A 55,162-nucleotide genomic window follows, 5' to 3' on the forward strand; every position below is an offset into this window, starting at 1 on the left:
TGAGACGTCGAACACCTCTCTCAACGGCACCGGAGCCTCGTGCGTTGCGGGAGGCCACCCCGTCACCCGACCGGTGGCCACTCTGAAAACGCTCAGTGAGCAGTGTGCATCGTGAAGTTGCCTGACGTTATGTGATGTCCGAAGCCGCCTGATCAGTCCTCCGGACCGCTGAACCCGACGAGTCGGTTCAGACGCCGGCACTCAGCAGAAGACCGGAGGCCAGGGTCGTACAAGAGGGCAATGGGGACCCCAGCTGGGGTCCCCATCCGAGGATCGACAGGCGAATTGCCGAGTCCCTTTTACGTTCGTACCCGCGCAAAGGCGGCTGCCGACATCAGCACTCGTAGGCGTAATCGGGCGTAGTGTCGTGGTCCCAGGTCACCGTGTTGAACCCCCTGCCAGGGACCACGCAGTCCGGATCCCACGACCAGTCCAGCGAGACGGTGGCATATGCGCCCGTATGGCACTGGTTATAAATCAAGGCCGAACGATAATCCTCGTGCTCGATAGACACGCAGCCGGTTGACGCGGCCGACTGATCGGCAGTGGATGCGGCCGCTGGAGCGACGGCGAGTCCGCATATAAGGACCGCACTGGACCCGACAAGAGCCGCCTTACGCAGAATCTGTGATGTCATACCTGGTTCCCCGTTTCGAGTGTCTGAGGTTGGTCATGCCAGCGCACGGCGTGCTCTCATGACGGCGCCGAACCTCCGGCGGCCGGTCGTTGTGGGACTGTCGGACGTTGCGTTCCCCCTTGTCGGTTCGGGCGGCTTCCGGGACACGCCGCTACGGCCCACAGAGACGGCTAGCCTCACGCTTTCATGAAGTGGGCTGTCCGGCTGGTGATCAGGAAAGCAGAAAGCCCCTCTGACCAGTGAGATTGAAGTCTATTGAGACCCTTGTTGCCGCCACCGTCGAAGGCCCTTTCCAGGTGAAGAAGCGTATCGGGTCCGAATCGGGTCCGATCCGCATGTGCGACGGGTCGTCAGCCAGCTGACCGCCCAAATGAATGATCGACGTTAGGTAGGTTGCCTGGCCCGGTTGGCTGGGAGTTGGTTGAACGCCCGTCCAGCCTTGTGATTGCCTGACGTGCTGGCCAAACGGGTCGGCTAGGGGAGGGGTAAGGCATGTTGGTTAGGCGGAATCGGGGCAGAATCGGGTTAGCCGCTGTGGCCCTACTGGTTGGGGTGCTGGCAGCGCCTGTTGCGGCCGCGGAGGCCGCGGCGCCTGCGCTGTCCGCGGGGACGATGCAGGATCTGGGCACGCTCAGCGGTGGGACGTCCAGCGTCGGGCGTGCGATCAACGACCAGGGCCAGGTCGCAGGGTACGGCGACACGGCGGACGGCAGCGACCATGCGTTCTTGTGGTCCGCTTCGGATGGTATGCAGGATCTGGGTACGCTCGGTGGGACGGTCAGCTCCGGGCAAGCGATCAACGAGCATGGCCAGGTTGCAGGGTTGAGCAACACGGCGGACGGCAGTCTGCATGCGTTCTTGTGGTCTGGCTCGGGCGGCATGCAGGATCTGGGCACGCTCAGCGGCGGGTTGACCAGCCTCGGGCAAGCTCTCAACGAGCAGGGCCAGGGCGCAGGGTACGGCGACACGGCGGACGGCAGCATGCACGCGTTCCTGTGGACGCCCTAGCCTCGGGCTTTCACGAGGTGGGGTGTCCGATGCTTGATCAAATAAGCGGAGAGTGTCTCTGACCTGCAACGATGGGACTTGTCGAGGGTCCTGTCAGCTGCGAGGAAGAAGCACTCTCCAGGTGAGCAAGCGAGCGGGTCGTATCCGCGTGTTCGTGTCGAGGGCGGCGGCCGTGGGGTGGTCTCGCAGGCCGGGGCGGTGCTGCTGGTCGAGACAGTCCGCAAGTTGGGCCTGGACACTGCGATATCGGCGGCGCTGGCGCCGTGGCGCAAGCCGCGGACGGTGCACGATCCGGGCAAGATCCTGCTGGATGTGGCTCTGGCCGTCGCGCTCGGCGGGGACTGCCTGGCCGATGTCGGGATGCTGCGGGCCGAGCCCGACGTGTTCGGCCCAGTGGCCTCCGATCCGACGGTCTCCCGTCTCGTCGACGTCCTCGCCGCCGCCCCGAAGGCCCTCACCGCGATCCGGTCGGCGCGGGCCGAAGTACCGTCGCGGGTCTGGGAGTTGGCCGGTGCGGACGGTCCGGCCGCCGACGGCAGCGTGATCGTGGACATCGACGGGGTGCTGGTCCTCGCGCACTCCGAGAAGCAGGACGCGACCCCGACTTGGAAGAAGACCTTCGGCCATCATCCGCCCGTCTCGTTCGTCGACCACGGCCAGGCCGGTTCCGGGGAGCCGGTGGCCGCTCTGCTGCGGCCCGGCAGCGCGGGCTCCAACACCGCCGCCGATCACATCCACCCGCCCGGTCGCGGTCGCCGGGGACAAGGCCTACTCGTCCCGCGGCAACCGCGACCATCTGCGCAGGCGCGGCATCAAGGCCGTCATCCCGGAGAAACGGGACCAGGCCGCCAACCGGGAGAGGAAGGGCCGCAAAGGGGGACGCCCCGTCGACCACGACGCCGAGCTCTACAAGGAGAGGAACACCGTCGAGCGCCTGATCAACAAGCTCAAGGCGTGGCGGGGCATCGCGCCCCGCTACGACAAGACCCCGGAAAGCTACCTCGCCGGGCTTCACCTGCGTGCCTCGGTGATCTGGATCAAAGACCTCACCGGAACCAGAGCCGGGAGCCGCGCAGGTCATCGAGGGACGTAGCTTGTCGGGATCGCAGTTGTGGGCCCTCAGCGGCAGTCGCATTCCCGGATGTCGGGATTTCGGTGGCCCGCTGCCGCCCGGGAAGTGGGGATTGTGCGCCGCCAGCGCGGTGTCGGCCCGCGGGCTCAGGCGAGGGCGGCGACCAGCAGGGTGAAGGCGGCGATGATGACGGCGACGCGGACGTAGTGGAAGCGGTCCCAGCGGTTCATCTGCTCCTTCCAGTCCTCGGGCCGATTCTCGGGGGTCCACGTCTTGCCCCGGTTGTTGATCGGGACGAGCAGCAGAAGCGACATGATCACGCTGAGGATCAGCAGCGCGCCGGCGGTGACGGCGAGGCCGGCGCCGTCGTGGTGCCATCCGGCGATGGCCCAGACCGCGACGAGGACGAGCGAGCCGATGTACCAGACCGGCATCAGGGCGCCGAGCATTCGGCCCCCGTGGGCGCGGCCGAGTTGGCCACTGTCCTCGGGGAGGGCGTTGAGGATCGGGTTGATGACGAAGGCGACGGAGAACTCCACCCCCACCATCAGGCCGACGACCACGGTGGTGAACACCTCGAGTGCGTTGAGCATGATGACCCTCCTGGCATCTAGCGTTGCTAGCCGATGAGGCAACGCTAGTACTGCTGCCGCTTGATTGTCTAGCAGTGCTAGAATCGAATCATGTCGGTACAGGAACGCAAGGAGCGCGAACGGGCGGGCCGCGAACGCCTCATCGTGGCCACGGCCCGCGAACTCGCCGAGCAGCAGGGCTGGGACGCGGTCACCACCCGCCGACTCGCCGAGCGCATCGAGTACAGCCAGCCCGTCCTCTACAGCCATTTCCGCGGCAAGCGGGAGATCATCGGCGCCGTCGCCCTCCAGGGTGCCGCCGAGATGGCCGCGGCACTGCGGGCCGCGACCCGCGCCGCAGACGGCCCGCGCGCCCGGGCCGCCGCCCTGGCCCGTGCCTATCTCGACTTCGCCGAACGCAACCCGGCGGTCTACGACGCCATGTTCCAGCTCGACGGCGGCCTGGCGTTCGCGCACGAGGACACCCCGGAGCCGCTGAAGGACGCCTTCGCCGCCCTGCTGGAGAGCCTCGGCGAGGTCGCCGGGGACGGCGTCCACCCGGCACTGTTCACCGAGACGTTCTGGGCGGCCCTGCACGGACTGGCCACCCTGACCCGGGCGCGACGGCTCCCGCCGGAGGACACCGAGCGCAGGGTGGAGCTGCTGGTGGACCGGCTTGCCATGGTCTGACACGCCGCCCCGGCCGCCTGCCTGCGGCATCGCTTCCGGTCACTCGCGCCCACACGGCGCAACCGCAGACGGCCGGGCCCCGTACCCCAGACGGGCACCCGCCCCGCAAGCCGCGATGCTCATTGATCACCACCCGATACACGCCCTAGGGAAACACCGGCCGCGGAAACCAGGGATCCTGCGGCGGCTGCTGGGCCCCTGGGTACCGCCCGCTCCGGTACCGGGCCGGACGGGCGAATGCGCGGGTGGCGGTCAGCCGCGGCCCGGCGGCACCGGGTCGTGAAAGCCCCGGCGGCGGGCAGCACCGGGCCGGCAGCGCAACAGACGCGCCAGGATCAGCCAGCCGCCGCGGAGGGCGCCATGGCGGTGGAGCGCCTGCGCCGCATAGGTGGAGCAGGTCGGGGTGTATGGGCAGCAGGCCGGCCGGGTCGGGCTGACCGCGACGCGGTAATGGCGTACGGCCCGGTACATCAAGGCGGACACCCGCCCGCCCGGAAGGGGCGCGGCAGGGTCAGCGCCGTGGCCGGCGGCCGCGAGCGAAGGACGGAGGACGGCTAGCAGCACGGCCGCCTGCGACACGCCGCCGCAGCAGCACGGGTGGGCCAGCGTGTCGAGCGCCCCCGCGCAGCATCCTTCGTCCTTCTCGCCGTCCGCTCCCTTTCTCCGGCCGCGCTTCTCGCTTCGCGCCATGAAGTCCGTCCTCCCCGTCACGGTCGAAAGATCATATGACGGGTCAGCAGCGATCCCGGGCTCGGAACCGACGCTCTGCGCGAATGCTGCGCAGAGGCACCGCGCTGGTCCGCGAAATCAGCGCCGATGTCCCCGCTTGTGCAGCCGCGCCCGCTGCTCGGCGGCATCGTCGGGCAGGGCGTCGACAAGCGACCACCACGGGCAGGATCTGGCGCCGCGGCTGGCATCCTGCGCGGCCGGACGCGAGGCCGACGCTGTCGGGCTCGGTCAAGCGATGTGGCCCTGATCCCCGCGCCGCAGAACTGACACGGGAGGGGAGGGCGGCGGCCTCCAGGGGCCAGGCGGGTGGCGCACAGCCACTGGACGCGGCATTCCTCCGCCGGTACATCAACCCCAGTTGGCTCGAACCGGAGTTGCATCCTCGCGCGGTGATACTCATGGAGACCCGGGCGCCGATCAGTAGGCGGAACCTGTGCGCTACCTTTTACCTCTCCTTGACCGCGATCACTCACGATCTCTCACGCTACGGAGTCGGCAACCCCATGAGCGACATCGTCAACGGACTCGGGCGAGCCACCGCATACGGCGGCCTGGGACTGGTCCTGCTGGTCCTCGGCATCGTCCTGGTCGACGTGCTGACGCCTGGAAAGCTCGGCCGGCAGATCTGGGAACAGCGCAATCGCAACGCCGCCATGGTGCTCAGCTCCGCACTGCTCGGTATCGGTGGCATCGTGTTCACGTCCATCTGGACGACGTACGAGGACTTCGGCAAGGGACTGGTCTCGACCGCGGCTTTCGGGCTGCTCGGGCTGGTGATGATGGCCGTGGCGTTCCTGGTGGTGGACCTGATCACGCCAGGGCGCCTGGGTGCGACACTGGTCGAGGCAGAGCCTCATCCTGCGGTCTGGGTGACGGCGTCCTGCAACCTCGCTGTTTCCGCCATCATTTCGGCGTCCATCGCCTGAAGCCGCTGTCCCTGCGAGACGGCCCACCACCACACGCCGTGGAGGCTTCCCTGCTCCACGGAGCAAGCGGCTTCAGCGTGTATGCCATCTGATGCCCTGAGAGCAACCATGACCTGGGCCTTCGCGGCCAGGCAGCGGTGTGGCCAGTAGAAGGCGTTCTTCGGTTGGGGCAGCACAGCCGCAACCGCGCTCGCCGCGATGACCGAGCTGGACCGGCTGTGAGCGACCTCCGGCATCGGAGCGGTGCGGCGGATGCCCGGTGAACTGGGGGTGAAGGCGCGGCTGTACGCGCAATTACGGCGGTATCCCGCGGCGCCACCGCGCGGTGATGATCCTGTGCCGTACGCGGCCCTGCTCGGGGCTTACTGGCTCGAGCAGGGCCGTGACGACCCCGACGTCATCATCAGGCGTGAAGGCGGGTAGAGCCGAGATGGCCACGGTCATGCGCACGGCGGTGACCGACTTCTCTTCACACTTCGCCGCAGGGCGCGGGCGGGGAGGACGGTGGCCGCCGCGGCTGACACCAGCCGTGCACTGGCGGCCGGAAACCAGCCCGATGCGCTCTGCGTCCCGCCGGCCCGGGACACCGCCGCTCCCCTGCCATTCCACACCCGCGTACGACGGCGCGCCGGGCCGTGAAGGGCCGGGCGCGCCGCCGCGTTACAGAAGTGTGCGGGCGCCATCCTCAGTAGTCACCGGCACGTGTGCTCGAGCGTCAGTGCCGGCGGTGCTCGCCTCGGTCGTGGCGGTCGTAGCCCCAGGAGACCTCGTCGACGAAGCGGTCACGGTCGTTGCGCAGGGTGGCGGTGTCGGAGCGGTTGTCCCACACGTAGCGGCGGCGGTCCTGGAACAGGTCGGTGCGGGTGTCGCGGCCTTCGCCCGTGTGGATGCGCACCGTAGCGCGGCCGGCCAGGTGGTAGGAGTCGAAGGTGTAGGTGTGACCGTCCTCATCCGACAGCGTCCATCCGTCCAGGTTCACGCTGTGGCGGGTGGTGTTGGTGACCTCCACCCACTCCCTGTTCAGGGAGCGGTTGGAGCGGTCGTCATAGCCCGGGGAGTCGTACTGCACGTCGCTGATCTGAACGCGCGGCTGTTGCAGACGCAACTCGGCGGCCCCGGCGACGTCGGCAGCGGACGCCGGCAGCGCCACCGCCCCGATGACAGCAGCGGCCGCGAGCGCGGCGGAAGCCAGACGGCGGGTGGTTACCTTCATGGAAACGGACACAGGGTCTCCCTGCATGATGCGGGCACATCCCGCGCACTGCCAGCAGGGCTGTGCGCGGGGTGGTGCGAGTGCGGGCGACGGCCGGTTGGCCGCGCACCCACACCTTGACCACCAGGTCGAGCCATGCGAGCGAGACGTGAACCGTGTTACGCATCATCCACATACCTGTGACTCTCGCCTGCAACGTCCACCTATGCACCGTAAGTGCCTAATTGACGCTCCGTCGGACCGAGCGCCGTTGCGGCGGCTGGCCCGTAGCCTGCGTCCTCCACGATGCGCCACCCGGCACCACCCACACCCATCACCCGAAAGTGAGTAACAACCACCCCATACCCTGTTCGCCGAGGTGGAGCGCACCTTCACCGCCGAACGCGCTGCCCACGCCCGCGCCGTCGCAGAAGCAGCCGGCCGCCGCGTCGGCCGCCCCGTAGCCCACCCCTCCGACAAGATCGCGTACGCGCGCCTGCTCAAGGACCAGGGCAGCAGCTCCGGGGAGATCAGCACCAAGACCGGCATCCCGAAAACCTCCCTGCACCGCTACCTACAGGGGTAGTCACACCAGATGTGCTGGGGTGAGGAGAGTCCGGCGACCCCCGACGGGCTGCCGTTCGTCTTCCTCCACGGCAACCCCACCTCCTCCCACCTGTGGCGGAACGTCCTGCCGGGTGTGGCCACGCCCGGCCGCCGCCTTCTGGCTCCCGACCTCATTGGCATGGGCGACTCCGGCAAGCCTGACCTCGCCTACTCCTTCGACGACCACGCCCGCTACCTCGACGCCTGGTTCGACGCCCTGGGCCTTGCCGAGGCCGTCCTCGTCGGCCACGACTGGGGCGGCGCGCTCGCCCCCCCCGTCCTCGAAGTAGGCCTCATGGCGGCTCTGTTGTCGGTACATCAGCCCTGCTTGGCGATGACCTTGCGGTCGTGGCGCCGGAATTGCGCGCCTTCGGAAGTCTGCCTCTCCACCAGTTGGACGTGGGTGTGGAGGCGGCGGAATATCGGGTGTGGGTGCGTGCCCCGCAGCACGTGCGGCCGGTCGGAGGAGTCCCAGGTGCCTTCGACGGGCTTGGGCGTGGAGCCCGCGACCAGGTAACCGCCGCCGTAGCTGAGGATGGACTTCTGGGCCATGGATGCGTAGACCAGGCCGGCCTCCTCGTCGAGCACATCAACGTTGACGATGACGTAAGCCGACATGGGGTTCCCCGTTCCGTTGGATACGGCCGGAGCTCGCCCCCAGCCCTCCCAGTCCATAAGCCGTAGGGGCGAGGTGACGTTCGCCCAGTGCAGATCGGCGTGGGCGGTGGTCCAGCAGGTCACGGCCGGGGCCGGGATCCCCACGACCCTCGCACAACTGTGGACCGCCGCGGAAGCGGTCGGGCTTGCCTCCGAACAGCGCTCGGCCACGGCCGTCGGGCTCGACTCCGGACGGGGGGAGGGAGGGGCTAGGGACCGGTGACGTTGAGGGTGTCGGCGTACACCTGAACGCGGCCAGTCAGGTACAGCCATACGTCCCCGGTCCTGAAGGCGGTCGAGTACATCAGGGAGGGCCGGGGCTCGCCGGTCTCAGAGGGCGGGGCACATCGGGCTAGCAAGGGCGCGCCCTACGCTTCAGCGCGTCGCAGAGAGGCAGGCGTACGCCCGATGAAGTCCCGCGCGGTACGGGTGAGGTGGGACTGGTCGGCGAAGCCTGCGGTGGCTGCGGCCAAGGCGACAGTCGAATCCGGCAGGTCGGCGATCGCGGTGCGAAGCCGACCCCATCGGCGCAGGCGGGTAAGCGTAATGCCCACGTCCTGGCGGACCAGGGCGCGCAGCCGCACGGCCGACAGGCCGACCTCGATGGCGATGGAGGTGATGGGCATGTCCGGATCGCGCGACGTGCACAGGTCGACAGCGTGGGCAACTCTCGGATCGAGTGGGGATGGGCACCCGGCGAGTGTCCGCAGCTCGGCGTATCCGGCGGTCAGGTCCACACCGGCGTCGGGGCCGTCGGAATCAGTGGTGCCGAGCGCGGCGAGCAGGCGGCGGACCTCACCGGCATCGAGCCGTATCGGCTCCGGGCAGGAGGGCAGCAGCCAGGGGTCGATGAACAAGGCGATGTAGGCCGAGGTCGCCGCACAGGTGTGGGCCAGCTGGGGCGGAACGATCAGCCCGAACGCCGCCACCAAGGGCCGTCCGGGCTGGCGGAGTTCGGCGTGGCCGCCGATCGGCAGCACCGCTTTCCACGCGGGCAGCCGGTGTTGGGCGACGCGGAACGAGCGGGATTCGGCGAACATCGTCGCTTCGGTGTCGGAGGCGAAGACGATGCGGCGATCGTTTTGTTCAAGTGCCCAGGCACGCGTTGAACGGATCATCGTGCCATGCACGCTATCGCTGCCGTCGCCTTGGCGGTGTTCCTGGTCGTCACGGGGGTCCTGCATTTCCTCGCTCCTGGCTACTTCCGCAGACTGGTACCCGCTTGGCTCCGCCGGGAGCGCCTCCTCGTGGCCGTCAGCGGGTCGGCGGAGGTCATGGTGGGTGCACTGGTGCTGGTTCCTTGCAGCAGACCGGCCGGGGGCTGGGCCGCCGCCGTCCTGATCACCTGTTACCTGGTGTCCCACGTGGACGCGCTGCGACGCGCGCGGCCGGACCGGCCCAGGCTGCTGGAACGGCCGGCCGGTGTGGTGGCTCGGCTGGTCGTGAACGTCCTGTACATCGCCTGGGCGGTAGCCGTGGCCAGATCGGCGGCCTGATGCACGATGCGTTTCGGGCCGCGAGGCGAGTCGGGCAGGGACGAGTGGGGTTCCTGAGCCAGCCCGCCTACTGCAGACGATCTTGTGACCTCACGAGGTCCGCTCGCGAACGCGTACCAGCGCCTGGGGACGTTCATCTGCACGTGGCTGGGGAGTCAAAGTCGTGCGCCGACACCGGGCACGCAGCCGATAACGAACACCTGTGTTCCGACGACAGCGCCGTTATTTCGCCTCAACATTTACCAGCCTCAAGATCACCAGCTGGCTCCGGAACACGCCACCAAACGCTGTTGCTGGAGATGAACGAAGTCAGCTCACGGCTGCGGGTCTTCTCGGCCCGAGGGACGTGAACCACAGATGGTCTCGGCACGGAGGTAGCTCGACAGCGATGCTGGACAACGACATTCGCCGCCTGGTGGCGGCGCAGGGTCTGGGCTTTGTCGCCACTGTCCGCCCGGATGGCACCCCGAATCTGTCCCCCAAGGGCACGACGGAGGTGTGGGACGACGAGCACCTGGTCTTCCTGGACCTGCACTCGCCAGGCACGGTCGCCAACCTCGCCAGAAATCCCGCAGTCGAGATCAATGTCGTGGACCCGGTACGGCGCAAGGGGTACCGCTTCCGTGGAGTGGGCGAAGTGTTCACGGAGGGGGAGATGCACGAGCGGATCGTCCATCACTTCGAGCGTGGGCGCGGCACCGACCCGGCCCGCGTCAACTCCACTGTCCTGGTACGCGTGCTGGAGGTTCAGCCGCTGATCTCTCCAGCGTACGAAGGCGGTGCCGCGGAGGAGGAGATCGCCGCGCTGTGGTGTGCCCGGCTGACCTCCGGGACGGACACGGCCGCCGGTCAGAGGTGTGGAGAGTCCGAGTGAGCGCACAGCCGGCCGACCTCGGACTGGGCTCGGCGGCGGTGTAGCCGCATGGGAGGCTGGCCGCGCGAGAGTCCGTGCCGGACGCAGACGGCACGGACCTTCTGCTTGTGCTCAGCCTTGTCCGCGCGGTGTGAGGCCGAGCGGGGCCGGCGGGCAAGCAGGCGCCTCGCGCTGCGCGGCGCGGGACCAGCCGTGGGCGCGCATGGTCTCCGTCTCCCAGCCCTCGAACAGCTTGGGCAGCGCCTTCGGGCCACGGTCGGGGTCTCGGTGCCAGCGGATGAAGGCGCTGGCGGCGGGGAGATCGGCGTCGCAGGCCGGGCAGAGCTCCATCCACACACCGGTCCCCCACGGACCGTTCCACTGCAGGAGAAGGTCGCCTCCGCAGCGGGAGCACGGCCGCAGCGGCCGTTCGGCTCGGCCGGAGGTGGGCCTCAGACGGAGGAGTTCTTCGTCGCTGACGTCATCGAGATCGCCGTCAGCATTGAAGGTGCGGAAGAAGGAGCCATCGGGGCGCACGACGTAACGCCAGGCGGAGGACTGTGACATGCGGGTCCCCTTTCGGGGTGGAGCGTGACGCGCCCGTCACGGCATCGTTGAGCAGCGCGACTCCGTGTGCTTGGCCCCGGGGACGTCATGACAGATCCCCCGGGACCAAGCGACGGACTTCGCTGAACTGCTGAAACCTGGTCGCTGCTGCTTGAGGGTCCCACGCAGAAGTGCGGAGATTCCCGGTGGCCCTGCGTACGCGACGCTGATGTCGTCGGTCAGCGTGGTCAACCGGGTCGCCGCCGACACTGCCCACTAGCGCGGACGTGGTGGCCACTCGGCAGGACAAGGGTTGGGTCTACAGCCCTTAGGGGTCCTTGCAGAATGATCTTCCTGTGGCACGGTGGAGGTGGAAGTGACTCCGTGCTGTGTGGGGGTGACCCTGGTGCGGCAAAAGCCGTGGGAGATCAGTGACGAGCTGTGGGCGGTGATCGAGCCGCTGCTGCCGAAGCATGAGCGGCGGTTCCGGCACCCGGGGCGCAAGCGGATCGATGACCGCAAGACGCTGCAGGGTGTGCTGTTCGTCCTCTACACCGGGGTCCAGTGGGAGTACCTGCCGCAGGAGTTGGGGTTCGGTTCCGGGCCTACCTGCTGGCGGCGGATGGCCGAATGGCAAGAGGCCGGGGTGTGGGAGAACTCCAGCGGATGCTGCTGGACCGGTTGCGGGCGGCGGACCGTCTGGATTTCTCCCGCGTCACCATTGACGCCTCGCACGTGCAGGCCAAGCGGGGGCGAAGCAGCCCAAAAGTCGGTCCGAGTCCGGTTGACCGTGCACGGCCGGGCTCGAAGCATCACGTGCTGTCCGACGCGCACGGCATCCCGCTGCGGATGTCGCACACCGGCGGCCACCGTAACGACGTCACGCAGCTTCTGTCGCTGGTCGACGGCGTGCCGCCGGTCCGGGGCAAGCGGGGACGGCCCCGGCGTAAGCCCCGGGCGTTGTATGCCGACCGCGGGTACGACCACGACAGTTACCGTCGCCGTCTGCGCGAGCGCGGCATCGTCCCGAAGATCGCCCGGCGCGGTCAGCCACATGGCTCGGGCCTGGGCCGGGTGCGATGGGTTGCCGAGTCCGCCATCGCCTGGCTCCACGGCCCACGCCGTCTACGGATCCGCTGGGAAGCGCGAGACGACATGCACGACGCCTTCCTCCAACTCGCCCACTGCATGACTCTCGCCCGCAGCAATCCAGCATTGTGAAAGGCCCCCTCAGGCGATCGCGTAGTCATTGATGGCCGGTTCGAGAAGGTCGAAGGCGCGTGCCGCTTCCTTCGCGATTGTCTTGGCGATCTTGTCGTTGGTGTGCCCGGCCAGGGTCAGGTCCTGGATACGTTGGAACAGGACGCGGTGCACGGCGCCGAGCAGCCCGGCGACCGTGCGGACGGTGATGTCGTCCGGCTGCGCACCGACGGCCTCGGCGAGGGCCTCGGCCAACGCCTGCTCGCGCTGGTCGTGCAGGTTACGCAGGCACGCCGACAAGGTGGGGCTGCCGGTGATCATGCGGGAGAAGTCCGGGCCGGCGAATCCGGCGACCGGGTCCTGCGCCGCGACGGCGGCCTCGAAAGCACGGCGAAGCGCCGCGAGGGCGGACTCCCCAGGGTGGCGGGAGGTCACGGCGCGCGCCAGCGTAGCGCTGAACTCGTCCTGGTGGTCGAGGGCCAAGTCCTCTTTGCGCGCGAAGTAGTTGGTCACCGTCTTCTTCGCGACGCGGGAGGCCGCGGCGATCTCGGCGATGGTGGTGTTTTCGAAGCCCTGCTCGATGAAGAGCCGTGTCGCATGGTCGGAGATCAGCTGTCGCGTCTCCTGCTTCTTCGCCTCCCGCAGGCCCAGCGGGGCGGTGACGCCGGCTGTGGTGGCACTCGCTGCGGCGCTCGTCGTTGTCTCCATGAGGCGAATTTTACCTCCGTAGCAAAAATATGCTTACAGGGTCGATCTCATGGAAGTAATATTACCATCGACGTAAGATCAGTCCGGGGGCGCGTTCCCGCGGCAGTGCACGGCATGACATCCGCTGACGACCACCCCGAGCTCTGCACACCTGCACACCTCGACATTGCCCCGACCCCGCAGCCTGGAAAAGGAACCCCTCTTGAGGATCACCGCCTCCACCGTCTCCCTCACGGTCGAAGACATCGCGGCCTCCCGCAGTTTCTTCACCGAGCACCTCGGCTACCGGGAACAGGCCGCGGCCGAAGGATTCGCCTCCCTTACCCGTGACGATGCCGCCGTCGACATCGTCCTGCTCCGGCGGGGCATCGACGTCCTGCCGCCCGACCAGCGCGACCGGCACGCCGACGGACTGATCCTCGCCTTCACCGTCACCGGCCTCGAAGCCGAGGAGAAACGACTGCGTTCCGAAGGCGTCGACATCACGATGCCACTGCGCGAAGAGCCATGGGGAGAACGCCTGTTCCAGGTCACCGACCCCAACGGGGTCATCATCCAGCTCGTCGAATGGATCACACCAGACCACTCCTGACCCCCTGGCCCCGTACCCACGCAAACCCTTACGGCCCGCACGGCCCCCTGCCGACCGGATCGTGCAGACCCAGAAGAGAGAGCACCGCATGCGAAAGCTCGTGTACTACATCGCCACCACGCTGGACGGTTTCATCGCGGGCCCGGACGGCACCGATCCCTCAGGCCCGGACGGCTTCTGGCCGATCCCTGAGGACTACATCCAGCACCTTGTGACGGAGTACCCGGAAACCTTGCCTGCCCCGGCCCGGGCGGCGCTGTCCGTCACCGCGCAAGGCACGCACTTCGACACCGTCCTGGAAGGACGGCGCAGCTACGAGATCGGTCTCGAGGCCGGCATCACCGATGCCTACCCCCACCTACGTCACCTGGTCTTCTCCCGGACCCTCACCGAGAGCCCGGACCCGGCAGTCGAACTGGTCGCCGGCGACCCTGTGGCCAAGGTGCGGCAGTTGAAGCAGGAGGACGGCAAGGACATCTGGCTGATAGGCGGCGCGGAACTGGCCGGTGCCCTGTACGGCGAGATCGACCAGCTCATCCTCAAGATGGCACCGCTGACCATCGGCGCCGGAATCCCGATCTTCTCCCACAAGGCCGCCTTCGATCCGCGCGGCTGGGAGCTCAACGGCCACACCGTACTCGACAGCGGCGCGGCCTTCGTCACCTACGCGCGCGCCACCGGCCCCGACACCCCGGCCACCGGGAACTGAACTGGGGCTGTCGGCCGGGGCGCTGAGGGGTGGTGGTAGCCGCGGCCGGGCTCGGCGGAGTGGCCGGCGCGTGCGCCGCGCCGCGCGTGGTACGTCGGATCGGCATCGGCCCGGCCGCCATCACCGGGTTCCTCTGGTTCAGCCTGCCCCTCCTGTTGGTGCCGCTCGCCGACGGCCCGGCACCATTGATCATCGTGGTGCTGGTCACTGCGCAGCTCGGCTCCGGCTGCGGCGTCGCGGTCCTGGACATCGCATCCAACAGCTACCTGCTCGCTGTCATCCCAGAGACGCTGCGCTCCCGCGTGATGGGCGTGGTGCAGACCGCTAACTTCGGCGTGCGTCCGATCGGCGCGGTGCTGGCCGGCACGCTGGGCACCGCGCTCGGCCTGCGGCCGACCTTGTGGATCGGCACGGCGAGCGCCGTGCTGAGCGTGCTGTGGGTTATCGCGTCCGGGGTACGACACATCCGGGAACTGCCCGAAAACGCCGCGCAACGTAGAGAAGAGCATGAAGAAGCGGGGGTCTGACTACCGCACGGTGCGGGACGAACTCCGTTTACAGGCCCACGATTTCGCCCCTGCCACGGTTCGACGGAGGCCGTGAATGCCAACAGGCAGACCGAGGCAAGTAGCTGACGGGGCAGGGGGCTGGGCCCCTCGATAGCACGGCACGCACCGCGCGGAGCGGCCTCCTCAACTTGGGGTTACCCCGGCCACCGGCGTGGAGATTAGGCAAAGCACACGGGCGCTGACGCGCCAGCAAAGAGGAGTGTTTCGCTCTGAAAGCTCCTGTCTCATCCCAAGGTGCTCCGGCCCACTGCCCTTTGCCCGCTGGCCGAACCAGCCGTCGCGCGGTACATCGGAAACATGACCCCGCACGGCGGAGGTGTGCGTCGAACGGGAGTCTCGATCGGGTGATCGCGGCCGGTGCCGGGCATGGGAACAGGGCCTCTTGGTAGCTCGGGGTTGCAAAGCCAACCGAGACCCAGGAGACCCTGTTGCCGCAGTTGTACGTGCTCGCGCCGGTGGAGTTCAACTCAGCTGCACCGATGTGTGATTGTGTCGCTCACCGATTCGGGAATGCGGCTGATCACCCGGAACGTGTTCGGCGGTATCCCTCGGACATGACGGACGCGGTGTGGACCCAGGTCCGGCCGCTGCTGCCGGTGCCGGCCTGGATGCGTGGCCGAGGCGGCCAGCCGGAGGCGTATTGCCACCGGGCGATACTCGATGCGATCCGCTACCTGGTCGACAACGGCATCAAGTGGCGGGCCATGCCAGGGGACTTCCCGCCCTGGGACCGGGTCTACGCGTTCTTTCGCCGCTGGCGTGACCACGGCCTGGTCCAGGAGCTCCACGACCGGCTGCGCGGACAGGTCCGCGAGAAGCTGGGCCGGGACACGGAGCCGACAGCCGGGGTGATCGACTCGCAGTCGGTCAAGGCAGACGCCGTCGTCGGATCGGACAGCCGCGGTTTCGACGGCGGCAAGCTGATCAATGGGCGCAAGCGGCACGTCGTGGTCGACACGCTTGGCTTGCTGCTGGGTGTGATGGTCACCGCCGCGGACACCGGCGACCGCACCGCCGCCCACGTTCTGCTCGGGCAGGTGGCCGACGCCCATCACCGTCCGGCCCTGATCTGGGCCGACGGCGGTTACACCGGCAGCCTCGTCGAGAACTGCCTGGCCGCGTTCGCCCCGGTCCCGGCGATCGTCAAGCGCAGCGATGACATGCGTGGCTTCGTGGTGCTGCCCAAACGGTGGATCGTCGAACGGTTCTTCGCGCATCTGATGCGCAAGCGTCGCCTGGTCCGCGACTTCGAGCGGTGCACCGCCAGCGCCGAGGCGATGATCTACTGGTCGATGATCCTGCTCATGACGCGCCGCCTGGCCCGCTCACGCCCGCAGCCAACGTGAACCGCCCCGGCTGCCGCTCGGCCAGCCAGCCGCGCGCGACCAGACGTTTTTCCTTTGACCGCAGCGCCTCCACCTTGGCCGGCACCGGGTCCAGGCCGAGTAGAGCGATCATCTTCTGGCCGGTGAGGGGTCCTTGGCCGCGCCGGTGCCGGTCCGTGAGCACCTGCAGGATGCGCTGGTAGTCCGCCGACAGCACCGACCAGGCCAGTCCCTCACGCCACATGGGCACCTGCGACTTGGGCTTCGCGGCCCCCGCCGCTGACGACGTCTGCTTGGCCCGTCCGACGGTGGCCGCCGCTGTCCGGCCTGGCCGTGCTCGGTCTCCTCGGCCGGGGCCAGCACCTCGCCGACCCGTGAGCGGGCGATGGCCCATTCCTTCCAGTTCCGTTCGGCCAGGTCCAGCTCGGCCTGGATACGGTCGGCCCCCTCCCGCAGCTCGTCCACCCGACGGCGAGCAGCGAGCTCGCGCTGTTCCAGCAGCCCCACGACCGACGGCATCCACGACCTCCACAGGAGCGGCGACACGATGGGCCACCACTCCCACCGAATCGCCGACCTATGCCTGACCAGCGAAAACGAAGTCCTCAAGTCCGGAAAGACAACAGCTTCTAAGCGTCTCGAGGCCGCGAGTCGTCAGGCTGATCGGCCTCGAATACCTCGAGCACCACTTCCGCGCACGCCGCAGCGAACGCGGTGACCTCACGAAGGTCTTGCTTACTCAGAGCAATTTCGCTCAAGTGCAGAGTCATGTGCGGCACCGCTCAGGCCATGTCGGTGTCCCGCTGGATGGCTCGCGGTGGGCGAAGAAGGCTGGGGCAAAGCCGAGAGGGGGTCATGGGCTGATCGGGCGGGTGTTGTCGGGGTATAGGTCACTTGCGCCGGCTGGTGCGGTCGGCGGTGAGGCGGGCCTCGAAGCCGTCGAGGATGGACTGCAGGCCGAATTCGAAGGTGTTGTCGGGGGCTGCGATGTACTGCGAGGCGGCGGGGGTGCCGAGGCGTTCCCGCAGCCGCGGGTACTGCTGGGCGGTCTCGATAGCCCGTGTCATGGCCTCCGTCATCAATTGCTCGGCATCCGCGCCGTTCTTGCTGAGCCGGCGCTTCAGCGACACCTCCGCAGCGGGGCCGAGCGCGCTGCCGAGCACGAAGGTGAGCACGGTGGCGGCTGCCCGGTCCGCGTCGGCGGCGGTGAAGCCCGCCTTTTCGTAGATGGCGAGACTCAGATCGTCATGGCGGGCCTGGCCGGGTCCGTGCATGAGATGGCTGCCGAACGCCTGGCCGAGCCAGGGGTGCCGGGTGAGCATCGCGTGCATGCCGGCGGCCTGGATGGTAGCGGCCGTACGCCAGTCGGTGGCGTCGAGATCGGGCTGCTCGATCTCGTACCAGATCGCATCACTGGCGAGCCGGACCAGCTCGTCCTTGGTCTTGATGTGCCAGTAGACGGCCGTGGCGGCCGAGCCGAGCCGTTGGGCCAGGCTGCGCATGTTGAGGCCGTCCAGTCCCTCGTCGTCCAGCAGCTCGATGGCCGCGTGGACGATCCGGTCTGCGGTCAGCGTGTCTCTCGGCATGACCACCACCTTAGTTGCACTTAGTTCATGTGAGGGCTTGCACTTTGTTCAAGTGGCGGCCTACGCTCCTCCTCGTACTTAGTTCAAGTTCATGGAGGGGGAGCAATGTCGCAGCAGAAGCTGTCGGATTTTGTCGAAGCGCAGGCCAAGGAATTCGGGGTTCCCGGTGTCGCCGTCGGGGTGCTGCTGGGCGATCAGGAGATCTACGCGTCGCACGGCGTGACGAGCCTCGCCAACCCGCTGCCGGTCGATGAGAAGACGCTGTTCCATCTGGCATCGGTGTCCAAGACCTTCACTGCGACCGCGCTGATGCGCCTGGCCGCGGAGGGGAAGGTGGACCTGGACGCGCCGGTGCGGCGCTACGTCCCCGAGGTGAAGCTCGCCGACGAGCAAGCCGCGGCGCAGATCACCGTCCTGAACCTGCTCAACCACACCGCGGGCCTGGACTGGAACCTGGTCGACGACGGCAAGGGCGACCGCTCCCTGGCCGGACTCGTGGCGAAGCTGCCCGAGCTGCCGCTGATCGCACCGCCCGGCGCCCGCGCCTCGTACAGCCAGGCAGGATACAACCTGGCCGGACGGGTCATCGAGAAGGTCACGGGCCTGCCCTTCGAGCATGCCATGGCATCGCTCATCCTGGAGCCGGTGGGCCTTTCCGACACCGTGTACGGCCTGGCCGAGGTGATGGTCCGCAAGTTCGCGGTGGGCTACAACCGCGGCGAGAACGGCGAACTGCACCCCGCCCGGCCGTGGGGGGCATTCAAGGAGGGCGCGCGCGCAGACAACCCCGGCGGCGGCCTCGCTTCCTCGGTGAGCGATCTGCTGCGCTGGGCGCGATTCCAACTCGGCTACGGTGACGGCGTGTTGCCCGCACCAGCGCTGCAGCGCATGCGGGAGCAGACCGTCAAGCTGCGTGCCAGCTCGCTCGGGGACGGCTTGGGCATCTGCTGGTTCCTGCACGACCTGGACGGCATTCTCGGGATCGGGCACGGCGGCTCGGGCAACGGCCAGTTCGCCGAGCTGCTCATCGCGCCGGAACGCAACTTCGCGGTGGTCTGCCTGGCCAACGCCGGGCCGGACGGCTACCCCTTCAACCAGTCCGTCGTGCAGTGGACGCTGGAGCTCTACCTCGGCGTCGTCGAGCAGGAAGCGGAGCCGGTCCCGTACGGCGAGGAGCTGGCCCGGCAGGTCGTCGGCCGCTACGAGATCGACGCCATGAGCCTCGACATCGCCGCCGACGGCACCCGCCTCACCCTGGCTGTCGATATCAAGCCGGAGATCCGTGAGGCATCGGACGAGGAAATGCCGCCCGGCTACCCGGCCGCAGCGATCGGCTTCCTTACCCGCGACGGTGACGAGTACATCGTCACCGAAGGCGGCCTCAAGGGGCAGCGCGGTCACTTCTCCCGCGACGACAACGGCGCGGTCATCGGCGTCGATCTCGCCGGCCGGCTCTTCAACCGGGTCGTGCAATCACCCTGATCCAGCTGCGTCGGGGCGGTCCCGAGCGGCTCCTCTGGCACCCTGGACCGACGACCCGACGACAGCAGGCCCACGGACGCCACCCGCCGCCGCATCAACCTTGGTGCACGCTCATCCGTACCAGGTGGTGGCGCACTGCCACTTGTACGCCGACACCACTGCAATGGACAACAAGGTGGCAGGGGAGCTCCGGGCTGCTGGGCGTGGTCAGGCCCCTTCGACCAATCGGTGCGGGCGTCTTTCGCGTGAGTCGTCGGAGGATCAGAAACACGCCCTAAGAGGTCGTTTTCTCCCTGTAGGGGTGCCTTGCCCTGAGTTTCTCGAGGCGGGGTCGTCGCCTCGATGCGGTTGGTGGGGTTGACGTGGCGGAGGTGGCCGACGGGGTGACGTCTGAGGCGGAATCCAGCTTGCGCCTGTCTCATCCCAAGATGCCGGCCGAACGTGCTCCTGCTGGTTGCACAGCGCGCCTGGGCGCACGCCCCCGACCAGCGGTATGTCCGGGTCATGGCCGAACGCCGTCCGTATCCGAGTGATCTGTCAGATGCCCGCTGGGAGTTGATCGAGCCGGTGCTGAGCGCCTGGCGGGCCGAGCGACGCAGGCATGCGCTGAACATCGGACGCCCGCCGGAACAGGATCTGCGCGAGATCATGAACGCGATCTTGTACGTGGACCGCACCAAGGTGCAGTGGCGCTACCTGCCGCACGACTTCCCGCCCTGGGAAACCGTGTACGGCTACTTCGCCAAGTGGCAGAAGGACGGTGTGTTCGCCCAGCTCGCCGGCATACTGCGCAGGCTGTTGCGGCAGAAGGAGGGCAAGCACGCAGAGCCGTCCGCGTGCGTGATCGACGCGCAGAGCGTGAAGACCTCCACCAGCGTCCCGGCTGCCGGGCAGGGCACTGATACGGCGAAGAAGATCGTGGGGCGCAAGCGGAGCATCGTCACCGACACCCTCGGACTTCTGCTCGCGGTGCTGGTCACGGCCGCGAGTGTGCAGGACTCCGTCGCCGGCACCCATCTGGTCGACCAGATGGGTGCCGACCACCCCACCATCCCTGTCCGGCGGCGGTGCGGGCCGGGGCACCCAGGGTGCGCCCGGCCCACCCCCAGAACTCCCCGGGTTACCGACGAAATGCGGCTCCGGAAGTGACGGAATGCACTCGCGAGCCGCATCGTCGGTAACCCCAGAGAACCCCGCAGGCGCGAGGACGGCAGCAAACCGACAGATGCCCGGGCGAGAACGCCCGGGGCACCGCGCCAGCAGGCAGGCGGTCACCGCTCACGGCGGCTTCCGTCAGGCCGTCAGGCAGGAAACTCCGTCGTCGCCAGCGAACACCTTCAGTCGAACGAGCGGATTTTGTAGCTTCCCTGCAGATTGCCCTGGTACTGTACCGATCCCTTGCGCTGCGTGTAGTTGGTGCCCGCGTAGATGTTCACGGCCGGGCGGGACGACCGGTTGTAGGCCGACTTCGCGTTGTTGTTGCCGACCCACGCACCGCACCGGGCGACGGTGTCCTGGACCGGAGGCACGGCCTGGCAGATGCTGCCACTACCGTTCCAACCGCTGAAGAAACAGAACTTTCCCTCCTGACAGCGGTCATACCCCGCAGCCGCCGGCGCCGCGGAAGCGGCCGGAATCCCCGCCGCACCGACGATCGCAGCCAGCGACGCAGCTGCGAGAACTGCACGGATCTTGCCCATGTGTTTCTCCCTCTGAAGATGAGCGGTCTGTGGACGCCAAGCGACGATGACAGCCCGCCCACACTGACTGCCACAGCGTCGCCCTGTCCCGGACAGCGGCTTGCTGTCCGGCCTGGTCAGAGCCATGTCCGGGTGTTGCGTCCGGGCTTGTGTCCGGCGGCGGACAGCGACGGAGGCGGACGGCCGATCCGCTGGGCAAGAAAAAGCGGCGCTTCTGCACGAGCAACAGGGCCCGCTGTTCGGTGACTGCCCGCTCCTCGCACGCACCGAGCGATTTCGAGTGTGCGGCGCTTGCCGGGCTCGCGGACCTGCTCGGCCTTCAACCGTCGTGCGCTCGGTATGCGCCCTGCTTCGAGGTAAGCGGAGGGCTGGCAAGCTGAAGCAGCCACCGGACAGCCCGATCAACGTGGTTGGTGAGGCTGCGGTGCTGCGCGCGAAGTTGTGGCAGTACCTGCCTGAGCAGGCCGACGCCGGGCACCTGAAGATGATTGAGGATGGCCGGGCCGACAGCATGCCGTGGCACCAATTCAGGGCTACCGACGAAATGCGCTCGTCAGATGGCGGAATGCCGACCGTACGGAGGTCGCCGACGCCGCGGACGAACCACGACGTCGGCTTCGGCCAGACCGAGAACCTTCCACAGAGCCGGATCCCTGGCCACGACCAACTATCCGTGCGGCCGCCCGCTTACAGGTAGGAACCGGCATGGACCACCCAGACCAGCGATGCTGACGTATGGAAATTCACCCGGCAGCCCTCTCACCTCAACGCGGGAGATCCTCACAACGCGTGCGGCGTTTCCGCAGGTCAGCGAATTCCGTCGGCAGCCTCCCCGCCCGGCTCGGTCTGCACGTCCAGGGGCTGCGCGGCGCGGGCGTGGTGGGCGCGCATGCGGCGCTCGGTGTCCGGGTCATGGGGAGGCGAGTACACCAGTGATCTCCCGCAACTTGACGGCGGCCAGGGAGGGTTGAGCGACGGCGTCGGCCGCCTCCCTCCAGTGTGGCGCACTGAAGCCGCGATGAGGACGTCCGTCACTCCTGGGCATGACGCGACGGTGACGACGCACGCCTGCGCGGGGGTCAGGCCCGGCCGGACGAGGTCAGCGAGCTCCTGGTCGACCATGCCGGGCAGCTCACCGCCGTGCAGCGGCGCGGAGGCCATCACCCGCAGCCCCGCGCCCCGCGCCGGCGGCGGCCGGGAGCGGCCCCCGGCCGTGCAGGGCCTGGACGACCGGCGTCATCATCACCAGGCTGACCGGCAGCTGGACCGCGACCAGGTGGTAAGCGCGAGAGAGTGTGGGCCTGCTGGGACGGAGTCCAACGAGACCTGTGACGATAATAGCGGGAGCCAACTGGGCTTGGCGGCGCATATTCCAGCACATTGAACGGCGTTGACCACCAGAAACGTGCAGTGCCGTCGCCATGGTCTCCAAGACCTCTCGACGGCCGGCATCCGGCAGCTCGTCCCAGCGCATCCTCGCCTTGGACCATCAGGTCCACCCGGTACGGCATCGCACACCCCCGTGCTCTTGATCACCACGAGCACCGTACGGCCAGGCGACACCGCCTGTGAGGGCCTGTGGGATCAGCGCAACCAGGTCACCGTCACGACCGCATGCCGGGTTGCCCCAGCGCCTCAACCGTCAGCCCCTCGGCCACCGCCCGCGTGCCACAGTGCCCGCCGGGCGCACCCTCGTACGGTCGTTCTTCGCTCGTCGCCTACCGCGCTGAAGCGCCCGCGCCGGGCGCGCGTGGCTCAGTGGCCGTACAGCCAGCTGTCGTACCCGGCGCCGTCCACCAAGTGGTGTAGCCCGAGGGCGCCGGGGAACAGCACCAGGGCCAGCACCCCGATCCGCAGCAGGACCGGGGCCGCGACGGTCACGGGTCCGGCCTGGCCCCTGACGGTGCGCCAGTCGCGGCAGCGCCGGATGTCTCCCCCGCAGGCCCACCAGAAGAAGAGCCCGGTGAGGATCCCGACCACGGCCATGGCGGCGGCGAACCCTCCGGCGACGGCGAGGAACGTCGTCCGGTCGTGGTGGTCGCCGACGAACAGGGAGGCCACCCCGAGCAGGGGCACGGCGGCCAGCCCGTACAGGGCCCCGCGCGCCGCCACGTCCCGGATCCGAAGCAGGGGTCGGATGATCGTGTCCTCGGTGCGCATACGCGGCACCGTAACCCAGCCCCGTCGCCGGGATCACACCGCCTCCGGCCGCCCCGCCTTGACCTTCGGTTTGCGGCCGAAGCCCGACGATGGCGGGGTGCCACCCACCGAAGGGCTTCAGGTTCTCGTAGCTTGAGCGGCTGCGCTGGCCGCCGGCGCGGACGACGGGTACGGCGTTCGCCTGCGCGCTGGAGCGGGTGGACGAGAGCAGCGCGTTCCAGCTCGGGCGGCTGAGGCTGTCGAAGATCCCGCCGAACCGGATGGCGGCGCTCGCCCGGTACACGCTGGGGTCGAAGGCGGCCTTGCTGGAGCGGAGAACCCCCAGGCCCTGGGGTGGCCTTCCAGGCCGATGTTCCCCCGAGGCCGTTTCCAGTCAGCCCGATACCGGCCGACGACACCCTCAATACGGCGATCGCTGATACTCCACTAGATGAATGAGTCCGGTGTGTGTGCTGGTCGCGACCATCGCGAAGGGCGCCCGTTGGTCATTGTGTGAAGACAGACCTGGACGCCCTTCTGGCGGCACTGTACGTGTTCATCGACGACCATGTGGCGCCTTGTCGCCGGATCGGGCGACCCCCGAAACCGACGGACGCCGAACTGCTGTGCCTGGCAGTCGCCCAGGTCCTGCTCGGCTTTCCTTCCACCCGACACTGGATCCGCTTCGCCCATGCCCGGCTCGGGCATCTCTTCCGCTACCTGCCCCAGCAGTCGGCCTGCAACAAGCGGCTCAACGCCGCCGGACCGCTGATCAGTCACGTGATCGAGATGCTCGCCCGGCAGGTGCCGACCTGGCACGACAGCCTCCGGCTGATCGACTCAACCCCGCTGCCCTGCGCTGCGTCCCGCGAGACCGTCAAGCGCTCCGACCTGGCCGGGTACGCCGGATATGGCTACTGCCGCAGCCACTCCCGGTTCTTCTGAGGCTTTCGGCTGTACCTGGTCACCACCGCCGAGGGCATGCCCGTCACCTGGTGCCTGGCCAACCCGAAACTCGGGGAACGGGAGGTGATGGCCGCGCTGCTGGAACGCGACCACCACCTGACCCGGACCGGGCAGGTGATCCTGGCTGACAAGGGCTTCGCTGGCCGGGAGTTCGAAGCCTTCGTCACCGACCGGCTCGGCGCTCACCTGGTGCGGCCGGACCGCAAGGACGAACCGGCCCGCTTCGGCAAGATCGCTCGTGTCCGCCAGCGGATCGAGGCCGTAATCGACACCCTCAAGGGCCAGCTCAGCCTGGAACAGCACGGCGGCAGAACCCCGGCCGGAGTCTTCGCCCGCACCTCCCATCGCCTGCTGGCCCTCGCCGCCGCGATCTGGCACAACTGGCACACCGGAGCAACGGTCAAACGCTCACTGATCGCGTACGACCACTGAAGACATCGGACTCATTCATCTAGGAAGCGGAGACCGTCGCAGTCTGGTTCGCGGAGTCGAGGATGGCCGCGATCGCGTGATGGCTCGGCAGGATCGACCGGGTCTCTGCGCGTGCGTCCGCCTTGCCTTCGATGATGTCGATGAATCGGTCCAGTTGGGCCGCCAGGGGCTCGCGGTCCTGTGGGCATTCCGTGTGTTCGATCGTTCGGTAGTGGCGGCTCGAGAGGCAGGGATGCCAGGCCCTGCACATCGGATTGCCCGGTTTCGGGTGGGAGTAGACCGTGACGGACGGGTTGAGGAGGTCCGCTACGACGGTCCTGTCCCGCTCGTGGGCGACCAGCCTTCGGGTTCGTCGGGGGGCGAGCCGGTTCGCCGAGAAGGTCGCGGCGCGCGGGCCGGAGAACTCCAGGGTGGCTTCGACGGCGTCTTCTCCGGTGCCGCCGGTGTACCGGCCGCTGTGCGCGGTCGCGGCGTGCACGACCCTGGGGGCCGTCTCCCCCGTCTGCGCCGGCCCCCCGAAGAGGTGGAGGGCGATGTCGACGTCGTGGACGAGGAGATCCCATGCGACGCCCGCGTGGACACGGGGGGAGTAGCTTGAATGCCGCTGCGTCCGAAGGGCGGAAGGGGATTCCACACAGGACAGGGCCTTGCGCACGGCGGGGTTGTATCTTTCCACGAAGCCGCACATCAGTGGAATGTCCCGGAGTAACGCCAGATTGACGATCTCCTGGCTTTCGGCGAGGTTCGCGCAGAGGGGTTTCTCCATGAAGAGGGGTGTGCCTTGCGCGAGTATTTCGAGGGCTATTTTTCGGTGCTGGCCCGTTGAGGCGGCGACAATGACCGCGTCGACGCCGGCCAGGGTGCCCATCTCGGGGGTCCAGTCGGCGCCGAACCGTTCCGCCAACGCTCGCCCGTGACGTTCCAGTGGGTCGACTACGGTCACCAGCTCGCAGCGCCTGCTTTCGGCGGCCACTCTTCCGTGGTGGCTGCCCATGACTCCGGCGCCGACCAGGAGAACGCGGATGGGAGATCCAGTCATGCGAGGAGGGCCGCTCTCGTCTCGGCGATGATGTGGTCCAGGTCGGCGTCGTTCAGCCGGGGGTGCACCGGGAGGCAAAGGACTTCCGAGGTAGTCCTCGATGCGACGGGGACGTCGGCATCGGCCACCTGTGGGTGGTCTCTGTAGCAGTCGTAGTCGAATACGAGGCGTGGGTAGTGGACGCCCGACGCTATGCCGCGGTCGGCCAGTCTCGCCGACAGTTCGTACCGTGTGCACGCGGCTTCCTCGGTCACCCGGACCGTGTACTGGTGCCAGACGTGGTCGCGCCCCTCGACGGTTTGGGGGGTCACGAGTCCGGAGACTCCGCTCAGCCCTTGGGAGAGCCGGTCGGCGTTGCGCCTCCTCCGCTCGGAGAGTTCTTCGAGTCGCGCGATCTGGGAGAGGCCTACCGCGGCGTGGAGGTCGGAGAGCCGGTAATTCCCGCCGCAGCAGACGTAGTCGTAGCGTCGGTCCATCCCCTGGTTCCGCAGCAGGCGGAGACGTTCCGCGAGGGCGCCGTCGTCGGTGGTGATGACTCCCCCTTCGGCGGCGGTCACGTTCTTCGTCGCGTACAGGGAGAAGCAGCCAATCCCGAAGCTACCCGCGGGCCGCCCCGACGAGGACGCCCCGAGCGCCTGGGCGGAGTCCTCGACGATGGTCAGCCCGTGCTCGACGCCGATCTTCTCGATGGCCGGCATGTCCGCCATCTGCCCGTACAGGTCCACCGGCAGTAGCACCTTGGTCCGGGCGTTCAGCTGCTCGGCGATCAGCGTGGGGTCGAGGTTGAAGTCGTCTTGGCGTATGTCCGCGAATCGTGCCGTCGCCCCACTGGCCAGGATGGCGTTCAGGGTGGCGGCGAACGTGAACGGAGAGGTGATCACCTCGTCCCCGTGCTCCAGGTCCAACGCCTCAAGGCTGAGGGTGAGGGCCGCCGTCCCGCTGTTGACCGCGACCGCGTGTTCGACACCGGCGGTCTCGGCCACGGCTCGCTCCAGCCGCTCCACCATGGGTCCCTGGGTCAGCCGTCCTGACCGGAGAACCTCCACGACGAGAGCTTCCGCGTCCTGCACGTCGACGGAAACGAGCGGGATCATTTAATTCCCCTAACCCTGAGGACCGGCATCCGGCCCGGATATGACGTTTACCGCGGTCAGCTTCGTTTCATTCGAAATTGAATTCGCGTACGGCGTCCACGATGGTTTTGTGGAAGGTGTGGCCCGAGGTCAGGATGGGGAAAATGCGTGTCGTCTTTTCCAAGGGGTTCACATAGTCGACCGGATCGCCGTCCATGGTGGAGAATATTCCGCCGGCTTCCTCTATCACCACTTGGGGTGCGACGCAGTCCCAGATCCGGTTGCGGCGGTGCATGAATCCGCCATAGGCACCCGTGGCGACCATCATGCAGTCGAATACGCTGTTGCTCATGCGGACGCCGCCGCAGAGGGACGCGATTCTTCCGAGTATCCGGCAGTCGTTTTCTATTTCGGAAGGGTAGATGTCGATGCCGTAGGCGAACAACTGACGCGAAAGGTCGGCCTTGGCGTCTCTTTTCAATCGTGTTCCGTTCCGGTACGCACCCTGGCCGACTTCGGCGACGTAGGTTTCGGAAAGCGCCGGGAGAGCGACACCGCCCGCCAGCGGGGTGCCGTGCTCGAGGACACCCACCATGACCCCGAACAGCGGGCTGCCTGCGGCGAAGTTGGACGTACCGTCTATCGGGTCGATGATCCAGGTGACGGACGATGTCCCCGGTACGGCGCATGACTCTTCGTCGATGATGCTGTCATGGGGGAACTGCTCGTGGATCCGACGCTCGAGCCGCCTCCCGATGACCATGTCCGCCTGGGTCACCACCTGGTTCACATCGGAATCCTTGATCTGTGACGGTGTACGCCCTCTGAGCGTCAACGCCATCTTCGCCGCGTCTTCGAGCAGATATTCCAAAAAGGTCAGGTATGTCATCTTGGTACACCTCGGTCACGTAGAGCCCTTGACTCTGCGGTTGCGGTAGTGCTCCAGGATCGGTACCTCCGGGGCGATCAGGTCGGCCGGCACCTGGTCGATGGGGAAGAAATTCGCGGCACGTGCCTCGGATGGGTCCAATTGCAGGGATCCCTCATCGGTTTGCGCCTCGTACACGACGGTGACATTGAATACCTGGTCACCATTGGGGTAGCGATAGAATTGATCCTGCCCGGAGAAGACATTGATCAGCCTCAGGTCAGTGATATCAAGTCCGGTCTCCTCCTTCACCTCCCTTCGTGCCGTTTCCTCAAGGGACTCGCCGGGGTCCATGAATCCTCCGGGCAGGCCCCAGCCGCCCGTGTCTGCACGTTCCAGAAGCAAAAGGCGACTGGCGCGGTCGAGAACGATCACGGCGGCCCCCGGCAGGACAAGCGGGCGGGTGCCCACCAATGAGCGCAATTCCGTAATGTAGTTCACAGGGTGTCCTTTTCGGTGCCAGGGGACCACGACGATGAAAGACTCCGTCGGGATACTGTGCGGATGTTGGAGTGTGGCGCGGCTCAGCCACTAGGTAATTGCTCGGGCTCAGGCTTCTATCTTCAGTGCAAGATCCTGACACAGTGTGAGGACTTCGTTGATCCACTTGGAAGGGTCTTCGGGATCGAAGTCGCGCATCGTCTCGAGTTCCCAGTAGTGGGCGAAGGACAGTTTGCTGGGATTGGCGAGCTGGAACCGGCGCGCACGCCATTTGAGATTGTTGCTCTCGTACTGGCCCTGCTCTTCCAGCAGCGCGTCAACGGTGTGCCGCAGGGCCATGCGTGCCGAGAGCGTGGCGCTGTTCAGATCGCGCTCTTCCAACTGTCCGAGGGTGTCCTCGATGGCCCGGTCAGCGGCGCCGAGGGAGCGGGTGACCATGACGGACTTGAAGGCGGACTCGTCGAGGGCGGCGCGGCGCCGCGTCAGCCAGTCCTCGCCGATCAGCGGTACGCAGGTGGCGAGTCGTTCGAGGAAACCCTCTTCCCGCAGGGTGAGCGCGTCGCCGCTTTCCGAGCGGACGCGGTCGAACTGCTTCCACGAGACTTTGTCGAGCATCTGGTCGACTTGGTCGTCCAGCCAGTAGGCGAGGTCCCAGCCCCGGTTGTCGGCGTAGAAGGTGTGCCACTGGACCACGGGGGGCTGAAGCGGCACCGAGACGTCGACGAACTCCGCTCCCGACCGCGGCACAGTGGAAACCAGGTAGATGTCGAAATCGCTTTTCCTGTTGCTCCAGCCGCGGGCGGCCGAGCCGACGAGCAGGGCCGCTCGGCATGTCTCGGGTATCAGGTGCCGACCGTGCAGAGTCTCCAGTATCCGGCTCACGTCCACCTGCATCAGCATGCTCTTCCTGTAGGAACGCCATACACCTGTGGAAATCATCGACCGGCGGCGAGAGTAACAACGGCCGTGCGGCGGAGCACAAACGATTCGTTCGCCGACGAATCTTCCGCCCGGCCCGTCGGGCATTGAGTGCGGTCCGGCGTGTGCCGCTCACCTGCGAATGACATTCCGGAGGTGGATCCTGGACCGAGTCGGCGTCCTCGTGCTGCCTCTTGACAATTCGTCGGCAGTCGTCACAGTTTGTGGTCGTCATCGTTCTCGTCGTACTCGCCGGCCGTTCGCGTCACTCTCGTCGTTCTGATCGCACTCGTCGTACTCGTCGTCCCTCATTGCGAAATGTGGTGCTTCCATGGCTGAAATCCATCCTCAGGAGCCCGGCGCTGAGCCGCACATCGGGCCGAACACACTCAGGCGTCTCGCGGCGGCCTGGCCCCGACGGGCCACCATCCGCACGGACATGGCGGCTTTCCTGGATCCTGCGGCGCCGGAATCGGGGCTCACGGACTACCCGGTGCACCTCATCCCGTTCGCCGAGCACCCCAGGTTCCTCGACGCCTCCGAGGAAGCGCGTGGGCTGGTGAATACGCTGGCGTGGCAGGCGTACAACGCGCGGGTGGTCGCGGCGGAGGAGTACGTCGCGAATCCGACCTTCGAAAAGCTCACGCATGGGGTGTTCCCCGGCGTCGAGCGGTACGAGGCGAAGGAGGCGGTGCAGCAGTCGCACATCGACGAGGTGTGGCACACGTATATGCATATGACGGCGATGCAACGCACAAAGGAGGCACGCGCCCTCACCTCGGAGCCCGACTATTCCCACCCGGTGACCAATCGGTGGCTTTTCCGGCTGCTGGATGAGTACCGCGAGGAGTGGGAGCGTGACATGCTCTTCCTTGTCTGGACGGTTGTCGGGGAACTCCACATCAACAATTTCCTGGAGTTACTCGCGCGCGACGACACGATTCAGCCCATGCATGCGCTCGTGGCGCGTCTGCACGCCCGGGACGAGGCCGCGCACGGGCCGATCGTGGCGGAGGTGATGAAGGACGTCTTCGTGCACCTCAGCAAGGAGCAGCGCGAGCTCTTCATAGCCAGGCTCCCCGACGCGATCATCGCTCTGGGGGCGGAGGACTACGAGATGTGGTCCCAGATTCTCCGTTTCGCCGGTGTCGCGGGCGCCGAGGAGATGATCAACGACACGCGGAGCCTGCCGGGCACGGAATTGATGCTCACCGATTTCTCCACGGTGGAGCGTCTTGTGCGCGAACTCGGTATCGAGGAGCGGGTCGACTACGACTTCGCCGGTTCGCGGACGGGCCGGGCGTAGGGCCCTTCCTCGTGCTACGCACTCAGGTATCTTCTCCGCCCAGACTCTGGTCACGGGATTTCACGCTCTTCTTCGCGGCGCGGACGGTGTCGGTCTTCGGTGACCAGATGCTGGTGCCGACCACGATCACGGTCGCCATGCTGCAGGCCGGGTTCGGTGTCACCGGGGTCGGTTACGCGCTTGCCGCCCACACTGCTCCGCTGGCCCTCTTCGTCATCTTCGGCGGTGTGGTCGCGGACCGATTCACGCCGATTCGTGTGATGGTCATATCGGACGCGGCCCGGTTGCTCCTGCATGGGACGCTCGCGGCGTCGTTCGCCGTGGGGAAGCCGGATCTGTGGCTGATCCTGACGCTCCTCGCTGCGAGCGGGACCGGGACGGCGGCGTTCCAGCCCGGCTACATGAGTGTCATCCCGCGGCTGGCTCACGACGTGCAGAAGGCCAACGCGGCGATTCGGATGACGGAGTCGCTGATGACGGTGGGCGGGCCGGCCGCGGCGGGGCTTCTGCTCGCCTTCTCGTCCGTCCCGGTCGTCCTGTCGATCGACGCGGCGACGTTCGCGGTGAGCGGCGCCTGCCTGCTGGCCCTGCGGCTGCGCATCTCCCGTACCGATCACAAGGGCGCTTCGCTGCGCGGCGATCTCGTCCGGGGGTGGCGGGAGTTCCGGTCACGGAACTGGCTCTGGGGCGTGATCGTGATCATGATGCTCTTCCAAGTGGCCGTGAACGGCCCGTTCATCACGCTTGGCCAGAGCCTTGTCACCGTCAGGCACGGCGAGAGCACGCTGGGGTTCATCATGTCGGTGTTCGGCCTCGGCAGCGTCCTCGGCGGACTGATGGCCTCGCGGATCAAGCCCGCGTATCCCCTGCGCAGCGGCGCTCTCGCCCTGGTGTTCGCGCTGTTCAGCGTGCTCGTGGTGGCCCTTGATCTTCCGCCGCTGCTGATAGCAGCCGGTTTCTTCCTCCAAGGCGCGGGCTCGGCGTTCTGGCTGGTCATGTTCCATACGAGCGTGCAGACCCATGTCGCGGCCGATGTGCTTGGCCGGGTGCACGCCTATGACGTCGCGGGGTCGCTGGTGATGAAGCCGGTGGGGCAGATGGCGGCGGGCCCCGCGTCCCTGTGGGTGGGCGCGGTGACGGTGTTGTTCTTCTCCTCTGCGATGCTCATGGTCACCGTGGTGCTGCTGCTCGCCGTTCCGGCCATCCGCAACCTGCGAAGAGCCGACGGGCTGTGACGTCCGGGGCCAGGGCCTCCCCGTTGTTTCCGGTCCTACGGCCTGTGCCGCCGGCTGGCCTCGGGGGCAGTGCCGCGCACCGGCCTCGCGGCGCCACCCTCGGGGGCGGCCGCCTGCTGGCCCCGGAGGGCGTCGCCCGCGCGGCCGAGTCGTTTTGGACGCGCTCCCTGTGCGGCCGGTGGGTACGCGGTCTGGAGAACTTGTGGAGGGCGCCGGGGAGTTCGCCGCGTGCGCGGAGTTCCCGCTCGTGTCCGGGAACGGGATCCGGCCATCAAAAACCAGGTGCCCGTTGAATCCGGGCGCCCGAGCGGCGGGCCCTTGCCTTCCAGGTCTTTCCGTTTGCGGTGGTTCGGCGGGTTGCCGGGCGGATAAAGCGCTGGCCCAATTCCGATGGTTTGGACGCCCAGGGCTTCGCATGCCACATGTGAAAGGGGCGGAAGGAGGAAGGGGCGGAAATCGATGCATGGTCTTGACATGTTCGCGCGCATCCCTTTATCTTCCGTTGATTCACTCCCCTGCAGCTCCTCCTATAAGGAGTGAGTACGAGCTCATTGCTCCGAGGCGAGTGATCTTGACGTGAACCACGCATGTCCCTGCTGGCGCGGAGGTGAGCTTGGTAGTGGCTCTCGATGACTCGACTCGCATTGCCAATTGGGAAGTGAAGAGTGGAAGACTGCCACGCTCCTTCAGCGAGGTCCTCAACGCTCTTGGTATCCCTACGGATTCCCAACGAGTCTATCGATCGCTGCTGCGGAACGGCGACAGATCGTTCTCCTTGGACTCGGGCATCCCCGGGGTCGGGCGGAGCGAGCTGATCGAACGCGTCGCTCATCTGGAGCGGCACGGTCTGGTGCACGTGGACGGCGGGGACGTGCGCACGGTGCGGCCCGCGGTCGCGGTCGAGCTGCTGATCGAGCGCCGCACCAGTGAGCTCAACGCCGAGCTGAGCAGGATCGAAGAGGCCCGCACCCTGATCCCCGCCCTTGAGGACGAGTGGCACGAGACCGGGCCGACCTGGCAGAACTCCTGTTACGCCACCCGGCTGGAGCGGCAGCAGCAGCGTGAATACATGCTGCGCCTGGCGCTCGAAGCGCGCCGGGAGGTGCTCTTCGTTCAGTCCACGCGCGAGATCTCACCGTTCTCCGTGGCGGCGGCCGTGGAGCGCGCCAAGATCTGCCGGCAGCGCGGTGTACGGCTGCGGGTGGTCGCGCAGTCCAGCAGCGTCGAATGCTCGACGACACTCACCGGACTCACCGAGGTCACGGAACTCGGCGCGCATGTGCGGGTATCCGAAAAACCACTCGACCCGATGATCATCTACGACCTGTCCTGTTCGGTAGTTCCCCTGGACACGGGCCAGTCGCAGTGCGACATCGTTCTTCTGCGGCAGGCCGGAGTCACCGCTCAACTGCGGGTTCTTTTTGAACAGTTCTGGCACGGGGCGACGGAATTACCCCCGGGAGACGGAGAAATCGGGGAAGGCCCCACGGAAACCGAAAGGCTGGTACTCGAAGTCCTCTCAAGGGTGGACACGGACGAATGCGCGGCACGGGAACTCAATATCTCGGTGCGCACTTTCCGACGCAATGTCGCGAGCCTCCTGAAAAGGCTCGGAGTGTCCAGCCGCTTTCAGGCCGCCATGCGAGCGGCGGAGATGGGCTGGCTGCGCGGGGAAACACCCGACTGACAGCGCCTGTTCACTGGGTCAGCTTCTGCAGGGCGACACCCGAGTCGTTCAGTTCGTAGAGCACGCGGTGGCCCACGCGGTGACGGCGGACGAGGCCCGCCGCCGAAAGGACGGTGAGGTGCTGGGAGACCGTGCTCGGGGCCAGGCCGATCGAACTGGCGAGCCCGGTCGTGGTGGCGGGCGACAGCAAGGCCCGCAGGACCGCCGCACGGCCACGCCCGAGCAGGATCGTCAGCCTGTCCCCCGTACCCGGGCCTTCGGCCTGATTGTCGCCGCCTCCGGTGTGGCCGCCGAGCACCGCGGCGCCCTGCGCCTGGTAGGAGAAGGCAACCGTGTCCCTTACCGGGGTGAAGATCCGCATGCCGCGCGCGAACAGGACCGAGACGGTGATCAGGTTTCCATCTGTCAGCGGCCAGTCCAGGTCGGTCTGGTGCGGGACGCTCAGCTCGGGACGTTCCCAGCGAATGCGGCCCCCCAGGTCCCTCAGCATCAGGTCGGCCCCGCCGGTTACCAGGGTGCGGCCGCGCACCAGGATCTCGTCCTCAAGCACACCCCGCATGGCGGTCCAGTGGGGCGCGATGGCGGCGGCCCAGTAGTCGCTCATCAGGTGCGCGAACCTGTCGTGGCCCGCCGCGCGCAACGCCGTCAGCTCCTCGTCCATGGTGGGCGAGGGCCCGGGCGGTACGGGGGTGAGGGTGGACGAGGACGGCGTTCCCCAGTGCGTCCGCAGGGTCGCGATCAGCTCCCGGCGCAACGTGGGCGGCACCCGGCGCAGCGCCGTCTCGGCCCACTTGGTGTAGGGGTGCGGGATGCCGCTGCGGTACCGGGCGGTCAGGGCCAGGCTGGAGACGGCCTCCCACAGGGGGCTGCTCGCTATCCTGACCCGGCCGAGGGTCAGCTCGTCGAGCCGTATGCGGATCATGCGTCCGTCACTGCGTCGGCGCGCACGGCGGGCCCGGTGGCCTCAGGGTCCCGTTCACGGCTGCCGCTCGGCTGCGCGGAAGTCCTCGCTGATCTCGAGCAGGGTGCCCATGGGGATGATGCGGCGTTCGAGCTGTTCCGCGCCCTCGCCGCTGCGAATGGAGGCCAGCGCCTCTTCCACGCCCCACACCGTGGCGCGCAGCAACTGGTTGGCGTAGATGGCCATGCGGTAGCCGAGGCGGCCGAGCGCGCGCAGGGACAGGTGGGGGAAGGCGGTGGGGACGGTGACCAGCGGGGTGGTGGAGGTCCACTGGCGGGCGACTTCGATGGCCTCGCTGGCGTCCTTGACCCGGGTGTGCAGCAGGACCATGTCGGCACCGGCCTCGGCGTAGCGGGTGGCGCGGGCGATGGCCGCGTCCATCCCCTCCTTCGCGATGAGCGCCTCGGTGCGGGCGATCAGCAGGAAGTCGGGGTCGACGCGGGCACCGGCCGCGTCGGCGATCTTCCCGGCGAACTCATCGGGCTCGTCCAGGTCGCGTGCGGCGCCGCCGAGGAAGCTGTTGCGTTTGGGGAAGGCACTGTCCTCGATGCACACGCCGGCAACGCCGCTGGCGCTGAGTTCCCGTACGGCGCGTACCGCGGTCTCGTTGGTGCCGTAGCCGTTGTCGGCGTCGACGACGAGAGGCAGGTCGGAGGCGGCGGCAATGGATCGGGCGGCGGCGAGCATCTCGGCGAAGCCGAGCAGGTTGCGGTCGGGCAGTCCGTGCACGGCGGACATCTCGAGACTGCTGAGCCAGCCGCCGTCGAATCCGGCGCGTTCGGCGAGCCTGCTGACCAGCGGATTGTGTACGCCCACCAGGGCGACGGGGAGTTCGCTCCCCGTCATCACGGCGTGCCGCAAGCGGGTCGCCGCACCTACTTTAAGGACTGTCATGGCGCCTCTTTCTCACAACGGATCAGGGGGTCAGGGCGGGTTCCGCGTCGGACGTCGTCCGCGGGAGGGTTCCTGGCATGGGGAAGTGCCTGCCGTGGGGGCGCCGCGTGCTCGTCCCCGCGGTCGGTCATCCGATCCATGCCTCCCAGTCGAACGGCGGCAGTCCCAGCCGGTGCCGGAGCTTTTCGAGCTGGGAGACCACGTCGGTCGCGGGCTGGAACCCGGTGGGGGTGCGGTGGACCGGGAGTTCCAGCGGCAGCCGTTGCACCAGGCGGGCCTCGGCCTCCTCGGTGGCCCGCGCCGCCCGCTCGGCGTCGTGCCTGGTCACGTCCTGGTGCGTGACGATCTCCCGCATCACGTCGATCGGGTCCGAGCGGTCCGTGGCCGCGATCAGCAGGTCCATCTCGAGGCCGGTGCGGGCGGCGGTGCCCCGGCCGTCCAGCGTCTCGTGGCAGGCGGCGATCCAGCGCAGGCACTCGTTCGAGGAGGCCACCGCCCTTTTCCAGTCGCCGAGTTCCATGGCCGCGGTGATGTCCACGCGGGCGGGCTGGATGAGCATGCCGTGGACGACGGCCGCGGCCAGACCTTCGGCGGCGTACCAGTGCGCGTCCACGCGTGGAGTGGTGGGGGCGGTGGTGTTCATCAGGCGGCTCCAAGCCTGGGGGTGAGGCCCGCGACGTCGACTTTCCAGCGCAGGGCGCCGTCCGCGAGGGCGGCGAACGCGGCCGCGGGGCAGTGCTTGAAGGCGTCGGCTACCGTCTCGGGTACGGGGTCGATCTGTGGCACGAGCCGCCGGCCCGCGACGAGCGCCTTGGGCCTACCGCCGAGGGTCCAGCGTTCGGCTTCGGGGTTGGGCAGCAGGCGCACCCGTCCTGGGGCCTCGGTGCCCGGGATGCCGAGCCGGTCGAGGAGCAGGTCGAGTTCGCCGGTCTGCTGTACGGGGGCCGCGGTCTCGGCGAACGCGGCGACCTCGGGGTCGGAGGATCGCGCGATGAGCCACCGTTCGCCTAAGTAGTCCTGGCCCTTCAGGGTGGCTGCCAGCTCCCACGCCGCGATCCCGGCCCTGCGGCACAGATACCAGGCGCGCGGTGCGCCCGCGTGTTCCGCGAGGGTCGCGAAGGAGGTGAGGGAGACCAGGTCGGCGAGCAGAGAGGTGACAAGGAGGGTGCGGGCCCGGTCGCGTTCCGGGTCCGTCAGCAGCGGCGGCGCGCCTTCGATCAGCGGGACCGAGTTGAGCCACCTGCTCAGCGTCCAGGCACGTCCCTTCGGTGGCCGGCTGTCGTGGCCCGCGAGGGTCCTGTCGATGGAGGAACGCCTGACGTAGCGGATGTCGACGCAGGTTCCCTCCGAGGTGGAGGCGAACACCGGACCGCTGACGGGCGGGGCGCCCGCACAGACCACGTGGACGTCGATGTCGGACCAGCTGTCGCCCAGCCGCGCCGCGAGCGACCCGACGAGGTAGGGCTCCCCGCCGTGGGTGGTGGCCGCCGCGACCACCTCGTCGATGCGCGCGCCGACGAGGTCGAGCGCGCGGGTGCCGGGGTCCGCGGCGTGGCGGTGGGTGTCCGGCGGGCGGGAAAGTGTCGACATGGTGATAGGCCTCCTCGCCTAGCGTGATCAGTTCATGACAATGACCGTTCATGGGGACGCGGCTCATGGCCGAGTGAACGGCGGTGGGGCGCCCTCGGCTTCGGCGAGGAGCGCGGTAGTCTCCTCGACCACGCGCAGATCGCGTTCCGCCTCGGCCGGGCAGGGCAGTGCGGCTTCGTCCTCGCCCCCGAGCTGCCCGGCCCAGGCGTGCAGTTGCTGGACGAAGCCGCTGCTCTCCGGAGGGAATTCGAGGCGGTGGCTCGCCGCGACTCCGTCAGCCCGGGATTCGTGTACCAGCAGCGTTCCGCCGTGGTCCTGCGCGTATGGCGAGGGCAGCCGCAGCACGATGCGCCCGCTCTCGGTGACGCACTCGATCTCCTCCCGGTACGCGCGGTGCCGCGGAGCGCGCAGGTAGCCGGCCTGGACGGTGAGCCGTTCCCCGTGCCGCCAGCCGCAGGCGACGGCGTTTCCCGCGTCCCAGAGGTCGGCGTGGCTGAGCCGTCCGAGCAGGCCGTCTCCGCCCAGGATCTGGTGCAGGATGTTGATCTGATGGACCAGGGAACCACCGAGGGCGTGCGCGTAGGCGGTCCGGACGCTCGCGGAGACGTCGGGTCCCAGAATCCGGTCGACGGCGACCGCCGCCGCATTGCCGTTGCCGTTGCCGTTGCCACCGGCGTCGGCGTTGCCCTTGCCGCCGCCGTTGCCATCACTGGTGCCGGTTCCGTTGCCCCCTGCCGGGTGGGGGGTGAAACCCGGTGGCATGAGGGACATGAACTGGTGCGCGGCGTTCGGGTCGACGATCCTGACGCTGATCTGGCGCAGTGCGGGTCCGGCCTTGCGAGCCAGCTCAACGAACTCCCGTACCGCCAGGTCGTGCCGCTTCATGTAACCGACCGTGATCCGGCCCGCTGACGCCTCTTCCCTGCGCCGCAGGCGGTTCAGCTCGCGCCGGTCCAGGGTGAGTGGCTTCTCGCACAGCACGTCGAGCCGCAGGTCCAGCGCCTCCTCCACTACGTCCGCGTGCGTGTGCCACGGGGTGGCGCACAGGACGGCCCGGGCGCCCGCGGCGACCGCCGTACGCAAGTCCTGGCCTGCCACGGCACCTTCCAGCGTGCGCGCGGCCTCGGCCGCCCTGCCGGTGTCACAGTCGATCACGGCGACCACGTCGAGTTCGTCCCGCATCCGTCGAAGCGCCGGGAGGTGCGCGGCCCAGGTGACGCGCCCGAGGCCGACGATCGCGATGGGGACGGGCCCTGTCATCACACCGCCTCCCACGTCGGCGTGGTGCGCCCGCTCCAGGCCGGCGCCTGGGAGTCGGCCGCCGCGGCTTGGCCGGTTCGCACAGCGGGGTCGGGGATGCCGAGGGCGCAGTCGGTCTTCTCGGACGTCACCTGGTGCTCCGTGACTCCGCTGACGGCGTGGATGACGTCCAGGACGTCGGGGATCGTCACCGCCTCGTTGTCGAGCGAGAGCCAGAAGTCGTGCCGGTCACCGGCGTGCACCGGGCCAAGTGGCTGGGCGATGACCTCGTACCTGTCGTGCCAACGGCGTTGGTGCAGAGCGGCTTTGACGGCGGCGGTCTCGATCGGCTCGCCGGGTGGCCGCACGCTCAGGCGGGGCCCCGGCTCTATCAGCGGTCGTGCGTCAGGCACTTCATCGGGCGTGACGCTGACGTGCATGCAGTGGCCGCAGGTCATCGGGAGCGTCGCCGCAGCCGAGGTCGCCCGCAGTCCGGGTACCAGGTGGGCGATGTCGGCGCCGTGGTGGGAGGGTTGGCCGCCGAGGACGGCTCCGTTGGTGACGCCCTTGGCAGCCTTGTCGCTGTCGGTCGCGCACCGCAGGACGACCGCGGTGAGGGACGCCAGCGGCGGGAGCGCGGCGACCAGGCGGCCGAGTGCGGTGGTGTTGCAGCTGGGCATCCGGCACGTGTCCAGGTTGACGGCCCGTGCGTAGTTCAGCGCCGGATGGATGATCGGGCCGAGTTGTTCGTCCCGTTCGCCGCCGCTGAAGATCGAGCGGACGCCCGCCTGCCGGTAGAGGGGTGCCCTGCACGCTCCGGTGCGTGCGGGGCCGCAGTCCACGATGACTTCGGTGACCGCGAGCAAGTCGCCGAGCTCGCCGCGCGGGCACAGGCCGGCCCTGCGGAGCCGGTCGGCGGCCGCAGACTCGGATGCGTAGAGCGGCAGTTGGTCCATGGCGAGGGCGGCGGGTCCGGACGAGCGGACCGCGACCCCCGCCAGTTCGAGGCCCGGGTGTCGCGCGACCGCGTGGGCGACGCGCTTGCCGATGACCCCGAGGCCGAGGACCGCGACGCGTATCGGCCCGGTCGGCTTCGGCGGGTGCTCCGGGCGGTTCGGGTGGTCGTACGCCGTGGGGTCGCCGTGGTGCGCGGTGGAACGGTCGTACGCGGCAAGGTCGCCGCCGTACGCCATGGGGCGGTCATAAGCCATGGGGCGCCATCACCTTCCCCTGTCCGGCCGGCTGTCCGGCCGGCCCTCCCGTCTGCTCCGCCGGGGCCGTCGCTGCGGGGGGCCGCCATGCTTCGAGGGCGAGCGGCAGGACGCCGACCGGGGCCGAGGCGTCGCCGCAGCTGTCGGTGCTGAGCAGGCGGGCGCCCTCGGGGAGTTGGTTCAGCAGCGCGGCACGGTCGGTGAGCAGATGCGTCACGCCCACCGCGGCGCAGGTGGAGCCGACCTCGGCGAGCGCGGCGCACAGGGGGATCAGGGTCGAGCCGGATGAGCACAGGTCGTCCACGATCAGGCAGCGCCGGTTCGAGAGGTCAGGGGGGAGCTGCCCGTACCAGGTTCGGCCGTCCGGCTCTTTCTTCTTCTCGAGCGCGGTCATCGGGATGCCAAGGAGCCCGGCGACCGCCGCGGCGCGTGAACCGCCGCCCTTGTCGGGCGAGACGACCATGTCGGGGCGTAGGCCTAGGTCCCGTACGTGGGCGGCGAAGGCTGGGGCCGCGCTCAGATCGGTGACCGGGATGCGCGCGGAGCGCATGGGGGCGTGCGCGTCGAGGGTGAGGAGCTGGTCGGCGCCCGCGGCGGCGAGCGCGTCGACGGCAAGCCGCGCGCTGACCGGTTCGCCCGGCCTGCTTCTACGGTCCTGGCGCTGGTAGCAGAGGTAGGGCACGAAGCAGGTCACGCTCGCGGCGCCCGCGTCCCGCACCACGTCGATAAGCTGAAGCAGGCTGACGAGCCGTTCGTCCTGCGGCGGGGCCGTGGTGTGCACGACGAGCGCGTGCCGGCCCGCGAGTCGCTTCGCGTCCGGCAGGGTGATCAGTTGCTCCCCGTCGGGGAAGCGCCGCCGCACCGCGGCCAGGACGGGGTGCGGCGCGGACTGGGCGGAGTGCTCCGCCGACGGGGCGGGGGGCCCCGCGGATGTCCGGTGACCGTCGTCGGGTCCGAGCACGATCGACGGAGCGTGGTCCGGCCTCTTCATCGCAGTCCTCCGTTCGCGGGCATGGCCCGGCAGATCAGCTCCTCGGCCAAACGGCGTTCCGTGAAGGCGAGCAGAAGGCGGATGCCGCCCTTCCGGGTGTGTTCAGGCCTGCCGAGCACCACGAGGTGCGGCCACTGCGCGCCCTCTCCCCTGTCGTGCAGGTACTGGGTGAGCCTCGCGGTGTCCTGTGCGACGAGGTCGTCCACGGTCAGCAGGGGCTCGGCGGTGCGCACGGTGAGCTGGGCACCTTCGGGCGCATCGAGGGTGCAACCGGCAAGCCAGCAGCGGGTGTTCTGGACGTCGACGAAGCGCGTGAACACTTCGGCCCCCGCCAATTCGGTGGTCCACGTGCCACCGAGGCGGACGGCGTCGACGGGGCCCGCGCCGGCAGGTCCGCAGACCCCGCCCGCGGGCCTGAGCACCATGGCCTCGATCCGGGCTGGCGCAGGAGTCACCGCCTTGGTGAGTGCAGCGAGCACAAGGCGTACGAGTTCCCTGGCCAGGTCCGCACCGGAGGGAACCGGAACCCTGCGGCCGGCCCCGGGGGATTCCAGTTCTGCGGTGCCGCCGGGCAGTACGGACAGTGCGATCCCCCGGTGATCGGCGACGCCGCGAATGATCCGTTCCAGAGGTGTGGGGCCCAGGAGATTCAGGGCGTTGCCGCTCCGGTCGATCGCCATACTCACCTCGGCTCCTCCCCGCGCATTTTCTGCCACCGCAACTTTATAACCTCTCGCACATCACGCGAACAAGATTTCTTCTTGTCATTTTGCTGCCATTCAAGGTGACCTCATGATGTCAAACACATCACCCCGATTCCCGCCCTTGACAAGCCTCGGGCCGCTGACCAACATCGACAGAACACATGAACGCGAGGCAGCCCTGTTTTGCTTTGCGTCACGTTAGCCCGTCCATGCCGAACAGGCCACTTGAGAGAGGGCAGAGAAAATGCGGAACGACCTCATCCTGGAAGACACGACTCTGCGCGACGGCGAGCAGGCTCCCGGAATAGCCTTCACCAAGGAACAGAAGTCGAAAATCCTCGACCGTTTGATAGCGGCCGGTGTCACCCACGTGGAAGTCGGAATTCCCGCGATGGGCGGCGAGGAACTCAAGTTCCTGAAAAGCGTGGTCGAGCGGCAGGACGAGGCGCGACTCGTCGCCTGGAACCGGGGTGTGCGGGCCGACATCGAGCAATCCCTCGACCTGGGGTTCCGTTCGGTCCACATGGGCCTGCCGGCCTCCGACCTGCACCTCGCCAAGAGCGTGGGGCGGGACCGCAAGTGGCTGCTGTCCACCGCCCGCGACATGGTGCGCTGCGCCAAGGACCGGGGCGCGTTCGTCTCCATCAGCGCGGAGGACGTGGGCAGGGCGGACCCCGGATTCCTGGTCGAGTACGCGCACACGGTGCACGAGGCGGGCGCCGACCGGCTGCGGATGTCCGACACCATCGGAATCCTCGGACCCGAGGCATACGGGGAGCGGATCGGTGCGATAGCCCGGGAATGCGACATCGACATGCAGTGCCACGCCCATAACGACTTCGGGCTCGGAGTCGCCAACACGATGGCGGGCCTTCAGGCAGGCGCACGCTATTTCCACGTCACCGTGAACGGAATAGGCGAGCGCGCGGGAATGGCCGATCTGGCGCAGATGGCGACCGCACTGAAGTACATTTACGACGTCGATCTCGGCATCGACCTGACGCAGCTGACCCTGCTCTCGCGCACGGTGGCCGAGGCCGCCGGGCATGCGGCCCCGCCGTGGCACCCGGTGGTCGGGGAGAACGTCTTCGCGCATGAATCCGGCATTCACGTCAATGCCATGCTCAAGGACACCAGCAGCTTCGAGCCGATCAATCCCGAGGCGGTGGGCGGCGAGCGTCGTTACATCCTCGGAAAGCACTCGGGCCGGGCCCTCATCCGTTCTCTCTTCGACGAGAACGGCAAGGACTACGACGACGAACTCCTCGGCCGCTGCCTCGGCGAGGTGCGCGCGCTCGCGATGCGCCAGGGCAGCGCGGTGGAGACGGCGCAGCTTCTCGAGATCCACGAGCGGGCGATCGCGGACCGGTCCCTCGCGTGAGCGCCCCCCGGGCAGTCCTGAGCACGCTCGGCGGGGACGTCTCCTACGTGCCGATCCACGACGCGCTCGGCACCGACCCCGCACGCGTGCCCGTCACCACACTGATCCTGCTGGAGATGCAACTGCGCCGCCGGGGCGTCGAGGCGGCCCGCCGGTTCGTCGAGGGGAGCGGCGGGACGGTGCCGTTCTCCCCCACCCGCATCGTCTGCCAGGACCACAGCGGGATCCCCGCCTTCATGGACCTGGCCGCGATGCGCTGGAGCCTGCGGCGAGCGGGCCTCGACCCCAGGGCCGTCGAACCGGTCGTGCCAGTCGACCTGGTCGTGGACCACTCGGTCGAGGCGTTCGACGCGGGGACACGAGGCGCGCTCGAGCACAACCTGGCGCGCGAGTACCAGCAGAACCGGGAGCGTTACGCCTTCCTGCACTGGGCGGACGCGGCGTTCGACAATCTGCGGGTGATTCCGCCGGGCAAGGGCATCATCCATCAGGTTCACCTGGAACACCTGGCGAGGGTGGTGAGCGTGCAGGGCGGCGGGGCCACTCCCCTGGTCTGCCCCGACACGGTCCTCGGCACCGACTCGCACACGCCGATGATCAACTCGATCGGTGTGCTGGGGTTCGGCGTGGGAGGCATCGACGCCGAGGCCGTCATGCTCGGACACCCCCTACCACTGGCCGACCCCCAGGTCGTGGGCGTACGGCTGACCGGCGCTCCCCCGCCGGGCAGCACGGTGACCGATGTGGTCCTGCTGATCACCGAGTGGTTGCGGCAGCACGACATCGTGGGCCGTTTCCTCGAGTTCCACGGCCCTGCGCTGGCCGCGCTGAACGTGTACGACCGGGCCACGATCGCGAACATGGCGCCGGAGTACGGTGCCACCTGCGCCCTGTTCCCGGTGGACCGCCGGGTACTGGACTATCTGATGCTGGTTCGCGGCGACCGCGATCTGTGCGACCTGGTCGAGCGGTACACCAAGGAGCAGGGGCTGTTCCGCGAGGACGGTTCGGGGACCGATTACACCCGCAGGATCGACATCGATCTCAGCGAGGCGGAACCGTGCGTGGCGGGCCCGCGGCGTCCGCAGGACCGTCTGCCGCTGCGGCAGGTGCCCGCGAGCCTTGGCACCGACACCGGCGGCGGCACCGGCACGGCTGCCGGAGCTCAACCGGCAGGCGGCGCGTCGGCCCACGGTGCTCTACCCGGCAGCACACCGGCCGACGCCGCAGTGGCCGACGCCGCAGTGGCCGACGGCGCTCTGGTCGACGGCGCTCTGGCCATCGCCGCCATCACGAGCTGCACCAACACCGCCAACCCGGCGGGCATGGTCACCGCCGGCCTGGTGGCACGCAACGCGGTGCGGCTCGGGCTGCGGGTGCCCGACTGGGTGAAAACCAGCCTCGCGCCGGGGTCGCAGGTGGTCACCCGGTATCTCGACGAGGCGGGTCTCCTGCCCGACCTGGAGAAGCTGGGTTTCCATGTGGTCGGCTACGGCTGCACCACGTGCATAGGCAACTCGGGGCCGCTGACCGAGCAGGCCGCGGGCGCCGCCGACAGCGGGGTCGGGCTGGCCGCCGTCCTCTCCGGGAACCGGAACTTCGAGGGCCGGATCCACGGCCAGGTCAAGTGGGCCTATCTGGCGTCCCCCGGGCTTGTCGTGGCCTGGGCGCTGGCCGGTTCGGTACGGCTCGACCTGACCTCCGAGCCGTTGGGTGCGACGCCCGAGGGCAGGCCGGTCATGCTGGCGGACATCTGGCCCGAGTCCGACGAGGTCGAGGAGCTGGTGCGCAGTTCGCAGCGGCCCGAGCTGTACCGCGCGGCGGCCGAGGACCTGTTCGAGGGTGGCACGCGCTGGGAGTCCGTCGGTTACGCGCCGGGTGACCTGTTCGCCTGGGATCCGGAGTCGACGTACCTCGTCGAACCTCCCTTCTTCGGGGACGAGTACGCCGGATCCGGTCTGAGGGACATCACCGGCGCGCGGGTCCTGGTCCACGCCGGGGACTTCTTCACCACCGACCACATCTCCCCGGCCGGGGAGATTCCCCTGGCGTCGCCAGCAGGGCGCCATCTGGCCGAACTGGGCGTGAGTGAGGACGAGTTCGGCACCTTCGGATGCCGGCGCGGCAACCACGAGGTCCTCGCCAAGGGCACATTCGGCAACGTCCGCCTGCGGAACAGGCTGGTGCCCGAGCGGACCGGCGGGTGGACGAGGACACGGCCGAGCGCCGCCCCTGTGACCGTTCAGGAGGCTGCGGCCGGGTACGCGAAGCGTGGTGTGCCCGCCATCGTGCTCGCGGGGACCAACTACGGCATGGGCAGTTCGCGCGACTGGGCCGCGAAGGGCCCGTATCTGCTCGGTGTCCGTGCCATCCTCGCACGTGACTTCGAGCGAATTCACCGCAGCAACCTGGTCGGCATGGGTATCCTGCCCCTGCGACTTCCCGCGTCGGCTGATGAGTTGGGGCTGAGCGGCTTCGAGGAGTACGACCTCGTCGGGCTCGAAGTCCTGGAGCCCGGCGGCCCGGTGACGGTGCGGGTGCGGGAAGCGGGCGCCCCGGTGCGGCACTTCATCGCCACGGCGTGCGTGCAGTCGGCGCAGGAGCTGGAGTACTTGCGGCACGGAGGTGTGCTGCGCCTGGCGCTGCACACCCTCATGTCGGGTGCGTCACCCGCTGGTTGAGCACCATCTCGCCTTCCCCCCGCCACCAGCCGGCTGATCCGTCGTCGCTGATCGACTCGGGCCCGCCGGGACCGGTGACGCGGGAGGCGAGCCCGGCGCCCGTGACCACCAGGTTCCAGTCGGGCCACCCGGGCGCCATCGCCCGTACCTGCGCCACGAATTCGCGCCAGTCGGGCAACTGTTCCTCGGCCGCCGTCAGCATGGCCCGTACCCGGGCTACCGCTTGCGGATGCCGGGTCCGCTCGCTGCGCAGGATATCCTCGAGGCCGGCTCTGACCTTGGCGTAGTCGAGTTCGGGCGGGTCTGCACCTCCGGTCAAGTCCTTAGCGTCGCCACTGAGTTGGGTGAGGTCGGACGGGTCGGGCGCGGCGGCGAGCTTCGCGGCGATCCTGGCGAGCATGCGGGGGCGTTCGTCCGGGGGAATCAGGACGCCCCACTCCCGCACGATGTCGAGGGGTTCGTCGGCGGCGTGCAGGTAGTTGATTAGGACACTGTCGCTGCCAAGGCGTGTCCTGAGGTGCCGTTCGTGGCGGCGTGCCGGATCGGAGGGGCCCTTGACCCGGTTCAGGACGACGGAGGCGGGCACGTGCCGGATCGGCCCCTCGTAGCGGGCGACGGTGAGCAGCGAGGGTCCTATGGTGTTCTGGGCCTCGGTCAGGTGGACTCGCTGCAGGGGCAGCGCGGACCATCGGTAGCGCCACAGTTCCCGCACGGTGAGCCGGTCGTGTGTGAAGGGGCGCCAGTAGACCGGGTGGAACCCCTCTTCGAGGAGGAGTTCCCACGAGTCGGCGACCCGGTCGGTGGCGATGCACTCCGGTTTGAACACGACGAGCGCGAGGCGTTGCAGGACGGCTTCCGTACCGGCCCCGAGGGCTGCCTGCACGTCGGCCCATGCCTCGCGAAAGAAGACGTCCTGTGAGAAGTGGCGGACCTTGTCGTCCACCGTGGTGAGCGCCTTCATCGCCCGGGGGCGGTGAGGACGATCCGGCCGACCACGACGGCGCCCGCGCTCAGTCCCGTCCATTCCATGCCGACGGTGTCCCGCCTGTGGACGCCTGCGCTGATTCCGCCGAGTACCGAGTAGTCCCCGTTGTCGAGACCCATGGCGGTGGTGTTGCCCGCGGGCACCGCCAGGGTGCAGCGGCTCGCGGTGCTTGAGGTCGAGCGCGCGGCGGCGCTGGTGATGTACCAGTTCTCGGGGCCGTCGGGGACCTGGAAGCGCAGGGTCACGGTGCCCTCGTCGTCGGCGCGGCCTTCCCCGAGGAGTTCCCGTTCGGCGAGGGAGGTGTTCCGGCGGCCGAAGACCATGCCGGCGCCGTGGACGGTGCCCGAGGGCAGGGGCGGCATGGTGGTGTATTTCTGGACAGACAAGTCGAAGTCCTCCTGGAGGCGGGTGAGCAGCTCGCCGAGTTTCTGCCCGTAGTCGGTTACCCGGTGGTACTCCATGCAGAGGTAGTCGACCCGGCGCAGCGCCTCGCCCGCCGCGCGGTCGAGGATGGTGTACTCGGCTCCCTCGGCGTCGATCTTGAGTACGTCGCATCGGGAGATCTTCTCGGCTTCGAAGATCTCGGCGACTGTCCGGGATTCGACCGGGGTGCCCCAGTCGGCGTCGCCGGTCACCCTGCTCTTGCCGTAGGCGCTGTTGACGTAGGCCTGCCCGGAGACGCCGACCGCGGTCCTGGCGGGGACGATACGGTCCTCGAAGCCGTTGGCGGCGATGTTCTCGCACAGCAGCTCGTAATTCTCGGGTTCCGGTTCGAAGGCCAGGATCCGGGCCTGCGGCCAGAGCGCGGCGGCCTGTACCGCGAACGCGCCGATGTTGGCGCCGATGTCCACGACTGTGTGCGGGTCGAGTCCGGCCTGGGAGAGGCGGTAGGTGTCGTCCTCGCAGCATTCCTTGATGATCGCCAGGTCCGAGGGCGACTCGTCCCTCACCCATAAGGCGCATCCGTCCAGGCGTTGTTTGGTGCGCACGGGAACCACCTTGTCCTTTCCGTTGGTCTGGCCGATGGTCTAGGGGATGTGGTGGAGGAGGACGGTGTCCACCGATTCGGTGACGGAGAGCTGGAGCGGCCGGAACGCGTCCAGCGGGATGAGCCGCCAGCGAGGTTCGTTCGTCATGTCGGTGAAGACCTCGGCCAGGCGCTCCAGCCAGGGAAGCGTCTCGGACCGGTTGGGCCGGGCGTCTGTGCGTGCCTCGATGCGTTTGCAGGCTGTGACGGCGTCGACCTGGAGCAGGAAGGCCAGGTCGGCGCCGGGCAGCGGGTGCAGTCGCCGGTCCAAGTCGTCTACGGGTACGTCGAGTTGTCTGGCCTGGGCGTACACGTCGGGGAGGTAGCGGTCGCAGCACAGAACGGTCCCGGCTTCGGCGCGGTGCTGGTTGTCGGACCACCAGGTCAACCAGTCGGTGGCAAGGCAGTCCACCGCTTCGTGTGCCTCGGGCGTTCCGTAGAAGGCATAGGGGTCGCCCATTTGTTCGGCGATCCGTTGTTTGAACGCGCTGTAGCTCGCGTAGGCGGGGATGCTGCACCGGGCGTCGATTCGGCGCCTTCGCAGTTCTTCGGCGACTGCCCGTGCGGTCCTGCTCTTGCCGCTTCCGTCGATTCCGGAGAAGGAGACGATCACGCGGGACCTCCGTGAGTACCTGGCGCTGTCGTGCTCGTGAGGCTCCGGACGGTGTCGGGTGTGTCCACGCCCACGATCTGGCGGAGGCATTCTTCCAGCCACGGCAGGAGGCCCGCGCTTTTGGCCCGGTTCCCGTCGCGCATGGCGGAGACCCAATTGCGGGTCAGGTGGTAACAGATGGCGTCGTCGGTCTCCGTGTCTTCGACGCCGAGTGAGGCGGCGAGTTGGTGGGCGAGGCGGCGCTGCTCGCGGAAGCCTCCGGCGGTGTCGGCGTACCTTGCGATCGGCACCGGGTGGCTGAAGAGCGCGATGGCGACCTGGAGGGCGACAGGAGCGATGAGGACGAGCAGGTCGAGGTCGATACGGTGGGCTGTCTCCGGCGTCCTGGGCTCTCGCGCGCGTACCGGCGGGGCCGGGATCAGGTAGTTCGCCGGCTTGGGGTCGAAGAACAGCATGTCCTTCGACCGCACGGGCGGCCGGGCGATGCGGTCGCCGATGGCGCCCCAGGGGTCCTCCCCCGTGATCTTCCGGTATTGGCCGCGGGCCCACTGCCACCGCTGCGTCATGGAGAAGGCGGGCAGGCCCGGGGGCCGGCCTGCCTCGAGCCGTGTCCTGATCTCCCGCTGCCTCGTGTGGAACCGCTGAAGTGAACGTGCGCACGTCCGCCTGACGGTCGCCGCGTCCTTTGGTGCCGCCGGGGTCAGCAGGCTGGTGAGGTCGACGGTGTTCTCCAGGTAGAGGGAGACGATGAAGGTGTCGGTCGCCCAGTGCGGCACGTATTCGCCGTAGCCGTCCTCGCGGAGCCGGGCGAAGGCCTGCCGGAGCAGCGCGAGTTGACACGGGGGCAGCTGGTGCCGTTTCACGCACAGCGGCGTGTCCGCCCCGTGAAGGTGGCCGTCCCGGAGGGGTTCCGCGTGGCCGTCCCGGATGCGGTTCGAGGCGCCGCCCTGGGTGCGCTTCGAGGCCCCGCCCCGATCGTCGCGGGGCTGCCTCGGCGTGGTGTTGGGGATGTACAGCGTGCCGTGGGTGTGCGAGGGGACGAGGGTGCCTTCGGCCAGGGCCTCGCGCACCAGGGTGTCAGCGCCGCTCTCGTCGCCGTCGCGCAGGGCGCGGGCCAGGCGCCCCGCGGTGCCCGGCCGGGTCACGCAGCCTGCCGGGTCACGGCGTCCCGCACGGATCGCACGACCGCGTCGGTGACCTGCTCGGTGGTGGCCTCGCCGCCCAGGTCGAGGGTCTGGATCTCCTTCTCCCTGGTCTCCCGGACGGCGTCGAGCACTGCGTCGCCGAGGTCGGTGCGGCCCGCGTCGCGAAGGAGCAGCCCGGCGGCGCTGATCATGGCAAGGGGGTTGACCCTGCCCGTGCCGGTGAGGTCGCCGACATGTCCGTGTGAGGCCTCGGCGACGATCACGTTGTCGCCGCGGTTGAGGCTGCCGACAAGGCCGAGGCTGCCTGCCACGGCGGCGCCGACGCTCGAGAGGATGTCGCCGAAGGTGTTCGAGGTCACGATGACGTCGAAGCTCTCGGGTTCCAGGACCAGTTGGGCCGCGGCGGTGTCGACGATGAGGTCGTCGAGGCGTAGGTGGGGGAAGTCCTCGGCGACCTCACGGGCCGCGTCGAGGAGCATGCCTTCGGTCAGTTTGAGGTTGTTCGCCTTGTGCACCAGGGTGACCCGGGACCGGGATTCGGCGGCGGCGCGTTCGAAGGCGTGCCTGACGATGCGGGTGCAGCCTCGCCAGGTGGCGATCTTCAGACCCTCGGCGACTCCGGGTGCGGGTGACCATTCGACCGCGGCGTACATGTCCTCGACGTTCTCCCGCACGAGCAGGACCGGCCGCGGCAGGCTGAGGATGTCGATGGGCCGTACGCACGCGTAGAGTTCGAGCTCGCGGCGGATCCGCTGGTTGGGGCTGCGGCGGCTGCCTCCTGACGGGGTGTAGAACGGGCCCTTCAGCGCCAGGCCGGTCTCCCTGATCAGGTCCAGGGTGTGGTCGGGGGCGACGTCACCGTGCTTGGCCAGGGCCGTCTCGCCGGCGTCGGCCTCGATCCATTCGACGTCGAGGCCGGTCGCCTCCACGACCCTTACGGCCGCGGCGGTTATTTCCGGTCCCACGCCGTCCCCTGCTATCATCACGATCTTCATTCCGTGGCCCTTGCCTCCCACTCGACGTAGGTTCCTTCGAGACGGTTCCTTCGAGTCATTCGGGACGCCTTCTTCGAGGGTCCCTCGAGGCGGCCGTTCACGGTGCCCCTTCGACAAGATCCTTCAACGCGCCCTTCGAGGGCGGAAATCGCTGCGGGTGAGATCCTGGCCGGATCACGGGCGCGTCGTCCACCCCCTCGCACGTCAGCTTCCGGTCAGGCAATTGCATCTTCCTGTCCCTTGCCACCGTCGTCACGGGCGGGAACGTTTGCCATAATCCATTTCGGCAGGACTAGCGGACCCGGACGGCAGAGGGTGAATCGTGTCGAGTTCTCACGACATCGTTCCGAAGCTTTCCACGGAGAGCGACGTGGGGCCTGTGGTTCCCACGGGTTTCACCGAAGAGCAGTGGCACGAGTTCCTTGAAGTGGGATTCGTGGCGCTGCCCGGCGCGCTGACCGAGCAGGAGACCGCAGAACTCTTGGAGGCCGCGCGCGAGGTTTCCGCTGCGATGGACATGAATACCAAGCGATACCGGGTCAGTAACGCGGTGACCCGGCATCAGGCGTTCACCCGGCTCATCGACGGCGCCCAGCACATCGGCTACGCCTACGACCTCTATGGTGATCAACTCCGCCTTGTGCAGTCGGAGTTGTTCATTCGCCCGCCGGGCGGCAGGTTCAACGCCTGGCATTTCGACGGGCCGCGGGCGACCCCGTTCCAGGTCTTCTCACCGACGGCACCGCTGAAGATCAAGGTGGGGTACTGGCTGACCGAGCTGGGTGCTCCGGGCTGCGGCAACCTCGTCCACCTTCCCGGCAGCCACCGTGACCTGGGGCATCGGGCCGTGCTCGGGAACGGATCGCGGCCCGGGGAGCGGTCGCTGATCTGCCCGCCGGGCACCATCACCCTCATGAACAGTGATGTCTGGCACCGGGTGGAGCCCAACAACAGCCGGCACGACCGGATCAATCTGTTCCTCTCATACTCCCCTTCGTGGATTCAGGCCTACGACGAGCACGATCCCGAATGGGCGGCCGGACTCCCCCGCGAGCAGCGCATCATCCTGCGCGCGTATCACGAGACCAAGCACTACATGCGTCCCCCTGCCGAGGATCTGCCCCTTTTCCGGCAGCGCCCACCCACCCCTGAACCGCACTGGGACGAGAGCGAGGAATGGCACAAGATCTGGCGGCAGACCGAATTCGAGCGTCATCTGGAGCGACGCAAATCCGGAGATCTCGCATGAGCCGGCCCGCCACGGTGGGTGATTACGACTCGCTGCCAGAAATCCTACCTACGGGACTGTTCGAGCGTCCAGTGAGGGAATTCATCGCGGCGTTCTGCGACATCGGCCGCGCTTTCCGTTCCAGGCAGCGCGACCCAGATATCGCGTCGACCCTCAACGAACTCGAATGGGAGGCCGAGCTGCAATTCGTACGGCTCTTCCTGGACTTCTTCGGCGACATTCCCATGGTCGCCGAGGAGCACATGAACAGGCTCGGTCGGACGATACCGGGAACCGGACCCGTATCGGCGGTACTCGACCCTCTCGACGGCTCGCTCAGTTACGCGTCCGGCAGTCCCCGGTATACGTGCACGATGGCGGTGAAGAAGCACGGCATCCCCGTCTTCGGGCTGGTGTACCGCCCGGCAACCGAGGAGGTCTTCCTCGCGGCGGCGGGCGGCGGCGCTTACCGGGGCGGCGAGCGGCTGTCCGCGTCTGCCGCCTCCCGGCGTTCCCCGCTGGTGTCGGTCAAGTCGCAGATCAGGGACGTCCCCGAGGTCGCGGCGCTGACGCGCCGTCTGCGGGCCGCCGGATACCACACCGAGAGGATGGAGTCCACGTCGCTGAAGCTGTGCTGGGCGGCTCAGCGGCGCCGCGCCGGGATCGTCAAGTCGCTCCGCAGCAGGCACGGGGTGCTCTGCGACTGGGGTACTGCCGCCGGGCTCCTGATCTGCCAGGAGGCGGGACTGCGTCCACGCACCTGGGCCGGCGGGGCGTGGCGGCCCGCCACCGGTGGCCTGATGGTCGGTGAGGGACCGTACACCGCCGGTCTCTACGCGGAACGGGCAAGCGATGCTCGGTGACCGCCGGTACGCGGCGCTGCGCGATCTGCTCGGGCCCGCCATCGAGGAGGCCGGTACGGCGGAGGCGCTGAGCACCCTCGACGTGCTGGCCGAGGCCAAGTTCGACTCGTACGAGCGCTACCCGCGGCTCACGGGCTTCTGGGAGGCGCTGACCGGGTGGCTGCGCCAGGCCGAGCCCGGCGACCGCGTGGGGATGCTGCGCTGGCTGGCCGGGAACCTGCTCTTCGTCTCCCGCGATCAGGTGCACAGCCTGCTGCGTGTCTTCGCCGGTGAATGGCTGATGACGCGCTCGATGGAACTGGCCGTGCGGCACGGCTGCGACCTGGAGACCGAACTGTCCGGGACGGCGGTCTGCGCCCTGTCGGACGGCGTTCCCCTGGGCACCGTGCGGCGCCTCATCGCTGACCTGACCCACCGTCAATTCTTCAGTGATGCGGCGCTCCTTGACGGGTTCGGGTCCACGCTGCGGCACCTGGTGCTGATCGACGACTTCTCGGGGACGGGCAAGAGCCTCGCCCACGCTCCGGCCGACGCCGGCGGGGCGCCCTTCGGCCGCGTTCCCGACGCCTGCCGCTTCCTGCGGGGGCTCGCGGACCCGGCCTCGCGCGGCGCGGTCGTCAGCGTGGTCCTGCTGATGGCCTCCACGGCGGCCGTCCGGCACCTGAACGCGATACTCCCCGCCCTGGGATGCGCTCTGCACGTTACGCAAGTCCTTGACTCGCACCCCGATGCGGCGATGCGCTCCTGGTCGCGCAGGTATCTCGGCATCTCCCCCGACTCGACCGTCAAGACGCAAATCAACGCCGGCTACCGCATGGGCGACCTGCCCGTGGTGCTCTCCCACAACACCCCGAACGACAGCTTCGCGCTGCTGTGGGCGGCGCGGGACAGCGGGGACCGCACCTGGCGGCCGCTCTTCCCCCGGTTCGACCGGGTGCGTGAGGCGGACACATGAGCCGACCTCGCCTGCTGCCCGTCCCGTTGACACACCTGCCCGGCGACCTCGTCACCGGCCGGACAGCGGGCGGGATCGTAGCCAGGGAAGAGCGCATCCCGCTGTGGGCCGACCTCCTCCATAGCCGGGGCTGGCGCGGCTCCCTCCGCTCGCTGCCCATCCCCACGGCCCACGAGGACCTCAAACGCGGCGGACACCTGCCCGACTGGCACCTGCTGGACACCGCGGGCCTGGCGGCGGCCGACTTGGCCACGGTGCTGCCCACGCTGGCCGACCGGATGCGGGGGCTCGGACGGCGCGTACTGCTCGCGGGAGCTGACGGCGGGCCCGGCGCGGATCAGGTTCCCGGCGCCGGAGAGGACGCCGGTACGGATGAGGATTCTGGTGCGGGCGACGACCCCGGCGTGGGCGAAGACCGCGGTGCGGCCGAGGCCGAGTCCGTCGACGACAGCTCATGGTGGGCGCGGCTGGAGCCCATGGATGGCCGCTCCTGCCAGTGGGTAGTGGCGCTCGACCCGTTCTGGGCGGCGCGCGTCGGGGAGGTGGCGGAGCGGCTGCGTCCCGAGAGGGTGTCGCTGCTGCTGCCCTTCCCGGCCCGCGACCCCCGCCTCTGCGACGTCCTCCTTGCGCGGGCGACGCGGTCGCTGCCGGCCAGGGGCGTCGAACGGTCGTACTGCTACACGTCGGCCCTGACCCCGTTCGCGGCCTGGGCCGTCATCGACGCTCTCGTCGCCGCCCACAAGTCCGCGTACAGGGCTGGCCGCCCGCCTGTCGTCCTGAGCCCGCCGGTGCGCGACGCGAGGGGGGCCGGGATGCTCGCCGCCGCGTACTCCTGGGCGCTGCCGACTCTGCTGCCGCCGCCCGCTGAGAAAGGCGGGGCGGTCCGGATTCCCCCGGAGTCGGGGCCGGTCGAGGGCGTCTTCGGGGCGCGCTGGCTCTGTCTGTGGGACCTCGAATAGCGATTCACGGCCCGGAAGGAGAATCCCGTGACCACTGCCAACAGGACGGACGACGCCGATCAGCTCATGGACGCCTGGCGGCGCGACGGGTTCGTGCACGTGCCCTCGATCCTGCCGCCCGACATCGTGGAGCGGATGCGGTGGGCCGTTGACGAACTCGCCGAACGCAAGCGCCGTGAGGTGACGCAAGGGCCGCTCTCCGACCAGGGGGAGGCGAGCGTCCGGATCAAGAACGTCATCGCCGCGACGGACGCGTTCGACGAACTCGTCTTCCACCCGCGTGTGATGCCGGTGCTCGAGAGGTTCCTCGGCACCGATTTCCGGCTGCTGAGTTCCGAGGCGTTCACCCGGCATCCGAGCGAGGACTTCCTGCTCGGTTTCCACACCGACGGCGGCCCCCTGCTCCAGCGCGTAATCCCGGGGCCGCAGAGCAACGTCATCCAGGCGAAGGTCCAGTTCTTCCTGACCGACGCGGACCAGCCGGGGCATGGGCGGCTCATCATGGTCCGCGGCAGCCATCAGCGGATTCCGAAGGAGGCGCTGCCCAACTGCTATGTGGCGGAGGCCAACGACCAGGTGGAGGAAGGGCGCCTGCCCGACGGCGCGGTGGAGATCCCCGCCAGGGCAGGCGACATCACCGTGCACACCCATTCGACCTGGCACGCGGTGGGGCCGAACCAGCAGGGCGGCATCCGCAGGTCGGTGATCCTGCGGTACGGGCAGAGCTGGTGCGTGCCGCACGACCACGTCACCCTCGGCCCCGAGGTCCTTGACCGGTTCCCGCGTGAGCGGCGGCGGATGCTCGGCCATCTCGGCGACTCGGCCGACCCCGCGGCCAGCTACAAGCCCGCCCTGTGAAGCCCGCCGGGGGCGCCGTGCCGTGCCGGTGAGCCGCCCGGCCGTAGCGAGGGACGGCGGGCCCCGGAAGGGCCTTCGCACGGCATCGGCCGGCATTCGTACCCAGGGAAGGAGATCCCTGCATGAACCGGGACGCGCGACTTTCTGAACTCCCCGCATGGGCGGCCTTGCGGCGCCATCGCGAGCAGTGGGACGGGGCGGGTCTGAGCGAGCTGTTCGCGGCCGACCCGCGGCGCGGAACCACGTTCGCGGTCCGGGCAGGGGACCTCCACATCGACTACTCCAAACACCTGTGCACCCGTGAAACCCTCGGCCTGCTGCTCGACCTGGCGGCCGTGACCGGCGTCGCGCCGCTGCGGGACGCCATGTTCGGCGGTGAGGAGGTCAATGTGACCGAGGGGCGCGCCGTCCTGCACACCGCGCTGCGGGCGCCCCGTGACTGCGTGGTCGAGGCGGGCGGCGTGAACGTGGTGCCCTCCGTACACGCTGTCCTCGACCACATGGCCGCCTTCGCCGGGAAGGTGCGCGCGGGCCGGCTTACCGGGCACACCGGCGAACCCATCCGGAACGTGGTGAACATCGGAATCGGCGGCTCCGACCTCGGCCCCGCGATGGCGTACGAGGCGCTGCGCCCTTACACAGCGCGGGAGCTCACCTTCCGGTTCGTCTCGAACATCGACGGGTCAGACCTGTACGACGCGCTGCGCGACCTGCGGCCTGCCGAGACGCTGTTCCTGGTCGCGTCGAAATCGTTCGCCACCCTGGAGACCATGACCAACGCGGTGGCGGCGCGTGACTGGCTGCTGTCCGGGCTCGGCGCCGGGCAGGAAGCGGTCGCGCGCCATTTCGCGGCGCTGACCACC

52 protein-coding genes and 8 pseudogenes (1 of these 60 cut by a window edge) are annotated in these 55,162 nt (G+C 68.6%); 29 read left to right on the forward strand and 31 right to left on the reverse strand.

Features of this window, described 5'->3' with window-relative positions; all coding sequences use genetic code 11:
* The first annotated feature begins 1,189 nt into the window (after positions 1-1,189).
* The 3 genes and pseudogenes from ACIBNA_RS38805 to ACIBNA_RS38815 all read left to right on the forward strand — a co-directional run.
* Complete coding sequence (locus ACIBNA_RS38805; protein WP_399169969.1) at positions 1,190-1,645, forward strand: hypothetical protein; 456 nt, start codon at positions 1,190-1,192, stop codon at positions 1,643-1,645.
* Between the two features lie 90 nt (positions 1,646-1,735).
* Positions 1,736-2,422, forward strand: a pseudogene (locus ACIBNA_RS38810) (transposase); the annotation flags it as partial.
* Positions 2,379-2,738, forward strand: a pseudogene (locus ACIBNA_RS38815) (transposase); the annotation flags it as partial. The pseudogenes ACIBNA_RS38810 and ACIBNA_RS38815, both read left to right, overlap by 44 nt.
* A 125-nt stretch (positions 2,739-2,863) precedes the next feature.
* Here ACIBNA_RS38815 and ACIBNA_RS38820 read toward each other — a convergent pair.
* On the reverse strand, positions 2,864-3,310 hold the full coding sequence (locus ACIBNA_RS38820; RefSeq protein ID WP_399169970.1) for an anthrone oxygenase family protein: 447 nt from the start codon (positions 3,308-3,310) through the stop codon (positions 2,864-2,866).
* Between the two features lie 90 nt (positions 3,311-3,400).
* Here ACIBNA_RS38820 and ACIBNA_RS38825 point away from each other — a divergent pair, with 90 nt between their 5' ends.
* Positions 3,401-3,979: a TetR/AcrR family transcriptional regulator gene (locus tag ACIBNA_RS38825; RefSeq protein ID WP_399169971.1), complete on the forward strand. Its 579-nt coding sequence runs from the start codon at positions 3,401-3,403 to the stop codon at positions 3,977-3,979.
* 252 nt (positions 3,980-4,231) lie between these two features.
* Here the strand turns inward: ACIBNA_RS38825 and yidD are convergent, their stop codons facing one another.
* On the reverse strand, positions 4,232-4,669 hold the full coding sequence (gene yidD, locus ACIBNA_RS38830) for a membrane protein insertion efficiency factor YidD (RefSeq protein ID WP_399169972.1): 438 nt from the start codon (positions 4,667-4,669) through the stop codon (positions 4,232-4,234).
* Positions 4,670-5,211: 542 nt separating this feature from the next.
* On the opposite strand from yidD, the gene ACIBNA_RS38835 reads away from it, so the two are divergent.
* The gene (locus ACIBNA_RS38835; protein WP_274821835.1) at positions 5,212-5,634 is read left to right on the forward strand and encodes a DUF350 domain-containing protein; all 423 of its coding nucleotides are present in this window, start codon (positions 5,212-5,214) and stop codon (positions 5,632-5,634) included.
* A 715-nt stretch (positions 5,635-6,349) separates the two neighbouring features.
* On the opposite strand, the gene ACIBNA_RS38840 is transcribed toward ACIBNA_RS38835, so the two are convergent.
* Positions 6,350-6,859 (reverse strand): lamin tail domain-containing protein, encoded by a 510-nt coding sequence (locus ACIBNA_RS38840; RefSeq protein ID WP_399169973.1) that lies wholly within the window; start codon positions 6,857-6,859, stop codon positions 6,350-6,352.
* A gap of 346 nt (positions 6,860-7,205) precedes the next feature.
* Here ACIBNA_RS38840 and ACIBNA_RS38845 point away from each other — a divergent pair, with 346 nt between their 5' ends.
* Positions 7,206-7,412, forward strand: coding sequence for a hypothetical protein (locus ACIBNA_RS38845; RefSeq protein WP_399169974.1), 207 nt, complete (start codon positions 7,206-7,208; stop codon positions 7,410-7,412).
* 9 nt (positions 7,413-7,421) lie between these two features.
* Positions 7,422-7,703, forward strand: a pseudogene (locus ACIBNA_RS38850) (alpha/beta fold hydrolase); the annotation flags it as partial.
* A gap of 251 nt (positions 7,704-7,954) precedes the next feature.
* Here the strand turns inward: ACIBNA_RS38850 and ACIBNA_RS38855 are convergent.
* A pseudogene (locus tag ACIBNA_RS38855) lies at positions 7,955-8,362 on the reverse strand (hypothetical protein); the annotation flags it as partial.
* Positions 8,363-8,457: 95 nt separating this feature from the next.
* Complete coding sequence (locus tag ACIBNA_RS38860; protein WP_399169975.1) at positions 8,458-9,273, reverse strand: helix-turn-helix domain-containing protein; 816 nt, start codon at positions 9,271-9,273, stop codon at positions 8,458-8,460.
* A gap of 63 nt (positions 9,274-9,336) precedes the next feature.
* Between ACIBNA_RS38860 and ACIBNA_RS38865 the strand changes: the two genes are divergently transcribed.
* Complete coding sequence (locus tag ACIBNA_RS38865; RefSeq protein ID WP_399169976.1) at positions 9,337-9,585, forward strand: hypothetical protein; 249 nt, start codon at positions 9,337-9,339, stop codon at positions 9,583-9,585.
* Between the two features lie 388 nt (positions 9,586-9,973).
* Positions 9,974-10,459, forward strand: coding sequence for a pyridoxamine 5'-phosphate oxidase family protein (locus tag ACIBNA_RS38870; RefSeq protein WP_399169978.1), 486 nt, complete (start codon positions 9,974-9,976; stop codon positions 10,457-10,459).
* 111 nt (positions 10,460-10,570) lie between these two features.
* Here the strand turns inward: ACIBNA_RS38870 and ACIBNA_RS38875 are convergent, their stop codons facing one another.
* Complete coding sequence (locus tag ACIBNA_RS38875) at positions 10,571-11,005, reverse strand: DUF6300 family protein (protein ID WP_399169979.1); 435 nt, start codon at positions 11,003-11,005, stop codon at positions 10,571-10,573.
* A gap of 382 nt (positions 11,006-11,387) precedes the next feature.
* Here ACIBNA_RS38875 and ACIBNA_RS38880 point away from each other — a divergent pair.
* A protein-coding gene (locus ACIBNA_RS38880; RefSeq protein WP_399170031.1) for an IS5 family transposase occupies positions 11,388-12,205 on the forward strand; the annotation gives its coding sequence in 2 pieces (ribosomal slippage) (positions 11,388-11,637 and positions 11,637-12,205; 819 coding nt in all).
* Positions 12,206-12,214: 9 nt separating this feature from the next.
* On the opposite strand, the gene ACIBNA_RS38885 is transcribed toward ACIBNA_RS38880, so the two are convergent.
* Positions 12,215-12,892, reverse strand: a complete 678-nt coding sequence (locus ACIBNA_RS38885; protein ID WP_399169981.1) for a TetR/AcrR family transcriptional regulator — start codon at positions 12,890-12,892, stop codon at positions 12,215-12,217.
* A 202-nt stretch (positions 12,893-13,094) separates the two neighbouring features.
* On the opposite strand from ACIBNA_RS38885, the gene ACIBNA_RS38890 reads away from it, so the two are divergent.
* From ACIBNA_RS38890 to ACIBNA_RS38905, 4 genes are all read left to right on the forward strand, one after another.
* Positions 13,095-13,484, forward strand: a complete 390-nt coding sequence (locus ACIBNA_RS38890; RefSeq protein ID WP_399169982.1) for a VOC family protein — start codon at positions 13,095-13,097, stop codon at positions 13,482-13,484.
* A gap of 88 nt (positions 13,485-13,572) precedes the next feature.
* Positions 13,573-14,193 carry a dihydrofolate reductase family protein gene (locus ACIBNA_RS38895; RefSeq protein ID WP_399169983.1) on the forward strand — a complete coding sequence of 207 codons (621 nt, stop codon included), beginning with the start codon at positions 13,573-13,575 and terminating at the stop codon, positions 14,191-14,193.
* A gap of 29 nt (positions 14,194-14,222) precedes the next feature.
* Complete coding sequence (locus ACIBNA_RS38900) at positions 14,223-14,720, forward strand: MFS transporter (protein WP_399169984.1); 498 nt, start codon at positions 14,223-14,225, stop codon at positions 14,718-14,720.
* 596 nt (positions 14,721-15,316) lie between these two features.
* The gene (locus tag ACIBNA_RS38905; protein ID WP_399169985.1) at positions 15,317-16,108 is read left to right on the forward strand and encodes an IS5 family transposase; all 792 of its coding nucleotides are present in this window, start codon (positions 15,317-15,319) and stop codon (positions 16,106-16,108) included.
* Here ACIBNA_RS38905 and ACIBNA_RS38910 read toward each other — a convergent pair.
* The 3 genes and pseudogenes from ACIBNA_RS38910 to ACIBNA_RS38920 form a co-directional block, all read right to left on the reverse strand.
* A pseudogene (locus ACIBNA_RS38910) lies at positions 16,065-16,606 on the reverse strand (hypothetical protein). The gene ACIBNA_RS38905 and the pseudogene ACIBNA_RS38910 sit on opposite strands and share 44 nt — an antisense overlap.
* 110 nt (positions 16,607-16,716) lie before the next feature.
* The gene (locus ACIBNA_RS38915; protein ID WP_399169986.1) at positions 16,717-16,857 is read right to left on the reverse strand and encodes a putative immunity protein; all 141 of its coding nucleotides are present in this window, start codon (positions 16,855-16,857) and stop codon (positions 16,717-16,719) included.
* Between the two features lie 120 nt (positions 16,858-16,977).
* Entirely contained in the window at positions 16,978-17,673 is a 696-nt protein-coding gene (locus tag ACIBNA_RS38920) for a TetR/AcrR family transcriptional regulator (RefSeq protein ID WP_059420472.1), read from the reverse strand.
* A 105-nt stretch (positions 17,674-17,778) separates the two neighbouring features.
* On the opposite strand from ACIBNA_RS38920, the gene ACIBNA_RS38925 reads away from it, so the two are divergent.
* Both ACIBNA_RS38925 and ACIBNA_RS38930 read left to right on the forward strand, forming a co-directional pair.
* The gene (locus ACIBNA_RS38925) at positions 17,779-19,155 is read left to right on the forward strand and encodes a serine hydrolase domain-containing protein (RefSeq protein WP_399169987.1); all 1,377 of its coding nucleotides are present in this window, start codon (positions 17,779-17,781) and stop codon (positions 19,153-19,155) included.
* A gap of 504 nt (positions 19,156-19,659) precedes the next feature.
* Positions 19,660-20,208: pseudogene (locus ACIBNA_RS38930) on the forward strand (IS5 family transposase); the annotation flags it as partial.
* Positions 20,209-20,492: 284 nt separating this feature from the next.
* On the opposite strand, the gene ACIBNA_RS38935 reads toward ACIBNA_RS38930, so the two are convergent.
* The 3 genes from ACIBNA_RS38935 to ACIBNA_RS38945 form a co-directional block, all read right to left on the reverse strand.
* Entirely contained in the window at positions 20,493-20,855 is a 363-nt protein-coding gene (locus tag ACIBNA_RS38935) for a peptidase inhibitor family I36 protein (RefSeq protein ID WP_399169988.1), read from the reverse strand.
* An 807-nt stretch (positions 20,856-21,662) separates the two neighbouring features.
* A complete protein-coding gene (locus ACIBNA_RS38940) occupies positions 21,663-21,785 on the reverse strand; it encodes a hypothetical protein (protein WP_399169989.1) in 123 nt (40 codons plus the stop codon).
* Positions 21,786-22,610: 825 nt separating this feature from the next.
* On the reverse strand, positions 22,611-23,015 hold the full coding sequence (locus ACIBNA_RS38945; RefSeq protein WP_399169990.1) for a DUF6336 family protein: 405 nt from the start codon (positions 23,013-23,015) through the stop codon (positions 22,611-22,613).
* A 107-nt stretch (positions 23,016-23,122) separates the two neighbouring features.
* On the opposite strand from ACIBNA_RS38945, the pseudogene ACIBNA_RS38950 reads away from it, so the two are divergent.
* Both ACIBNA_RS38950 and ACIBNA_RS38955 read left to right on the forward strand, forming a co-directional pair.
* Positions 23,123-23,329, forward strand: a pseudogene (locus ACIBNA_RS38950) (hypothetical protein); the annotation flags it as partial.
* 178 nt (positions 23,330-23,507) lie between these two features.
* Positions 23,508-24,392: pseudogene (locus tag ACIBNA_RS38955) on the forward strand (IS982 family transposase).
* Positions 24,393-24,411: 19 nt separating this feature from the next.
* Here ACIBNA_RS38955 and ACIBNA_RS38960 read toward each other — a convergent pair.
* From ACIBNA_RS38960 to ACIBNA_RS38980, 5 genes are all read right to left on the reverse strand, one after another.
* Positions 24,412-25,431 carry a Gfo/Idh/MocA family protein gene (locus ACIBNA_RS38960; protein WP_399169991.1) on the reverse strand — a complete coding sequence of 340 codons (1,020 nt, stop codon included), beginning with the start codon at positions 25,429-25,431 and terminating at the stop codon, positions 24,412-24,414.
* Complete coding sequence (locus ACIBNA_RS38965) at positions 25,428-26,525, reverse strand: DegT/DnrJ/EryC1/StrS family aminotransferase (protein ID WP_399169992.1); 1,098 nt, start codon at positions 26,523-26,525, stop codon at positions 25,428-25,430. The genes ACIBNA_RS38960 and ACIBNA_RS38965 overlap by 4 nt, the downstream gene beginning before the upstream one ends.
* A 67-nt stretch (positions 26,526-26,592) precedes the next feature.
* The gene (locus ACIBNA_RS38970) at positions 26,593-27,393 is read right to left on the reverse strand and encodes an inositol monophosphatase family protein (RefSeq protein WP_399169993.1); all 801 of its coding nucleotides are present in this window, start codon (positions 27,391-27,393) and stop codon (positions 26,593-26,595) included.
* A 15-nt stretch (positions 27,394-27,408) separates the two neighbouring features.
* On the reverse strand, positions 27,409-27,873 hold the full coding sequence (locus tag ACIBNA_RS38975; RefSeq protein WP_399169994.1) for an NUDIX hydrolase: 465 nt from the start codon (positions 27,871-27,873) through the stop codon (positions 27,409-27,411).
* A gap of 108 nt (positions 27,874-27,981) precedes the next feature.
* On the reverse strand, positions 27,982-28,773 hold the full coding sequence (locus ACIBNA_RS38980; RefSeq protein WP_399169995.1) for a hypothetical protein: 792 nt from the start codon (positions 28,771-28,773) through the stop codon (positions 27,982-27,984).
* Between the two features lie 349 nt (positions 28,774-29,122).
* Here ACIBNA_RS38980 and ACIBNA_RS38985 point away from each other — a divergent pair, with 349 nt between their 5' ends.
* The 3 genes from ACIBNA_RS38985 to ACIBNA_RS38995 all read left to right on the forward strand — a co-directional run bounded on the left by ACIBNA_RS38985 (position 29,123) and on the right by ACIBNA_RS38995 (position 33,019).
* Positions 29,123-30,097, forward strand: a complete 975-nt coding sequence (locus ACIBNA_RS38985; RefSeq protein WP_399169996.1) for a diiron oxygenase — start codon at positions 29,123-29,125, stop codon at positions 30,095-30,097.
* A gap of 11 nt (positions 30,098-30,108) precedes the next feature.
* Positions 30,109-31,332 carry an MFS transporter gene (locus ACIBNA_RS38990; RefSeq protein WP_399169997.1) on the forward strand — a complete coding sequence of 408 codons (1,224 nt, stop codon included), beginning with the start codon at positions 30,109-30,111 and terminating at the stop codon, positions 31,330-31,332.
* Positions 31,333-31,951: 619 nt separating this feature from the next.
* On the forward strand, positions 31,952-33,019 hold the full coding sequence (locus ACIBNA_RS38995) for a hypothetical protein (RefSeq protein ID WP_399169998.1): 1,068 nt from the start codon (positions 31,952-31,954) through the stop codon (positions 33,017-33,019).
* Between the two features lie 10 nt (positions 33,020-33,029).
* Here ACIBNA_RS38995 and ACIBNA_RS39000 read toward each other — a convergent pair whose 3' ends face one another.
* From ACIBNA_RS39000 to ACIBNA_RS39035, 8 genes are all read right to left on the reverse strand, one after another.
* On the reverse strand, positions 33,030-33,941 hold the full coding sequence (locus tag ACIBNA_RS39000) for an ArsR/SmtB family transcription factor (protein ID WP_399169999.1): 912 nt from the start codon (positions 33,939-33,941) through the stop codon (positions 33,030-33,032).
* 54 nt (positions 33,942-33,995) lie between these two features.
* Positions 33,996-34,874 carry an isocitrate lyase/phosphoenolpyruvate mutase family protein gene (locus ACIBNA_RS39005; RefSeq protein WP_399170000.1) on the reverse strand — a complete coding sequence of 293 codons (879 nt, stop codon included), beginning with the start codon at positions 34,872-34,874 and terminating at the stop codon, positions 33,996-33,998.
* Between the two features lie 127 nt (positions 34,875-35,001).
* Positions 35,002-35,517 (reverse strand): hypothetical protein, encoded by a 516-nt coding sequence (locus ACIBNA_RS39010; RefSeq protein WP_399170001.1) that lies wholly within the window; start codon positions 35,515-35,517, stop codon positions 35,002-35,004.
* A complete protein-coding gene (locus ACIBNA_RS39015; protein ID WP_399170002.1) occupies positions 35,517-36,464 on the reverse strand; it encodes a hypothetical protein in 948 nt (315 codons plus the stop codon). The genes ACIBNA_RS39010 and ACIBNA_RS39015 overlap by 1 nt, the downstream gene beginning before the upstream one ends.
* A 63-nt stretch (positions 36,465-36,527) precedes the next feature.
* On the reverse strand, positions 36,528-37,724 hold the full coding sequence (locus ACIBNA_RS39020) for a Gfo/Idh/MocA family protein (RefSeq protein ID WP_399170003.1): 1,197 nt from the start codon (positions 37,722-37,724) through the stop codon (positions 36,528-36,530).
* The gene (locus tag ACIBNA_RS39025; RefSeq protein WP_399170004.1) at positions 37,724-38,914 is read right to left on the reverse strand and encodes a type II glyceraldehyde-3-phosphate dehydrogenase; all 1,191 of its coding nucleotides are present in this window, start codon (positions 38,912-38,914) and stop codon (positions 37,724-37,726) included. The genes ACIBNA_RS39020 and ACIBNA_RS39025 overlap by 1 nt, the downstream gene beginning before the upstream one ends.
* Positions 38,904-39,905 (reverse strand): ribose-phosphate diphosphokinase, encoded by a 1,002-nt coding sequence (gene prs, locus ACIBNA_RS39030; protein WP_399170005.1) that lies wholly within the window; start codon positions 39,903-39,905, stop codon positions 38,904-38,906. Before prs ends, ACIBNA_RS39025 begins: the two co-directional genes overlap by 11 nt.
* The gene (locus ACIBNA_RS39035; RefSeq protein WP_399170006.1) at positions 39,902-40,591 is read right to left on the reverse strand and encodes a hypothetical protein; all 690 of its coding nucleotides are present in this window, start codon (positions 40,589-40,591) and stop codon (positions 39,902-39,904) included. The genes prs and ACIBNA_RS39035 overlap by 4 nt, the downstream gene beginning before the upstream one ends.
* A 262-nt stretch (positions 40,592-40,853) precedes the next feature.
* Here ACIBNA_RS39035 and ACIBNA_RS39040 point away from each other — a divergent pair, with 262 nt between their 5' ends.
* Complete coding sequence (locus ACIBNA_RS39040; RefSeq protein WP_399170007.1) at positions 40,854-41,990, forward strand: hypothetical protein; 1,137 nt, start codon at positions 40,854-40,856, stop codon at positions 41,988-41,990.
* Positions 41,987-44,671, forward strand: a complete 2,685-nt coding sequence (gene acnA, locus ACIBNA_RS39045) for an aconitate hydratase AcnA (protein WP_399170008.1) — start codon at positions 41,987-41,989, stop codon at positions 44,669-44,671. The genes ACIBNA_RS39040 and acnA overlap by 4 nt, the downstream gene beginning before the upstream one ends.
* On the opposite strand, the gene ACIBNA_RS39050 is transcribed toward acnA, so the two are convergent.
* The 5 genes from ACIBNA_RS39050 to ACIBNA_RS39070 are packed head-to-tail and all read right to left on the reverse strand — an operon-like array spanning position 44,643 to position 49,436.
* Complete coding sequence (locus ACIBNA_RS39050; RefSeq protein WP_399170009.1) at positions 44,643-45,632, reverse strand: hypothetical protein; 990 nt, start codon at positions 45,630-45,632, stop codon at positions 44,643-44,645. The genes acnA and ACIBNA_RS39050 overlap by 29 nt on opposite strands.
* Complete coding sequence (locus ACIBNA_RS39055; protein ID WP_399170010.1) at positions 45,629-46,645, reverse strand: FkbM family methyltransferase; 1,017 nt, start codon at positions 46,643-46,645, stop codon at positions 45,629-45,631. Before ACIBNA_RS39055 ends, ACIBNA_RS39050 begins: the two co-directional genes overlap by 4 nt.
* Before the next feature lie 39 nt (positions 46,646-46,684).
* The gene (locus ACIBNA_RS39060) at positions 46,685-47,296 is read right to left on the reverse strand and encodes a hypothetical protein (protein WP_399170011.1); all 612 of its coding nucleotides are present in this window, start codon (positions 47,294-47,296) and stop codon (positions 46,685-46,687) included.
* On the reverse strand, positions 47,293-48,441 hold the full coding sequence (locus ACIBNA_RS39065) for a hypothetical protein (protein WP_399170013.1): 1,149 nt from the start codon (positions 48,439-48,441) through the stop codon (positions 47,293-47,295). Before ACIBNA_RS39065 ends, ACIBNA_RS39060 begins: the two co-directional genes overlap by 4 nt.
* Positions 48,438-49,436, reverse strand: coding sequence for an isocitrate/isopropylmalate dehydrogenase family protein (locus ACIBNA_RS39070; protein ID WP_399170014.1), 999 nt, complete (start codon positions 49,434-49,436; stop codon positions 48,438-48,440). The genes ACIBNA_RS39065 and ACIBNA_RS39070 overlap by 4 nt, the downstream gene beginning before the upstream one ends.
* Before the next feature lie 370 nt (positions 49,437-49,806).
* Between ACIBNA_RS39070 and ACIBNA_RS39075 the strand changes: the two genes are divergently transcribed.
* The 6 genes from ACIBNA_RS39075 to pgi all read left to right on the forward strand — a co-directional run.
* Complete coding sequence (locus tag ACIBNA_RS39075) at positions 49,807-50,685, forward strand: phytanoyl-CoA dioxygenase family protein (RefSeq protein WP_399170015.1); 879 nt, start codon at positions 49,807-49,809, stop codon at positions 50,683-50,685.
* Between the two features lie 71 nt (positions 50,686-50,756).
* Positions 50,757-51,527, forward strand: coding sequence for an inositol monophosphatase family protein (locus tag ACIBNA_RS39080; protein ID WP_399170016.1), 771 nt, complete (start codon positions 50,757-50,759; stop codon positions 51,525-51,527).
* Positions 51,517-52,482, forward strand: coding sequence for a hypothetical protein (locus ACIBNA_RS39085; RefSeq protein ID WP_399170017.1), 966 nt, complete (start codon positions 51,517-51,519; stop codon positions 52,480-52,482). Before ACIBNA_RS39080 ends, ACIBNA_RS39085 begins: the two co-directional genes overlap by 11 nt.
* On the forward strand, positions 52,479-53,441 hold the full coding sequence (locus ACIBNA_RS39090) for a hypothetical protein (protein WP_399170018.1): 963 nt from the start codon (positions 52,479-52,481) through the stop codon (positions 53,439-53,441). The genes ACIBNA_RS39085 and ACIBNA_RS39090 overlap by 4 nt, the downstream gene beginning before the upstream one ends.
* A gap of 27 nt (positions 53,442-53,468) precedes the next feature.
* Positions 53,469-54,299 carry a phytanoyl-CoA dioxygenase family protein gene (locus tag ACIBNA_RS39095; protein WP_399170019.1) on the forward strand — a complete coding sequence of 277 codons (831 nt, stop codon included), beginning with the start codon at positions 53,469-53,471 and terminating at the stop codon, positions 54,297-54,299.
* A 122-nt stretch (positions 54,300-54,421) separates the two neighbouring features.
* Positions 54,422-55,162, forward strand: partial view of a glucose-6-phosphate isomerase gene (pgi, locus tag ACIBNA_RS39100; RefSeq protein ID WP_399170020.1) — the 5' end (the start) only. 918 nt of this gene lie beyond the right edge of the window; 741 of the gene's 1,659 nt are visible here — the first part of the coding sequence; it begins with the start codon at positions 54,422-54,424; its stop codon lies beyond the right edge, outside the window.

This window comes from Streptomyces sp. NPDC050164, from assembly GCF_044459945.1.
GTDB classification, from domain to species: Bacteria; Actinomycetota; Actinomycetes; order Streptomycetales; family Streptomycetaceae; genus Streptomyces; species Streptomyces coeruleorubidus_A.

Excerpts from the sequence above, each read along its gene's own strand:
- ACIBNA_RS38960 (WP_399169991.1), bottom strand. The coding sequence starts at position 25,431 with ATGACTGGATCTCCCATCCGCGTTCTCCTGGTCGGCGCCGGAGTCATG.
- ACIBNA_RS39090 (WP_399170018.1), top strand. The coding sequence starts at position 52,479 with ATGAGCCGACCTCGCCTGCTGCCCGTCCCGTTGACACACCTGCCCGGC.
- ACIBNA_RS38920 (WP_059420472.1), bottom strand. The coding sequence starts at position 17,673 with ATGCCGAGAGACACGCTGACCGCAGACCGGATCGTCCACGCGGCCATC.
- yidD (WP_399169972.1), bottom strand. The coding sequence starts at position 4,669 with ATGGCGCGAAGCGAGAAGCGCGGCCGGAGAAAGGGAGCGGACGGCGAG.
- ACIBNA_RS38985 (WP_399169996.1), top strand. The coding sequence starts at position 29,123 with ATGGCTGAAATCCATCCTCAGGAGCCCGGCGCTGAGCCGCACATCGGG.
- ACIBNA_RS38820 (WP_399169970.1), bottom strand. The coding sequence starts at position 3,310 with ATGCTCAACGCACTCGAGGTGTTCACCACCGTGGTCGTCGGCCTGATG.
- ACIBNA_RS39040 (WP_399170007.1), top strand. The coding sequence starts at position 40,854 with ATGCGGAACGACCTCATCCTGGAAGACACGACTCTGCGCGACGGCGAG.
- ACIBNA_RS38870 (WP_399169978.1), top strand. The coding sequence starts at position 9,974 with ATGCTGGACAACGACATTCGCCGCCTGGTGGCGGCGCAGGGTCTGGGC.
- ACIBNA_RS38970 (WP_399169993.1), bottom strand. The coding sequence starts at position 27,393 with ATGACATACCTGACCTTTTTGGAATATCTGCTCGAAGACGCGGCGAAG.
- ACIBNA_RS39000 (WP_399169999.1), bottom strand. The coding sequence starts at position 33,941 with ATGATCCGCATACGGCTCGACGAGCTGACCCTCGGCCGGGTCAGGATA.
- ACIBNA_RS39025 (WP_399170004.1), bottom strand. The coding sequence starts at position 38,914 with ATGGCTTATGACCGCCCCATGGCGTACGGCGGCGACCTTGCCGCGTAC.
- ACIBNA_RS38980 (WP_399169995.1), bottom strand. The coding sequence starts at position 28,773 with ATGCTGATGCAGGTGGACGTGAGCCGGATACTGGAGACTCTGCACGGT.
- ACIBNA_RS38835 (WP_274821835.1), top strand. The coding sequence starts at position 5,212 with ATGAGCGACATCGTCAACGGACTCGGGCGAGCCACCGCATACGGCGGC.
- ACIBNA_RS39005 (WP_399170000.1), bottom strand. The coding sequence starts at position 34,874 with ATGACAGTCCTTAAAGTAGGTGCGGCGACCCGCTTGCGGCACGCCGTG.
- ACIBNA_RS38925 (WP_399169987.1), top strand. The coding sequence starts at position 17,779 with ATGTCGCAGCAGAAGCTGTCGGATTTTGTCGAAGCGCAGGCCAAGGAA.
- prs (WP_399170005.1), bottom strand. The coding sequence starts at position 39,905 with ATGAAGAGGCCGGACCACGCTCCGTCGATCGTGCTCGGACCCGACGAC.
- ACIBNA_RS38885 (WP_399169981.1), bottom strand. The coding sequence starts at position 12,892 with ATGGAGACAACGACGAGCGCCGCAGCGAGTGCCACCACAGCCGGCGTC.
- ACIBNA_RS39010 (WP_399170001.1), bottom strand. The coding sequence starts at position 35,517 with ATGAACACCACCGCCCCCACCACTCCACGCGTGGACGCGCACTGGTAC.
- ACIBNA_RS38915 (WP_399169986.1), bottom strand. The coding sequence starts at position 16,857 with ATGACTCTGCACTTGAGCGAAATTGCTCTGAGTAAGCAAGACCTTCGT.
- ACIBNA_RS38875 (WP_399169979.1), bottom strand. The coding sequence starts at position 11,005 with ATGTCACAGTCCTCCGCCTGGCGTTACGTCGTGCGCCCCGATGGCTCC.
- ACIBNA_RS38905 (WP_399169985.1), top strand. The coding sequence starts at position 15,317 with ATGACGGACGCGGTGTGGACCCAGGTCCGGCCGCTGCTGCCGGTGCCG.
- ACIBNA_RS39085 (WP_399170017.1), top strand. The coding sequence starts at position 51,517 with ATGCTCGGTGACCGCCGGTACGCGGCGCTGCGCGATCTGCTCGGGCCC.
- ACIBNA_RS38945 (WP_399169990.1), bottom strand. The coding sequence starts at position 23,015 with ATGCGCACCGAGGACACGATCATCCGACCCCTGCTTCGGATCCGGGAC.
- ACIBNA_RS39070 (WP_399170014.1), bottom strand. The coding sequence starts at position 49,436 with ATGAAGATCGTGATGATAGCAGGGGACGGCGTGGGACCGGAAATAACC.
- ACIBNA_RS38825 (WP_399169971.1), top strand. The coding sequence starts at position 3,401 with ATGTCGGTACAGGAACGCAAGGAGCGCGAACGGGCGGGCCGCGAACGC.
- ACIBNA_RS38935 (WP_399169988.1), bottom strand. The coding sequence starts at position 20,855 with ATGGGCAAGATCCGTGCAGTTCTCGCAGCTGCGTCGCTGGCTGCGATC.
- ACIBNA_RS38860 (WP_399169975.1), bottom strand. The coding sequence starts at position 9,273 with ATGCAGGACCCCCGTGACGACCAGGAACACCGCCAAGGCGACGGCAGC.
- ACIBNA_RS38895 (WP_399169983.1), top strand. The coding sequence starts at position 13,573 with ATGCGAAAGCTCGTGTACTACATCGCCACCACGCTGGACGGTTTCATC.
- ACIBNA_RS39020 (WP_399170003.1), bottom strand. The coding sequence starts at position 37,724 with ATGACAGGGCCCGTCCCCATCGCGATCGTCGGCCTCGGGCGCGTCACC.
- ACIBNA_RS39050 (WP_399170009.1), bottom strand. The coding sequence starts at position 45,632 with ATGAAGGCGCTCACCACGGTGGACGACAAGGTCCGCCACTTCTCACAG.
- ACIBNA_RS39015 (WP_399170002.1), bottom strand. The coding sequence starts at position 36,464 with ATGTCGACACTTTCCCGCCCGCCGGACACCCACCGCCACGCCGCGGAC.
- ACIBNA_RS38965 (WP_399169992.1), bottom strand. The coding sequence starts at position 26,525 with ATGATCCCGCTCGTTTCCGTCGACGTGCAGGACGCGGAAGCTCTCGTC.